Genomic DNA, 57,671 nt, shown 5'->3' on the forward strand with positions numbered 1-57,671 from the left:
GCTGGCGGAGAACATCATCATATTGCAGAAGCTGTTTACGCGAATCGAAGTTATTGCCTTCGACGCGTTTTTGTGACGATTCAACCGCGCGAGATACCATTTTGCTTTGAATTGGAGTAGAGTCGTCCATGCCGAAGCGGTCAAGCATCGCCATTGTCCGCTCAGCTCCGAATCTGCGCATCAATTCATCCTCCATAGAAAGATAAAATTGAGTAATCCCCGGGTCTCCCTGACGTCCGGAACGACCTCGAAGCTGATTGTCAATCCGGCGTGATTCATGTCGTTCTGTTCCGACAACAGCGAGTCCGCCAAGCTCTTTTACACCTTCGCCAAGCTTAATGTCCGTTCCGCGCCCCGCCATGTTAGTCGCAATCGTAACTGCGCCTTTTTGGCCGGCCTCTTCAATGATCTGCGCTTCACGTTCATGGTTTTTGGCATTTAACACTTGATGCGGAATTCCTTTGTTTTTAAGCAGCTTAGAAATCAATTCAGATGTTTCAACGGCAACCGTACCGACGAGAACAGGCTGTCCCGTCATGTAACGCTGTGCGACATCCTCCGCAACTGCCTTAAACTTTCCTTCCATCGTGCGGTAAATTAAATCCGGGCGGTCATCACGGACAACAGGCCTGTTGGTAGGGATCGTGACAACCTGCATGTTGTAGATGTTGCGGAATTCTTCTTCCTCTGTCTTAGCTGTACCCGTCATACCGGCAAGTTTTTCGTACATCCGGAAGTAATTTTGGAACGTAATCGTCGCCAAGGTCATGCTTTCGTTTTGAATCTCAAGCCCTTCCTTCGCTTCAATCGCTTGGTGAAGCCCCTCACTGTAGCGGCGGCCTTTCATCAAACGTCCCGTGAAGGAATCAACAATAACAACCTGTCCGTCTTCCACTACATAGTCAACGTCCTTTTGCATCGCAACGTGAGCTTTTAAGGCCTGGTTGATATGGTGGTTGAGCGCGACATGCTTCACATCAAAGAGGTTATCGATGCCGAACGCTTTTTCCGCCTTCGTCATTCCTTCTTCAGTAAGCTGTACAGCTTTAGTTTTGATATCGTACGTGTAATCCTTCTCCGCTTTTAACGTGCGGACAAAAGCATTTGCCTGTACGTACAGCTTAGTGGATTTGGCGGCTTGTCCAGAAATGATAAGCGGTGTTCTCGCTTCATCAATTAAAATAGAGTCAACTTCATCTATTACCGCAAAATGAAGCGGGCGCTGAACCATCTGCTCTTTATAAAGAACCATATTGTCACGCAAATAATCGAAGCCAAGCTCGTTGTTTGTGGAGTAAGTAATATCAGCGGCATAAGCTTCCCGTTTTTCGTCTTTTGACATTGAGTTTAAATTCAAACCGACAGTCAAACCGAGAAACTCAAAAATTTTCCCCATTTGCTCAGCGTCACGGCTTGCCAAGTATTCGTTGACAGTCACGACGTGTACGCCTTTACCTGTTAACGCATTTAAATAAACAGGCAGGGTAGACGTTAATGTTTTCCCTTCCCCTGTTTTCATTTCCGCTATATTTCCGTCATGAAGCGCCACGCCCCCCATGAGCTGGACTTTAAACGGAAACATGCCTGTTACGCGGCGTGAAGCTTCTCGAACAACAGCGAAAGCTTCAACAAGAAGATCATCCGTTGTCGCCCCTTTTTCAAGACGCTCTTTAAATTCAATTGTTTTATGTTTCAACGCGTCGTCAGAGAGATTTTCATAGTCTCCGCGAATCGCATCAATATCGTTAGCAATTTTTTCGTATCTATTCAGCGTACGTTTTGTTGGATCAAACATTTTATTTAAAATTCCAAGCATTTATAACGCTCCTCTATCTTCACATGCCTATTTTAAAGGCATGTATAAATAATTTACTAGTCCATGTATACCTCTCATTATCATATCATACCTTTTGTTATTTCCAAAGAATTTGCAAATAAGAAAAACAAAAACCTTCCGCGGACATCACGGAAGGCTTCTCTTCATTATTCAGTCGGTTCAATTAAGCCATATTTCCCGTCATTTCTGCGGTACACGACATTTGTAAGGTTTGTTTCCGCATTTGTGAAAACAAAGAAATTATGGCCGAGCATATTCATTTGCAAGATCGCTTCTTCACTATCCATCGGCTTTAAATTAAAGCGTTTCTGACGGACGATGTCCAAGCTCTCCTCCTCTTCTATGTCATCCTGAACCGCAATATCTGTATCAGAGCCAAGACCGTTTGCCAATAAATATTTTGGAGAGCCCTGCTCACGGAATTTACGGTTTACTTTCGTTTTATGCTTACGGATTTGACGTTCCAGTTTGTTTGTTGCGAGATCAATTGCGTTGTACATATCCTCGTTATGCACCTCGGACCGAAGCGCCAGATCTGTCATCGGAATCGTAACCTCAACCTTAGACTCCTTGTCATTGTAAAACTTCAAGTTGACGTTCACATCAGCATCCACGCTATGGTCAAAATAGCGCTCCAGCTTGCCGATCTTCCTCTCGACATGATCCTTTAACGCGGGTGTCACTTCAATATTTTCTCCTCTGATGTTATAGTTCATCAAAGAACGCCTCCCTTTTATTAAGGATATGTATCTATTTCTCTTTTACCCTTTACAATTCCTGCTGAAACATAAATCTTTTGTGAAAATTCAGTGAACTTTGTCGAATTTTGTTTGTATTTGCTTTGTTATTGGCGGTTCGGAGGTATATGTATATGCTGATTGAACGAAACAAATACCTCACACACGCCTAATTGATTAAAAAGGGTTCCATACATTGATGAATAGACAGCATCCATTTTCTATAATGAATCAGAAAATGTTCCTTTAAATACTCACAGAACTCATGAGAGGGAAAAGAGAAAGAGACCAATTGATCAAACTCCGCAAAAATTTGGTCAAATGCTTTAACACAAATTTCAGCACACCGCGAATCCATAATGAAGAGAAGTGTTGAATGTGTTGAATCCAAATAAAAAAAGGCTTGGATCAGATCTTGGTAGATCCGATCCCCTTCTGTTTTTGATAAATTCTCTTCAGCCTCTATCAAATAACACAACCCCTCTTCGATGGTAAAAAGAAGATGATAATAAGCTGATAAAAGCGTATAATCTTCAATGCTCTTCAAGGCACTCACCTATTTACGCTTGTCATAATATGTGCCGTCAATCGTAATGTTGTTATAAGGGTTTAAATACGTCGTATGCATCACACGTTTTCTTTTCATCTGCTGAAGTTCTGCTGCGATTGACTGCTTCAGTCGTTCCATTTCCTTCACAATAAGCTGATCCCATGTCAGCACTAGCTTCATCTGCTTTCGCTCTTCTTCTGAAAGCGGCAGAGATATCTCCTGAATCAGTTCAGACCGTTTAGCCACAAAGTCTTCAATTTGTTTTAAAAGCTCATCGCTTTCCGGCGTATTTTGTATGTGTGACAGCATACTCTTCGTCTCAGTGTATAGTTGATCTATGTTATTCATGCGATCCCGCCTGATCCGTGCCGGTCCTTCCGCTCACTTTGAATTGCCTGTTTCCAAGCATCGCGAAAATCTGTTACATAGCCTTCAACCTCAGCCAGCATGCCCGTATCATTTTTGATATTTGCCTGTACCAATCTTCGATACATATAATCGTACATCGCACCCATGGAAGCGGAAAGCTCTATGTTACGGTTAAGTGTAAAATTTAATTCCTGAATAATATTTTGCGCTTTAATCAGATTCTCATTTTTACGTTCCATATCATCATTCTCAATGGCCTGAGAGGCAAGTCTTATAAATTTTAAACAGCCATTATACAGCATAAGCGTCAGCTCCCCGGGTGTAGCCGTATTCACTGAATTTTGCTGATAGGCTGTATATGGATTTTGGATCGCCATGTGTCATCCTCCAAATTACATTTATTGTACAAGAAGCTGTGATAAATAGGACGCTTGTTCGTTCATTTTTTGAATCGCAGAATCCATTGCACTGAATTTTGAATAATAGCGGTTTTCTATTGTAGTCAACCGGTCCTGCATTTTGGTAATATCAGTGCTGATCGTATTTAAATTTTTACCGATTGAATAATCATTGGTTCCCATTGTCGAGTTGCCGGCTTTTGCTTCAATGCTCTTCACCGTACTTTTTAGGGTGTCACCGATGCGTTTCATAATCCCTTTATCACTATAGGCGCTGCTGTTCGTTCCGCTTGTAAATAAGGCGGCAACGCTTTGCGGATCTTCTTGTATTTTGGCTTTCAGCTTGTCTTCATTAATCTCTAAATGACCCCGCATTTGGTAAGCACTTGAGGTTGTTATGCCAAATTCTGTCAATTGATAGGTTTTCCCATCCGCATTAACTTGAGTATAAAAGTCAGTCCGCATTTGGTTCGTGCCGGTGCTGATGCTGGAATCATTTCTAAGCAATCCGCTTTTCGCCTTCTCCTCCCAGAGCTCTACCTCTTTATCGGACATGGCTTCTTTTTGTTCACTTGTCAACGGAGTATAGTCTCGGTATTTTTCTTCTTTCAGCTTTTCATTCAGGCTGTCAACCATTTCATTGTATTTATCTACAAACTCTTTGATTTGGTTATAAATCCCGTCAACATCAGTAGAAACAGATGTGGTAACAGGGCCTGTGGCTGCAGTTGTATTTTTAATCGAGTAAGTAACACCATTCACCGTGAAATTGTTTGTCAGCTTCTCCATTTCAAAGCCGTTAATTGTGACTTTGGCATTTGTGCCTTCTTTGTAAGCAGTGAGCTTATTATCAGCATCCAAAGAAAAACCAAGCTGACCGGACATAAAGTCAGCTGTAGCAGAGTCTGCTGCCTGTATGCTTCCCCCTGCACCTGTTGCTTTAGAAGAAAACGCAATCGTTTCTACGTACTCTGTACCATTCCAAATTTTATCTTTAAATGCTGATACTCCTAGATCTGAGCTGTTAAGTTTAGAAATCACATTATCAATCGTATCGGCACTCGTCACACTAATGTTCACTGTTTTTGCTGTTGTTTCGCCAGGCGCAACAACGTTAAATGCCAAATTGTAATCGCCTTGTGTGTATCCCGTATAATTGTTTGCCTTATACGTTGCTGCGGTTGCCAAGCTCGCCACTTCAACAGTAGAAGAAGAGTTTGGTGCACTTGCGCTTCCTGTAGCAGTTAACACAGACTCATTAGAGCTTGTCACAGTTTTGCTCTGATACGTGCTAGGATATGTCAACGTATTTTTAGACATATAATCTTGCAATTCTTTTATTTTTGTATTGACTTCACGATAGCTGTCACGCTGCCATTCAAGAGTCTGCTTTTTTTGCTTCAGCTTATCAAGCGGCGCTCTTTCTGTCTGCATCAGCTTTGATACAATATCATCTATATCCATTCCTGATGCCAGACCTGTTATTCTTGTGACCATCTCAAACCACTCCTATTCTACTTTTTTTCATCTACAAATAACCCAAGAAATTCAGTCATAGCCGCATAAAAATCAAGCCACCGTTTTGGTGGAATTTCGCGGATCACTTCATTTGTAGAGTCCTCTATTACCTTTACATAGTATTCATTTAACTTGTCATGAAGCTCGAACTTCAGATGAACTTGCGAAGGTTCCAAAAGCTTGTTCATTTCCCCCACCATTTCAGCAAGATTGGTATATGAAACTTGATGAACAGGAACCTCGTTATCATTATCTTTCTGATTATGTATTTGAGTATCATAACGATCCCAAACAGGTTGTAACGTAGTGAGCCTTTCAATGTTCAATTGATCATCCCCTATGCCCCAATCTATCGTTTATATCGACTAAATGGAGATAAGATTACACATATTTTTGGAAAAAAATCTTCTGTTTTAGATTTCTTGTTTGGAAATACATTTATAAAAAGTTAGTGGAGAATCCGGTTATTATATCATGAGTTAGTGACAGGATGAGGAATGATTCGGAGATAGAAATATAAATTAAAAGACCCTGGCAACGCCAAGGTCTTTTTTAAAATTAACGTAACAATTGAAGTACGTTTTGTGGCTGTTGGTTTGCTTGAGCAAGCATCGCTTGAGAAGCCTGAGAAAGAATGTTGTTCTTTGTGAACTCGCTCATCTCTTTAGCCATGTCAACGTCACGGATACGAGACTCAGCAGCAGTCAGGTTTTCACCAGAAGCGCTCAAGTTATTGATTGTGTGCTCAAGACGGTTTTGTACCGCACCTAATTTTGAACGTTGAGTAGATACATTGTTGATCGCTGTATCAATTAAACCAAGTTGTGTATCAAATGCTGTTGCATCATCTTTGAATGCAGTAACATCGATACCAGCAACTCCAAGTCCAGTTGCACTCATATCACCGATATTAACTGCAAGTTGCTGCCCTGCGTTTGCACCGATTTGGAATGTTAATTTGTCAGTTGCAAAGTCGCCATTAAGGAGCTTCTTACCGTTAAATTCAGTTCTGTCAGAGATACCTTTACTTCCACCTGTCATACCACCAACTTCTTCAAGTAGAGATTTGATCTCTTCTTGTATAGCACCTAAGTCAGTACCGTCTTGAGTACCAGTATTGTTTGCTTGTACTGCAAGCTCACGAACACGTTGAAGAATAGAGTGAGTTTCAGTCAATGCACCCTCAGCTGTTTGGATAAGAGAGATTCCGTCTTGAGAGTTTTTAGAAGCCATTTCAAGACCTCTGATTTGTCCTCTCATTTTTTCAGAGATCGCAAGACCTGCTGCGTCATCTCCCGCACGGTTGATACGAAGACCTGAAGAAAGTTTCTCCATGTTTTTTTGTGATGCACCGTTGTTTGAAGACAAACGGTTCAGTGTGTTAAGTGCTGCGATATTGTGGTTAATTCTCATTTTTATTTCCTCCCTGAATATGTTGTTAAGGCACGTCCTTGTGCCCTTATTTTTGTAACTGGCGGAGTCTTTTTCGCCTCCTCCCGGCTACATCATTAATATCGGATTGTCTCTGATTTTGTTAATACAAAAATAAAAAAATCCTCACTTTTTTTGTGAGGATAATGCGGAGATCACATCGCTGGATAAGGCTGCCGCACGGTTATTTTCTTCCTGAATGGTCAAGTAGATTTCTTTCCTGTGAATATCAATATGCTTTGGGGCGTCAATTCCAAGCTTCACTTGATCCCCCTCAACCGCAATCACTTTCACTTCAATATCAGCACCTATTTGAATCGCTTCGTTTATTTTCCGCGATAAAACTAGCATGATTCTCCTCCAATCGGATGCTTTGTCGTATATGAGGAGTCGTGTAAAACGACTTGCTTAGCCATCATGTTCTTGCGATTCACAATAATGGGGGCCAATAAATTCGCAGTAGAATTTTCAAATGGCTCTGCCATAGTCAATATTGTCATGACTTCTACGTCTTGAATATTATCGATATCCAAAAGTTCAGCAGTTGATTCATCAAGGTCAAATTCATAATTCTTAAAAAAGATAAACGGACTTACAACGATAAACGCAAGATTTTCTGAAGTGACGGACTGCAGTGCCACGAATGGGGAGTCTTCTGAAAGCGGAAGTATGACGAACTGTTTTTCTTCTAAAAAGCCTGGAATCCCGCTTTCAAAAAGAATGATTTGTTCTTCTTTTATGTTCATTTGGCCATGGTACTTCGTATGAATGATCATTTTTCACGATCCTTTTCTTTTTACTTTTCGGGTGATTCTTTCGGGTATTCTACATCTATATTTAAATCAGGGTATTGGAGCATGTCAACCTTAACATTTCCTGGCGTATATTCAACAATTGGCTTATGCGGCTCAGCCTGAATAACAGGCTTTCGCGGCGTAATCTGAACATCAAGCTGTGACGGAGTATATTGTATTTTCACCCTAGATAGAGAAGGAGCATAATTTTCGCCTAATTGAATTTGGTGCATTTCAGAGTTCCTCCTTGCTTGTGAAGCGATTGGGTTCCCCTTATTTTCAATCCTCATAAGCTCGTCGCCTTCTTCTGCAGTGCGTGCTATTCCCTCCATTACATTCTCATGCCCTTGTTGGGCGGCTTCTTCAATTCTCTTGAAAACATGCTTTCTGTCTAATTCTTCCCATGCTTGTGTCTGGTCAATCGTGAGTTTTCCAGGTGTCACCGATATTTCCATTTCCGCACTCGGCTGTTCGATCTCTAGATCAGCTTGAGGCTGCTCCATTTTTAAGCTGGCAGGCGTCGTTGTTAAACCAATTTTTCCTTGAACACTATGCATAATCAATCTGGGAATCTGCATCACTCTACCTCCTGAACTATAAAAAAAGCGAACTCCTAAGAGCCGCTTACTTTAAAAAGTCAATCAATGTAGGCTGAACAATTTGCGCATTAACGGCCAGAGTAGCCCTGTGCACACTTTGCTGCGCAATAAATTCAGTTATTACCTCTTCCAGTTCTACATCTTCATTGTCTGATAACACTTTGGTAGCTGTTTCTTCTTGCGCTGACAGTCTTGTATTAACCAGTTCAAGACGATTATATCTCGCTCCAAGATCAGATCGTTCAGCACTCATGCCGTCAGAAAAATGATCAATATCATCTAAAACATTGTCCATGCCATCTAGCGAACCAGAATTTAGTGCTTTCTCAAAAGAATCAAGCATTTCAAATACATTTTGCCCGCTTTCAGAAGTGCCTCCAAAAGCTGACTTTGGATCTGAATTCACTTTCAATGACATATTATTTGATATATTGACTACGACATCAGCTGTATCAGAAATTGTATAAGTTCCGTCTCCGTTATCTGTAACCGGAGGCTTATCTGAATTTGTGCCATTAAAGATATATCTGCCGTTCACTTGTGTATTCGCAATATTTAAAAGCTGTTCCTTTAACTGCTTTACTTCTACGCCAATCGCTTGCCGCTCCGCCTCGCCGTTTGTATCATTTTGAGCTTCAACCGCTAATTCTCTGACCTTTGACAAGATGTCAATTCCTTCTGTAATGTTTGTTTCTGTGTTTTCGAGCCAGGTAAAGGCTTGAGAAGCATTGCTTTTGTACTGCTGCACTTGAGAAAGTTGCGTATTATACTTTAAGCTTTTCATTGCTACTACAGGATCGTCGGAAGCTTTTGAGATTTTTTTCCCTGAAGAAATCTGCGACTGGAGTTTATCCAGCTTCGAGTAGCTCGAACCGATATATCTCAGTGAGTTTTGCTGTATCATGCCTTGTGTTACTCTCATGTGACTCTACCTACCTTCCTCCAACACCCATGCCGTTGATCACTTTATCAAGTAATTCGTCTTGTAAAGTCACCATTCTTGCAGCTGCATTGTATGCGTGTTGGAATTGAATCATATTCGTCATTTCTTCGTCTAAAGAAACTGCGCTCATTTGCTGACGGTTTATGTCAGCATCATTTAGCTGTGTTTCTGTATTAGACGCCAGTCGATTAGCCTCTTGAGCTTCGATCCCTAGCTCGCCAATCAGACCCGCATAATAATCTAAAACACTAGTTTCTTTACCGTTAATGGTTATTTTACCTGTTAAAACATTTGCTAATTTTGTAGCATTTGCGTTATCGTTGGCTGCACCAGTCAGTGAGAAAGCAATGTTTGCGCCTTTTGAATCTATTATGCTGTCAGCCACTTTGATCTTGCCCGCCGCGCCCTTGGCAGGTTCAGTTTCACCGCCAGTAAAATCAAAAAAGTCTCCGCCTTGTTCACCGCTCTTGGTCACACCATTTCTGTGCACTTCATTGAAAGCTTTCGCGAATTCAAGCGCCATATTGTCAAGATCAGAAAGCATTTCCGGGTATACGCCCTTTTCTTGGCCGTCTGCTGTTATATACCCGTAAGACTCTATAAATCCTAAAAGGGATCCCTTGCTGCTAAAGGACTCCGCCTGCACAGCTGTATCCCCGATTGAAATACTTGATACTAACCCAGTTTCATTATCATAGTTGGCTGTAAGTTCTGAAACCTCGTAATTTTTACCGTCCAAAACAGTTCCTAGTGACTGTTTATTTTTATCAAGGATTTCAATTGATACAGTTCCTTCAGCAGATGCAAGTGCATTCCCGCCTGATTTGTTGTAGCTGACTTTGATATCAACCATTGAGGATAATTTATCGATCAGCAAATCTCGCTGGTCATATAAACCATTCGGAAGAAGCCCGACCGGCTCTACTTGTGCAATTTGCTTATTTAAACTGTTTAATTGAGAAAGCAGAGAATTGACATCCAACACAGTTGTATTTAGCTCTGCTTTTAAATTCGATTGGACATTTGTAAGTGATTCAGAAATATAATTAAACGTTTCAGCTACAGCTTGTCCTTTTCGAGCAACAACAGAACGTGCACTTTCTTCATTTGTATTATTCGATAATTCCTGCAGAGAATTCCAAAACGAATTGAGCACACTGTTCAAGCCGCTGTCATCCGTTTCATTTAAAACGCCTTCCATTTGGGACAGCGCTTTGGCCTTCGTGTCATAGTATCCGGCACTGTTGTTTTGAAGACGGTATTGGTAGTCAAGAAAGATATCTCTTATTCTCTCAACTGATTTTCCTTGAACGCCCGTACCCATTTGTCCCGCTGTTTTTTCTGCGTTTTTAGATACAGCAGGGAAATAGTCAGTTGCCTCCAATGAGACCCGCTGCCTTGTATAACCATCAGTATTGGCATTTGCCACGTTATTTGCAGTAGTGCTTAAAGCTGCCTGCTGAGCGCTTAACGCCCGCCTTGCAGTTTCAAGCCCCATAAAGGTAGATGTCATTTTCTGAATTCCTTTCTGCTAAGCTTTTGAATCAAACAGTTTCATTTGGCTGCTTTTCGGCAGCTCAGCTTTAATTGATTTGCTGTAATTGAAGTTATTTTCCTTAGGAACCAGCATATCGTACGAAATAGAGATGAATTGCAGCGCGTCTCTTGTCAGCTGCCTATTCATCTCATTTACTTTTTTCAGACGTCCGAGAACTTGAGAAAGAGATTCGTATAGTTGTTCCAGCTCTTCCTTTTCACTGCCTGAGGTTTTGGCGATACATGCGGAAATAGTATTATTTTCGCTATATCCGAGAAAGGCCGAAGTTGTTTTGATCCGGTCATCTTCTGTCTGCGTGATTGCTTGAATATATTTTTGCTCTTTTGTCAAAATGTTAGAAAGCTCTTTTGTTTTGCCGGCTTTGAGCGCTTCCGTCTTTTCTTCAGACAGCGTGAGCAGGTGCTCATGCAGAACGCAAAGTCGCTTCAAATGTTCAATAATTGCCTTCGCTGACATTGGCTTTCTCCTTTTTTATTGCTTTTTATAAAAATTAATCATATTTTTCGCGATATGATTTGCGTCTACTTTGTATGACCCGTTTTCAATTTGCGCTTTAAGCTGCGCAATTTTTTCCTGTCGTGAACCAGTGACTGCGTCGGATGCATGTTGCATTTCTTTAGCCTGTGATGAAATTTCAATTTTATCTTGAGGCTGTGCAGCAGTTTTTTGCACCGCTTGCTTATCATAATTTTTTTGATATGGATTAACGGATTGTGTTCCAAATTGATTGATTTTCATAGGATTCCTCTCGCTTTCCGTTGCAGTCTTTAAACAATCTTAACCCTTTTATCGACTGCGTTTTCAGTTAGTTTAGGGAATCAGCTGTTTTTGGTATTATAGGCATAGTATGTGTCTTTTTTACTATTTTCTTTCTCGATTTTCAGAGCATCCTCGTGGTTCAAATGATCCATTTGATCCTTAATATCGGACTGGCAAGCCTTGCAGAATTTGCCTTCTCTAATCGATGTCCCGCACCTTTCACAAGGGTATGCCAAATTAGGAAGATGAGTGATCTGAATTCGCTTCTGCCTGATGAATTTCAATATCAGCTCTTCTTCCACACCTGTTTCCTCAGTTATCCGGCTCAAAGTTGATTGCCGGTTTTCCTGTTTTCTTAAAAATTTATAGACAGTCTCAAATGATTTTTCTTCTTCCTTAATACACGCCTGACATACGGTTTGCAGCTTTGTTTTTAAAAATAAAGCATTGCATTTCGGACAATTAGCCAGTTCTCCCATCTTTTTTTCTCCTTATTAGATAATATGCCTGTGTCAATTTCTAGTGATTATATCGGCATAAAAACAGAATCATTTAGCTTCTGATCAAGGTAAAAGATGACACTGAAGCGGCTTTTCCTTTTTCTAATAAGCAGCGGGCTGCGAAGTGCAAGGTGGCGCCTGTTGTATAAAGATCGTCTATTAAAATGATATTCATACCTTCTGCTGAATTATTTTTTGTATCAAAAATGCGCTCTGACAGCAGGCGTTCTGTTTTCTTTTTCTTTGACTGTTTCTCATTATTCAGGCGAATGAGGGGATGGTGGGAAGGCCGGTCTAAACATTCTGCCAAGAGCTGTGCCTGGTTAAATCCGCGCTCTTCTTCCCGTTCCTTGCTCAGCGGAATAGGTACAAGAACAAAATGCTTATCGGGGTAAACCTTAGAAAAGGTTGAAGAAAAATCACTTTTAAATGCATTTATGATTTCTGCATCTCCTCTAAATTTAAAACGGGAGAGCGTTTCTTTCATCATATCATTATATGTGTAAACTGAACGGTTTTGACGCAATAGCAAACTGTCTCTGATCCTTGTTCTCCACACCTCGCAATCCCTGCATACGGCATGAACAGATTGAGGTCTGCCGCACAGGGGGCAGATATGTCCTGTGATTTTCTTTAATTTGCTTCTGCAAGAATAACAAACCTTTTCATCAGGCTTTAGTAATAAAAGGGCTCTCCATGTAACATCTTGAGAAAATTGCGAATCACATAATAAACAGTTCAGTTTATGAGTGCCTCCTCCTGCTTCGTGTGACATAAATCGCTTGGACTCTCTGAAACTACTGCAGCAGATTCAGCCAAAATGACAAGCATTGCTGTGTTTTTTTGTTTATCTACCAGCTCAGCTTTCGTATATGCGATCTTTTTAAAATCAGTAACGTAGGATGGACTCACTTTGTTTAAAGAAAGTGCCAATACATCGTTTTGGCATACTTGGCAAGTACAGGCCATATGAAGCTGGTCCATATATCGGTCGAGCAGTTCTTTCATTACGATTTCTTTTGAATTGACAAGCATTTTTACAGCTCCTCATCATCGGTTATATGAGTATACTGTACCACGTTTTCAAATAATGGCTAGTCTGTACATTCAACTTTTGCTGCCAATTCATTCATTTCTTTTATATGCTTTCTTGCATCGAGCATACTCTTTGTTTTGCCGAAGTGAAAGAAAATGACATCGCCGTCCGCATATTCTTTATGCCGGCCGGTTCTTCCTGCAATTTGAACAAGTGCACTTTCCGTAAAGATAGGTGATTCCGCTCCTAGTACACCCGTTTGCACCTTGGGGACTGTGACGCCTCTTTCCAGTATTGTTGTTGTGATTAATAGATCGAGCTGACCATCTCTGAATTGCTGCACTTTCTCCTTTCTATGCTTGTCTTCCGCGTGCACAGATGCGGTTCGGCAATGAACACCTCTAAAGCACGCAGCAGCCTTTTCCAGAATAGAAACGGAAGGAACGAATAAAAAAACAGGCCTCCCTTCTTTTACATGAAACTCTATCCATCTTTTCACCGCTGGCGGAATTTTATTTCGGTTTAATTTCTTCTTCCAGTTTCCACACCATACAAAGCGCGGTTCGGGTAAAGGTTTCCGGTGGTGTCTTGCGGGGATGCGAACTGAATGTAACTGTCCGTTCAGTGCTTTTCTTTTTAATTCTTTAGGAGGTGTTGCACTTAAATAAACGATGGTGCTGTTTTTCTTTCTTGCTTTTTGAACAGCGAATTGAAGGGTTTGATCAGCAGAATATGGAAAAGCGTCAACTTCATCAATGATCATAACATCGATTGCATCTTTATATCGCAAAAGCTGATGCGTAGTGGAAATCATAAGCGGAGATAGCCGCCCTTTGTCATCGCTTCCTCCGTAAAGCGCTGAAATTTCAGCACCCTGAAAGGCAGCCTTGAGCCTTGGAGCAAGCTCTAATACAACATCGGTGCGAGGTGTTGCAATACATACACGCAGTCCTTGATTTAACGCTGATTCTATACCAGGAAACAGCATTTCTGTTTTGCCAGCGCCGCAAACCGCCCAGATGAGGAGCTCTTCTTTTTTTGATATTGCTTCAATTAAAACATTGGCGGCTTTTTGCTGTCCGCTTGAAAGCTTGCCGTCCCATGTCAGTTTAATTGACTTCCAGTTTGGTGCATTTTCCTCTTCCCATGAATATAAAGGAACCTCCTCACTCACTCTGCCCATCATGACACAGGAACGGCAATACAGCTTATTCTTTCCAGATGAGTGATAAAAAGAAAAATATCGCTGATCAGTTTGGCCGCACCTATTACATCTATATCCCCGTTTATTTATGGATATAGAATTTTCAGCAGTGATATATCCATTCTTGATATGCCATTCAATCATCTCATCGGAAAATGAGAGCTCAGTCCTGAGCAAATGACGGCTTCGAAGCGTCTGCTGCAATTCTCTAGAAAAGGAACTGTTTTTTTCAACTGGCACATTCACATAGCACCGCCTCCTTTCGAGACAGTATGCCTGAATGAATATTTTCTGTCCAACTATTAAAATAAGAATATAAAAAAAATCCCCGCTCTAAAAACGGAGATTTTACATTATTTAAAACACCAGCAAATTCCTAACGCACCTTCACCCAAATGAGTGCCGATTACCGCGCCAAAATAGCTGTTATAAAATTCAACATGAGGATATTTTGCAGAAAGCTCTTCAATGATTTTCGCTGCTTCTTCCTCTCGATTAGCGTGGATAACAGCAGCTCGCATAGGCAACCCTTTACTCGCATCTTCGTCTAAAAGCTCATAAATTCGCGAAATTGCTTTTTTACGTGTGCGAATCTTCTCAAAAGGCACAATTACCTTATTGTCAAAATGAAGGATAGGCTTTACCTTTAGAAGACTACCAATGAAGGCTTGGGCGCTGCTTAATCGCCCGCCGCGCTGAAGATGAGCTAAGTCATCTACCATAAAATAAGCTCGAACTGTTTTTTTCATTTCTTCCAGTTCTTTTATAATATCTTCCGGCGATGATGCTCCGTTTTTGATTAATTCAGCAGCTTTAAGGGCATAAAAGCCTTGAGCCAAGCAGCTGATCTCTGAGTCAAATGGATACACATCAATATTGTCGACCATCGAATCAGCCGCTGCTGCACTGCTGAATGTTCCGCTGATCCCGCTGGAAAGATGGATACTGATAACCGCATCATAAGACTTGCCAAGCTCTTCATATAGCGCAACCAACTCGCCGATTGGCGGCTGAGAAGTCGTCGGGAGCTCATTATGTTTTTTCACTTCTTCGTAAAAGCTTTTCCAGTCCAACTCAATTTCTTCACGGTAAGTCTCCTCCCCAAAAACAACCTGGAGAGGGATCATATGTATCTGATGTTGTTCACGCATTTCTTTCGGAATATATGCCGTGCTGTCTGTTACGACTGCAATATTCATAGCTTCGATACCTGCCTTATTGCTTTATAACTCTATTGTAAGGGAAACGGCAGCCTAAAAAAAGACCTGCCTAGAAAAAGGCAAGTCTCCTATTATACTATCTCATTTCTACCCAGCCATTTTTAATGGCGACCACAACGGCTTGCGTCCGGTCGTTTACATTCATTTTTTGTAAAATATTGCTGACATGGTTTTTAACGGTTTTCTCACTGATAAACAATGATTCACCAATTCCGCGGTTGCTTTTTCCGTCTGCAAGCATCTGCAGCACTTCACATTCCCGCCTAGTTAAAATATGTAATGGTCTGCGGATTTCAGGGTAAACCTCATGTTGAGGGTGTGCAGAAACTCCGCTTGTTGCAAGGCGGCGGAATTCGTTAACGAGGTTGTGAGTAACCTTCGGATGAAGGTAAGATCCGCCCTCAGCCACTACTTTAACCGCTTCAATTAATGTATCAGCATCCATCTCTTTCAGCAGATAACCTCTTGCACCTGTTTTCAGGGCATGTGTTACATAATTTTCGTCATCGTGAATTGATAGAATAATTACTTTAGATTCAGGATACAGCTCTACAAGCTGTTTTGTAGCTTCCACACCATTTACGTTTGGCATATTGATATCCATGATCACAACATCAGGATGATAGTGCTCAACAATACGAGCCGCTTCGTCTCCGTCATCACCTTCGGCTACCACTTCAAAGGTAGGTTCAAAATCCAATATCCGTTTAACACCTTCACGAAATAACTGATGGTCGTCGATAATAACAATGTTTACTTTAGTCACAAGCCACGCCTCCTTGTATTATTGTTCTATATACTCTAGCATTCGGTCAATATGCCTTTTGGCTCTATTTTACAAATCATAGTCAAAGAGATAACGGAACCTTAATCATAATAAATGTCCCAAGACCTATTTTCGAATCTATTGTCATCGTTCCTTCCAATAAATCTACTCTTTCTTTCATGCCCAGCAAGCCGAATGATTTGTTTTTCTTCTCTTTCGCTTCCTTCAGGTCGAACCCTTTACCGTTATCTTTTATCATTAAAATCACAAAATCCTTTGTGATCTCAACTTTGACTGTAATTTCTTCAGATTCAGAATGCTTTAGCGCATTAGACACAGCTTCCTGTGCGAGCCTGAAGAGCGCAACCTCAAACTGAGGCGCTAGCCTCTGATCCTCTGTTTCTCCAATGCACTGAAAATGTATTTTGACCTTCCCGTTATATTCCTCGGTTGTATATAGATATTTTCTTAAAGTTGGAATCAGGCCTAGGTCATCAAGGGCCATCGGTCTTAAATCATATATAATCCTTCTCACTTCGTAAAGGGCATTCCGAACATTTTGGCGTAGATTTTTAATTTCTTGGAACCCGTCCTCTGCGCCCCGGTCACGGAAAATCCGCTCGATTAATTCCGATCTCATCATAACATTCGCCAGCATTTGAGCGGGTCCGTCATGGATTTCTCTTGAGACTCTTTTTCGCTCTTCTTCCTGCGCCTCAATAATTCTTAAGCCGAAATCCTGTTTTGCCTGAGCATCAGCAAGAAGCAGTCCAACTTCGCGCAAATCCTGATTCAAGTAGTTGAGCACAACTGTAATTTGGCTTACTAATGATTCTGACCGCTCAATGATTTCCTGAAGCCCTAGCAATCTGCGCTCCAAATCGTCCCGCCGTTCGCGCAATTGCTTCTCACGCTGCTGGATCATCGTCAATTCTACCTGCAGCTTATGGGCTTTTTCATAAGCATTGCGGATTTCCTCTTCACTGAATCTATGAAAATTACGGCTGACCTCGGATAAACGGTTTCTCGCATGGCGGGTTTGCACTTCAAGTTTATCGCCAAGCTCGATCACTTCATACACCTGCTGTTTAATTTGTTTCAGTTCTTCGACCAGCTGTTCATACTGCTGGCGTGACTGCTCCCCGATTTGAAAAACTTCGTCCTTGCTCCCGTCAACGGTTTTCAGCATCTTCATCAAAATAGAATCCAGCACTTTGGAATCCATCTTTGTTTTATTCATAATTTCCCTCCGTCACGGCGTTGTCATATATTTTTATTATAAATGTAATTGATCTGCAAATTATGTCGAATTATAATGAAAGAATGCGTATATTCTAGAAAAAAACATTTTTATATACTATCTACTCTTTATGATACCAAAATACGCACAAAAATTCTAAAGACTGTACGAATTTGTATAGGCAGTCTTTTATGCTTAGCAGGAGGGTCAGCTAGCATGCTGCACAGCTATTTTACTGTGAAAGAAGCAGGAGAACACGAGATTGTTATAGAAAAATCGCGTTTTATCTGTCATTTAAGCCGTGTTTCTACCGAACAAGAGGCACAGGAATTTATACAGAAAATAAAGAAACAGCACTGGAATGCGACTCATAATTGCTCGGCTTATGTTATTGGCGAGAATGATCATATCCAAAAAGCCAATGATGACGGGGAACCAAGCGGTACAGCGGGAGTGCCGATGCTCGAGGTTTTAAAAAAACGCAGGCTGAAGGATACTTGCGCCGTCGTTACACGCTACTTCGGAGGCATTAAGCTTGGTGCTGGCGGATTAATTCGCGCTTATGGGAAATCAGTGTCTGAAGGATTAAATCATATAGGTGTTGTAGAACGGAAGCTTATGCGAATCATGCATACTTCTGCAGATTACACATGGCTTGGCAAGATTGAAAATGAATTAAGGGAGTCACAATTTCTGTTAAAGGAAATCCATTATTCAGAAAATGTTGAATTCGAAACATACGTCGAAGAAAAAGAAACAAACGCTTTTTCTGAATGGATGACAGAACTGACAAATGGAAAGAGTGATATTAAAGAGGGAGAGTTGACGTATCTTGAAAAAGCCGTCAATCACATAAAGGAGACTGAATAATGGCTGAACGCGTTAGAGTGCGTGTGCGAAAAAAGAAAAAGAGCAAACGCAGGAAAATTTTAAAAAGAATTATGTTATTGTTCGCCCTTGCACTATTGGTAGTTGTAGGGCTTGGCGGGTATAAACTTTATAAAACAATTAACGCTGCGGATGAATCGTACGATGCCCTATCCCGCGGGAATAAATCAAATCTTCGCAACGAAGTTGTAGACATGAAGAAAAAACCGTTTTCTATTTTATTTATGGGAATAGAGGATTACGCGACTAAAGGACAAAAAGGGAGATCAGACTCTCTTATTGTTGTTACCCTGGATCCCAAAAATAAAACCATGAAAATGCTGAGCATTCCGCGTGACACACGTGTGCAATTAGCTGGTGACACAACGGGAAGCAAGACGAAGATCAATGCCGCTTACAGCAAAGGCGGTAAAGATGAGACAGTTGAAACTGTTGAAAACTTCTTGCAAATCCCGATTGATAAATATGTCACAGTTGATTTTGACGGATTTAAAGATGTGATTAATGAAGTCGGCGGTATTGATGTTGACGTGCCTTTCGATTTCGATGAAAAAAGTGATGTAGACGAAAGCAAACGGATTTACTTCAAAAAAGGCGAGATGCATTTGAACGGCGAAGAAGCCTTAGCATATGCCCGGATGAGAAAACAGGATAAACGCGGAGACTTTGGCCGTAATGACAGACAAAAACAAATCTTAAACGCGCTGATTGACCGCATGTCAAGTGCAAGCAACATTGCTAAAATTGATAAAATCGCAGAAAAAGCCAGCGAAAACGTTGAAACCAATATTCGCATTACTGAAGGTTTAGCGCTTCAGCAGATTTACAGCGGCTTTACCAGCAAAAAAATCGACACATTGAGCATTACAGGTTCTGATTTGTATTTAGGGCCTAACAACACTTATTACTTTGAACCTGATGCTACAAATCTCGAGAAAGTCAGAAAAACGCTTCAAGAGCATTTAGATTATACTCCTGATACAAGCACTGGCATTTCCGGTACCGGAAATGCAACAGACGGGACTGACAGCTCAAGCAGCTCTGGCAGCTCTGGCACAACAACTGACGGGACGACGAGCGGAAACAGCTATTCGAATGACAGCAGCACAAGCTCAAACAACAGTACAACGAATTCAACAACTGATTCATCCTATTAAAAAATGCCCGGTCCTTTTAGAGGATCGGGCATTTTTGCGCAGAAAAAAACTCCGGCACATAAGCCGGAATTTTTAATTCCTTTTCACCAGCCGTTTATAAAACTTTGTAAACGGCTTAAATTTTTCATTCACGAGTCCTGTCACTTCTGCTATGATTTGCATAAAAATAATTAAAATGAAGATAATAAACAAAGAAAGCCAAATTGTGGCACTTTTAAGTACTATCGCACTGATACTGAAAATAAATCCAATTAAATAAATAACTAAGACCGACATCCGATGTGAAAGGCCAAAGGCCATCAGTCTATGGTGAATATGCGACTTATCAGGGGCTGAAATCGGCTGTTTGTTTAATATTCTCCTGATGATAGCAAAAGTTGTATCAAAAATCGGTACGCCTAATATAATAATCGGGATAACGATACTGAACAATGTGACACTTTTATACAGGCCTAATAATGAAAGAATCGAAATACTATACCCTAAAAAAAGTGATCCCGTATCTCCCATAAAGATTTTTGCCGGGTGGAAGTTGTAAAACAAAAACCCCAGCGTGCTGGCAATAACGACTAATGAGAGTGACAGAATGAGCACTTTTCCGCCGGATAGCGCCATGACAGCGATCGTTGACAGGCCGATAACAGAAAGACCGGCAGCAAGGCCATCCAATCCATCAATCAGGTTAATTGCGTTCGTGATGCCGACAATCCATAATACCGTCAGCGGATAAGCCATCCATCCTAACTCAAATCGTTCTGTTAAAAAAGGTACTGAGAAAAAGTCCATTTTTAAGCCAGTGCTTACAATCATAATGGCTACACCTAATTGAATCAAAAACTTAACTTTTGCACTTAATTGATATTTATCGTCAAGAATACCTAACACAATAATGATGAATGCTCCGACTGTAATTGCCGTCATCCTTGTTTCTGTGTAAATACCGGATGCAAGCACGCCTGCAACCACCCCGATAAATATGGCCAGCCCGCCCATGCGGGGCATGATTTTGTCATGTACTTTTCGATTGCTGGGCTGGTCAACTGCACCTATTTTAATCGCAATCCTTTTTACGATTGGGGTTATGATTAAAACTGTCAGCAGCGAGACAATAAACGCAACAACAATGCGAATCATGCGTTCGTCAAGCATAAAGAAGTCTCCTTTGGAATTAAATGAAGTCTTTATTTATATAGAGAACCGTTCCTTCCATTATACCTTCTCCTTAGTTATTATAACAAGCTTCATCAAAAAGAAACACGTATAATCAAAAAACGCGCATCCCAATTTATAGGACTACGCATGTTTTTGAATCCCTGTATATTTCATAATTTGTGTAAATAAGCAATTCCAATCTTGTGTGCGAGCGATGTTTCGGCGCATTTCTTTATAGGTTTCGTCTCCGTTTTGTTCGAGAACTTTTTCACAAGCTGCTATAAAATCAATTGGATGATCACCTTCTACATATTCGTATACATACGGCTTTTGCATTTTTGAGGTTGACGGAAGATTAGAGCCGACGACAGGTTTTCCTGCCGCTAAAAATTCAAATAGTTTCAGCGGAAACACAGCTTGATTATACGATGATTTTTTATAAGGCATGATGCCAATGTCGATAAGCTCCATAAAATGCGGAACTTCTTTCGGATCTGCCGGGCCGGTCCATATGACATTTGGAAGCCTCAGCAGCTCTTGAAACGAAACGTCACCATTGGTGGCATCCGGGCCAACCCATAAAAATGTCCAATCAGGCTTTTGCAGGGCGGCTTCTTCAATCATTTTAAAATCGAGCTTCGGTTTAATTCCGCCGATAAAACCTAACACTGTTCCTTCTCTCCCCTGCAGTATACTGCGATCGGGAGCTTGTTTGTTTGCAGAAAACAGCTCATACTCCACACCGTTTTCCACAGTATGAACCTTTTCTCGTCCTGCAGTCAGTTTTTTGTCTACTTCCTTGTGAAGATAATCTGATGAACAGGTTATTGAATCTGCTCGTTGTATAATTCTCAGCTCTGCCGATTTAATGACTTTTCGCCGGAATTCAGACAGCAGATTTGATCGGCCGCTGATCGGCGCCGCCCATAAGTCACTGCAGTCATAAATGACCTGATCCCAAGGATACAGCGAAGACAGCAGCGGGAATCCCGGAAACGTGTACCATAAACAGCAGCGTTCACCGTTTGCAGAAGCAGATGTAAGCTCATCGAGTAATGGGGAGAGCTTATGTCTGTAAAAGACATCTGTATATCGTCCGAAACGAAACATTTTTTTCTGCAGCAGGTCTTTGACAGCGAATTGCCTGATGCCAGAATGGACTTCCTGAAACTCTTTCCCTTGGGCACGCGGAGCCGGACATACCCAAATAACTTCCTTCGTTTCCTCCTGAGCAGCTAAAAATTCTGCCAGCCGGTGCCTTCTGTATCTCAATTGGTCTTTTCCCCATTCAGCAGTGGCAACGATGACATGAATGATTGCTTCTTTTGTTTCCACCTTCATCACCTTTTCTCTCTGTTTGCGGCTATAATCTTTTTTTCACCGCGTTTTTTGCATATTGAACAAAACACCATGTTGCTTTCATAAAATGAAGCCGTTCGATCTCCCTGTAGACAAACCACGTTTTTCTCGCAGCCTTCCATTTGTTGCTGGAAATTGAGTTATTGACAAGCCGATATTCAGCCAGGCATTCATTCATTCCATAGGCAGTAAATCCTTTTTTTAAAAGAGACAGCCATGTGGCTAAGTCCTGTCTCGTTCTGATATTCGGCATTTGGATCTGTCCCGTTTGCTCCCTGTCAATCATCACCGTCAAGCAGCCGATAATTGTATTTTTCAAGGCGTCATCGTACGTCAGGCTTTCCGGCGCATGAATAAATTTATCGAGCGGGGTCCCGTCCTGCGCCATTAAGCTGTAGCCCGTGAAAGAAAACGCACAGGAGCGCTCCATCATAAACTCAAGCTGCTTTTCCAGTTTGTCTTTTTTCCATTTGTCATCACTGTCCAAAAATGCTACGTAGCGCCCTTGAGCGCGTTCCAACGCTTTGTTGCGAGCAACCGCAGCTCCGGAGTTCTCTTCCAGATACACCACATGAATTCTTTCGTCTATTTTTTCATACTGCTGTAAAATGTCGCGGGTCCCATCCGTTGAGCAATCATCCACGATAATCATTTCCCAATGAGGATGGCTCTGATCTAATACCGAATGAACCGTGTCTTCAATATAGTCACGCGCATTATAGGAAGGTGTAATGACAGATACGAGAGGTTTCCAATTGGTCATGATCACATCTCCATCGTATGATTTTAAAAGGATTCTCTGAAAAATTCAGGAATGACAACGAACATAAAGGCAATCGTAAGGCCAATCATAACGCCGAGAACTGCTTTCTTTTTCGGAGACATTCCGCCGCCTGCTGTCTCACTTACGGTTTCGGAATCAGTAACACTTGCCGCTTTCAGGTTAAGCTGTGTGTTTTTGAGCTCATATAAAAATCTCTCTTTATCCACTTTGGAATCCTCGCTCACCGACTCGCCTTCAAGCGCGTCTATGCTGCTGCGGATGACGGCTTCTCTTTCTGCATACAGCTTTTGATCATTTTTGAGGAAGGTGGAGGATATGGCGTTTAAGACAGATTCCGTTCTATCCTTATCCTCGTCGCTATAGCTTAAAGTCAGTAACGATTTGGATTCCGTTTTGATGGTAAGCTTCTCTTTGATCTCTGCTACATCTTCATCCTTTTCATCAGGAAGCGCCTCCTTCAAAAAAGAGTCGCTCTTAAGCAGAAGCGGAATCTCTTCTGTGCTGTTATAAACCGGATGATCATAGCTCCCCACAGCCAAAGTATCTTCAGCTGTATAGCTCTTTTGATCAGCGATCTGTGACGGCAGGATATACCCCGCCGCACCTAATATAATTGGCACCGCTATGATCCAAATGATATTTTTTTTTATGCGACGGGCTATTCTTATCAATATATCGTTCATATAAGTCTCCCTGCTTTTTGTAGTCTGTTTATCTGTACATCGGCTCAGGCATTTGTCTGGATCGCCTTAACACATTCACGGCGGCGATGACGAGCGCCATAAACACCCAATGGAAAAATAAATTTGAAACAGAGCTTGGGCTGATACTTGATACCAGGAAACTGACCATAGCGGTAATAAGTCCTTCTGTGATCAGTTTTGACTGATTTTCTAATTTTCTTTCATAAAACTTGTAAAGCACCCATATGAGGTAGGCATAAACGGACAGATATCCCAGCATGATGAACAAGCCAAAATTAGCAAGAATTTCAACAAGCCAGTTATGCACCTCTGCCACATTGTCAGTATCATATACAGCATAATGCTCAAGATAATAGGATACATTTCCTGCCCCGACTCCGAATCCGTATGAATCAAGGAAAAAATGCCAAGCGTTTTTCAGCAGATTTGCCCGAGCCACATTTGATGGAAGCCTGTCATGAAATGAATGCAGCGTCTGCGGGGCCAGAAACAGCTCCCAAAACTTTGAATAGATTTTGCTGGCGAAAAGAACTGCGAAAAGAGCAATTCCCGCCGCCGACAGCCATATAGCCATTTTCTTTAAAACAGGCGGCAATACAATGAAGATGTAGACAGCAATACCTGCAAAAATACCCAGAAGGCTGGCTCTTGAACCAGTGGCAAAAATTAAATACAACGCACAGAGCGAGAGCACAAGGCCAATTGCCTTGATGTATCCATTCTTAATGTTTTTCATCATCGTGATGTAAAAAAAGAAGCTGATGGATAAAAAGGTCGCAAAGTCATTTTGATTAAAAAAGACCGATGTCGGATAATGCTGCTTATACTCCGGTCCGCTGTACAATGTGGAACTCGCAAGATGATGGTGGGTGATATGATTGTAAAAACCAATGATCATCAGAAATACCGTCATCACCAGCCAAATGGCATAAACAATCATCAGCCGCTCCATTTTTTGCACGTACATGACAATAAGATAAATGAAGAAAATTCCCATTGCCAATAAGGCTAAATACTTGAGGCCAACTGTTACCGACTTGGCCCACAGCAGAGAAACAAGGCCATATATAAACCAAAAGGCGAAAAAGAGTAAAATCCCTTTTACTTGCAGCCCATGCCATCTTTCAATATGGGTTCGATTCCGAACCATGCCGAAAATATGAAGGCAACCCGCTGCAATGAGCAGAAGCCGGTAAAGGAACAAACTGAAAAATCCAAGATGAATAGCGAAAAATGCATTATTTAAAAAAGTGCAGGCGATCAAAATATAGATTACAGCCATAAAGAGCCGTTCTTTTGTTGTAAATGCGGTTGCAAGCGTCAGTAAAAACAGGCCAATTGCCAACACCGCAAGCACAGCAGCCATCTGCATGAAACCTATATCTTTATGGATGGCTCCCAGCAATAGGACGACTCCAAATATAGCAGCGGCCAGTAACGCTAGCATATGGACCGCTGATCGTTTGATACTCACATGTTTAACCCCTTTCCTGATGTTTCAGGAGCCGGCGGCCGAGCCTAGCAGCCGGCAGCTTCAACCAAGTAACACTTTTTCTTTTTATAAATTGACGCTTCCCAAGTCTTTAGCCAATTCTTCAAGCGGCAAGCCCGGAAAATACTTGTCAGAAGGTTCCGTTCCCCGAACAGCGGGACGGCCGATAGAGTGATAAATGTATCCGGCTGCCTGCATCTCTTCAAGTGAAAATAAATTTCTGCCGTCGATGATGACTGGCTGTTTTAAGAGGGTTTTCACTTTTACAAGCTCCATTTCTTTCACTTCCGGCCAATCCGTTAAAATCAGGCATGCATCAGTGTCTTCCATCGCAGCATACACATCTGTGTAATACTCGACCTGTTCGCCAAGGATCGCTGAAGCTTCAGGAATAGCAATCGGATCGTATGCTTTTACATGGGCGCCCAGCTGCTGCAGCATTGGGATAATATCAAGCGCTGGAGCGGATCTCACATCGTTCGTATTCGGTTTGAAGGCTAATCCCAGGACTGAAATGGTTCTCCCTTTGACGCTTCCCATAACAGTCAAAAGTTTATCTACAATATGAACACGCTGCTTTTCGTTCGTTTCAATGACAGCTTCGATGAGCTTGAATGGATAGCCTGCCGATTTTGCGATTTGAAGCAACGCGGTTGTATCCTTTGGAAAACATGAACCGCCGAATCCAATACCCGCTTTAAGGAACTTTCTGCCGATACGGCTGTCAAGACCAACACCATCAGCAACTTTTGAAACGTCTGCGCCGACTCGCTCACAAATGTTTGCGATATCGTTGATAAAGGAAATCTTTGTCGCCAGAAATGCATTCGCGGCGTATTTAATCATTTCTGCACTTTCTAGGTTTGTTTTAATGACAGGAGCATGGAATGGCTGATGAAGTTCCTCAATGATGGCAGCGGCTTTATGACTTGTTGAACCAATCACGGCACGCTCCATATTCATCGTGTCATGAATCGCTGACCCTTCCCGAAGGAATTCAGGGTTAGATACAACATCAAATGAGTATCTCCCCTTTGAGGCTTTTTGAACGATAGATTGCACCAGTTTCCCTGTTCCAACCGGGACTGTGCTTTTATTTACGATCACTTTGTAGCCGTTAAGATGCTCACCGATTGTTTTCGCCGCCGCTTTGACGTACGTTAAATCAGCTTCACCTGTTTTGGACATAGGCGTTCCGACTGCAATATAAATAATATCTGAGGCCCGAATGGCAGACGGGATATCGTTCGTAAAGGTCAGGCGCTGATCCAGCACATTTTTTTCAACTAAGTCTGCAAGCCCTGGTTCATAGATTGGGATTACCCCATTTTTCAGGCTTCTGATTTTTGATTCATCGATATCACAGCAAACAACTTTATTGCCGATCTCCGCAAAGCAAGTGCCTGATACGAGTCCTACATAACCTGTTCCAATGACAGCTATTTTTTTCACAGCGCTCAACCCTCTCCTGTAAAATGATCTTCCTATTTATAATGGTCGCAGTGTCTTACGATTAAACGGACGTTTTCGTGACCGTCTGATACTGATGATGCAAGGCCTTGGCGTTTTTTCCTGCGTCAAATTGAGCCTGCACGGTTTCATACAAGTCATCTGCTACTTCCGGCTTCCATATTTGCTCATGTTCGTACCGAGTGATCGCTTCCGCCAAGGCTTGAGCGGATTTCGGTTTAATCAGCAGATGTTGGTGCTTTCCGAATAAAGACGACACTCCGCCAACATCCGTACAAATAACAGGAACCCTTAGCGCCAGCGCCTCAATCACAACAGTCGGCATCCCCTCACTGTAAGAAGGAAGTACAAATAGATCTGCCGCAAGTAAATAGTCTCTTACCTGATGATTCGGCACTTGGCCTGTGACGATATGCCCCTTCTGCGTCAGCGTCGATTTTGCGGGACCATCCCCGACAAAGACTGCCTTAGGAGAGTCCTGCAGCGATTCGATCGCTTCAGACAGTTCAAAAATGCCTTTCTCTCTGACCAGCCGGCCGACATAGACAGCCAGACGCTGATCGAGCGGGAGTCCGAGTCTTTTTCTGATTTCCTCTTTCGTCTCCTCATTCTCCTGAAAACGGCTGAGCTGTATGCCGATTGGCAAAACCGAGCTGTCAAAGCCCGAAAGCTTTTTGGCTTCTTCCTGAAGCTTGTGGCTGACTGCTAAAACAACTGACGCAGAACCTACGGCACGCTTGAAGGCTTTAAACGCTCCTTTGCTGTAATGCGGATAGACATTCACATCACTGCCATGCAAGGTCAGGACATAAGGAATTTGCGCTGACTTTGACACGACTGCCGCAGCCCCGCCCGATGGCATGGCAAAATGCGCATGGATCAGATCCGGATATAGGTCGCGCTGTTTCATGGTTTTTAAAACGGCTGATGCGATTCTCCGATGAGGCTGCGCCCACTTCAGCTGGCCGGGAACTGCCCGATAGAAAGGCCGGTAAACCGGTATTCCCTTTCTAATCTCATACTCCGGTCTGGCATCCTTTTTTCGATATGTCTTTTTCAGCATGCGGACAGGTGCTGAATGAAAAGGCCGTGGGCATATCACAGTGATATCAAGCCCGAGTTTTTGCAGCTCTTGCACCTGTGTCTCATGAAACACACCCTCTCCGGGTTTCATACTGCTCGGATATACGCTTGTGATCCACAAAATCTTCATGACAAACGTCCTTTTCTTAGTAGTTTGCTTTTTGTTTGAGGGTACGCTTTTACCAAAAGAAAGAGATAGCACAGCGCCCCGGCCGCAACTGAAATGACCAGCCGCATTTCTGCCTGCATACTGAAGTGTTCGGTACTGAGGCTTACACCAAACGCGATGATGCCCATCGCCGCAGTAATCAGAAATGGCTTCATAATCGACTGGAAATAAGCCGAAAGGTTAAGCTTGATGACATATGCCAAAAGCCAGCGCCCGATCAGGAAATTAACAACGCTGATAATGGCATACACCCATGCGACTGTCAGCAGGCTTCCCGTCTGTACAGCTGCAAAGAGTGATAATCCGTACAGCAGCAGGACGCCGGAATCCCAATAAAACGATAAGTCTGCTCTTCCTTTAGCCAGCAACACAGATCCATTTGGATTCATGAGCACTCTTAGTATTCCGACAATCGCCAGAACATTTAGGATCGGAACAGCAGCAAGCCATTTTTCTCCGAAAACCGCTGTGATAAAGGCGTCTGACACAGACACGAGCCCGATTAACAGCGGAAACGAAACAAGCGCCAGCATTTTTGTCATATTCAGAAAGCCTTCTCTGATCACGCTGTTTTCATATTTGTTTTTTGCGAAAATAGGGAATGCCACCCGTGTGACAATCGGATTGATCTTCAAAACCGGAATGGTGACAATCTGATAAGCGAGGTTATAAATCCCCAATGCTTCAGCACCAATAAACCGGCCGATCAAAATCATGTCGATATTTGCTCCCAGCCTGTTCACAAGACGGGATGAAAGCTGAAAGGCTCCAAAAGAAAAGAAATCCTTCATGCCTCTCAAATCAAAAACAAAAGCAGGATGCCACTTTTTTCGGTATACAGCCCAATATAAAATCCCTTTACTGGACTGCAGCAGGACTTGAGAAATCACGTACGCCAAAATCGCATCCATCATAAAAACCGCTATCGCTAAATATCCGAATGACAATACATTTGAAAAAATCTCTATTTTGCTTAACGTATTAAAATGCAGCTGCTTTTGCAGCATATACTGATATTGCTGTCCAATTGGCGCGATCAAAAACATAATCGCCAGAATCCGAACCAGAAACACCAGCTCTTCTCTTTGATAAAATCCCGCAATGACAGGACTGCTCACATATAAAAGAACAAACAGCAAAACGCCCGTCATAATGTTAAGCCAATACAATGTTGACAGCTGGCGCTCCGTCGCGTCGTCTCTCTGAATTAATGCTGCGCCAAAACCCATATCGAGCACAATCTGGGCGAAAACTGTAACCGTTGTGATCATGCCGACAAGCCCAAATTCTGTTAAGGTCATCATATTTCCAAGCAGGGCAAACTGAACAATTTGTATGATTGTAATACACATGGTTGAAATACTTGTCCACTTTGCACCGCTCATGATTTGTTTTGTAATACTTGGCATCATATTCCCTACTTCTTTTTAAGCTCAGATTGATGGTGAATAATGGAATCCCGTTTTATCTTGCACCATCACCCGTCCAAACTACTTTACAAGTTTTTAACATAATTTTTAATTCTAAAGTGAAAGTCAGATTGCGAATGTAATATAAATCAAATATCAGCTTTTCCTTCGGCGTCATATCGTAACCGCCGTTCACCTGAGCCCAGCCGCTCAATCCCGGTTTAACAGCCAGACGCTGTGTAAAGCCTGGAATCTCATTCTGGAATTTTTCCGTAAATACGGGCCGTTCCGGACGAGGGCCAATCATACTCATATCGCCTTTCAGCACATTAAACAGCTGAGGAAGCTCGTCAATTCTCGTTCTTCTGATAAAAGCTCCGATCCTTGTCACCCGCGGATCTTGCTTCTGTGCCCAAACCGCCCCAGACTTCTCGGCATCTATTTTCATGGAACGAAGCTTATAAAGCTTAAATGGTTTCCCGCCTTTCCCTACGCGTTCCTGCGTATAAATGGCAGGCCCCGGCGTCTCCAAACAAATCAATATTGAAAATACCGCAATCATTGGCAGCGCAATCGCCAACCCAATGAGCGCAAACCAAATATCCATTACGCGCTTTATTGCCAAATAACGAGCCGTCTTTTCAGATAATGTAAAAGAATGTATTTGCTGAACTGAGAATTCACGACTCACATTCATGCTTTTCTCTGCACTCACTGACACACACCTCACGATTTGTTTGGGATGTTATGATGACCTATGCCAGTCAGTTTAGCAGACGGATGTTAATTGGATGTAAATGGTATGTTAAGAAGTGTGAATTTGTTATTTTTTCTGACATTTATCCGTAAACTTTTTATTGTTTTAGACACTTTTTTTAAAAATTAAGCTTATTGTTTAAAAAAAGAGACAAATCATTTTACTGATTTGTCTCTTTTCGTTGTGAAGCATTTAATATTGAAAATAAAACTTTGATTTAGAGGTTAACAGCTTGTATTGAACCTCAACCATTTTACTAAAGAATAACATGGATTTTCGTTCAACATTCCTTGTGTCCAAGACAATTGCTTGGTTATCCACTTTTGCACTGATTTTATTTTGAGAAGTGTTTATCGCAAATTCAATTAATCGCTCTTTCTTTACATGAGCTAGCTGTTCAAGCAAACCCTGCACGTTTACCGTCAATTTTGTGCAATTAGGCTCTAACTCTATACGTTTTACCGGTAATGAGATTTCAGACTGTCCGGTATTCACAATCATTTTTGAATGATTTGGCAAACAGATTTGCTTATCTTTAAAAATAAATGATAAATCTTTTGATTCAGTTTCATATGAAAGTTCTGCTTCTGTATAGGCATGTTTCTTTATATCAATCGAAAGATTATCGTAGTTCATTGTGAAATATGGTCTTGCACTGAAGACAAACAACGCATTATGCCCTAAATACATCGTGTTTGTTGAATACTTATACGCAGCACGCTTGTTTCCGATTCTCGCCCTTAATTTATAGCCATCTATTGACGATTCAATAAAGAAATCCCAAACGCCTAAATCTTCTTCTGCAGATGCCAGTTCATCAAACTTGCACTCAAATGTAAATGTTGAATTTTCATACTTAGCCGGCGCGATATATTTTTCCGCCTTTGTATCGCGATGAACAAATATTCCTGTCAGAGATTGATTTTGATTCGTTTCATCATCCAACAATTTGTGTTTAATGGTTCCTTGAATGCTGAGGCTGTGATCGCTAAATTCAATATTCTGCAGATAATGTTCAAGCTTATTTTTATAATTTACTTTTAATAACTCTTCAGAAATTGGATAGCGTTCTAAGCTCGGATAACGTGCAATTAAATCCCCATTATTTACAACACAGAACTTTTTAATGTCTTGTTCTTCACGCTCATACTGGGTTAACCCCTGCAAATCATTATTCCGAATAAACAGCAGCCGCAATTTGATATGCGGAAGCACAAATTGGTCAGCCTCTTCAGGTACTGCATGAATAAATGAGGACAAATATTTAAACCATTCAGCTCTTTCTTCATCTGTCTTCATTTTTATTGTGACATTTTTTGTCCGCGAAAAATCGAAATGCCTGTTTAAAAATACTGCCATCAGTTTCGTTTTTCTTGCTTCTTCTAGATCACTAGCCTTGATAGCAGAGATAATATCTTCCATTGCTCCATAAAAGTTCTCTGGGGGAACATAAGCGACACTCATATGCTCACCGTCTCTTTTGACCAGATAGTAATAATCATAGTCAGCTGAAACAGAAATCTTCTTTGCTTTTAAATAAGCGTTCATTGTGAAGACTTGATCTTCCGCTGCTTTTATGTGAGTAGGGAAGATGATTTGATTTTCTTTTAAAAGTGAGGCTTTAAACAGTTTTTGGGGTCCCAATGTGAAAACAATTTTGGAATCAACCAAATCAACATCTGGATTTGTTTCCTTAAACATTGATTTGGGAACACCTCGGCCGTTTATCCCTTTTAACTTACCTAAAGTAATATCTGAATCATTCTCTTTTGAGAAATTGTACCATCTTAACAATGCTTCATTGCCTAGATAATCATCGGAATCAACAAACAGGATGTATTCACCTTTGGCAATTTTTATTGCATCATTCCGCGGTGCACCTGGACCGCCTGAATTTACGGTTCTTTCAACAACAACAATATTGTCATATTTCTTTTTATATTGATTCAAAATGTCTAAAGATGAATCCGTAGATTTATCATCGACACATATAATCTCATAATCCTCTTTTGGCATCGTTTGGTTAACTAAGCTATCAAGACATTCGGAAATAAGATCTTCTGAATTATATACAGGGATAACAATGCTTATTTTCATCGATTACCTCACTACCCTAATGGATCGGTTATATTTTTGCCTGATAATTATATCAAAAACATCTGTCAATAAGAATAGGCCTAACCTTAAATTTTGTTAAACTTTTACATAGCATATGTGGTTTAAAATTTTTCTCATTTTATCGTATAAAAAAGCTTGCCGGCAATTCCTGATGGGTTCTGCCGGCAAGCCGCTATTGATGTCTACTAATTTAATCCCCTAATAATATCCAATGATTCCTTCATATATTGCTTGAGCTGCTTTTTCTTGATACAAAGCACTCTTTAACTTACTTGCGTCGTTCGCATTTGAAATGAACGCCAGCTCCGCTAAACTGCTCGGCATCGTTGATTCTCTGATGACATGGAAATTCCCGATTTTCACGCCGCGGTTTTGAGTATTGAGTGCTTTATAGAGTCTGTTTTGTATTTCTGTCGCAAGCCGTTTGCTGTTTTCTGACTCATATTTTGTATAATAGTAGGTTTCAGTACCGGTTGCTGCTGGGCTCGCTGAATTGGCATGAATACTCACAAACAGGTTTGCATTATTGCTTTTTGCTTTTGCAACCCGCTCTGAAAGCTCTAAGAAAACATCTGTAGATCTGGCCATAATCGGAATGGCTCCACCATTGGAAAGTTTGCTGTTTACAAGCTTAGCAACGGCAAGGTTAACATCTTTCTCTTTTAAACCATTACCTACCGCGCCGCTGTCATAACCACCGTGTCCTGCATCCACAAATACCTTTTTGCCTACAATTACATTTTTAAGCTGGTTCACGACATTTGTTGTCACTGAAATAGTTCCCCCAAGAACTGTGAAGGTATTCTTGCTATTTGATCCGATGACTGTTCTTGTCGCAGTCGGCAATGAACCGGCGTCAGTAAATAGCATTGGGCGATTTTGCTTCGCCGCCAGCACAGAACCCGCTAAAGCATCTGCATATTGATAGCCATTGCTGACAAATGCAGCTTTTGATGAAGAATAATATTTTTTCGCTATGTTTGCAGCCACTTCAAAACGGCTGTTTCCGCCGATTCTTGTTGGTGAAGGAAGCTGGCTGTAAACATTTTTAGAGACACTGATTTCTCCTCCGACCACAATAGTCGATGATGTCCCTTTGCTGTTCATCGCACTTTTCGTTGGTGCAGGAATGGAGCTTGCAGTAGTCAGTAAAATTGGAATACCATTACGGGCAGCATAAGAACCGATCGCCAGACTGTCAGCATATGCCGTGCCATTTGCGATTACCGCTTTTGAATTTGAAGATAACTTTTTAGAAATATTTTGGGCAACTTCATAGCGGCTTCTTCCGCCGATCCGTTCCACATTGGAAATACCCAATTTTTTAATGTCGCTTACAACGTTGTTAGAAACACTGATCGTTCCGCCAATGACGATGACCTTGCTCGGTTTAAGCTGGCTGATTCTGTCTTTAGTCGGCGCAGTCAGTTTAGATGATTCCGTCAATAAAATCGGGGCATTGTATTTGTAAGCCAAAGGTGCAGCAGTTAATACATCTGCATACGCTGTTCCGTTTGCCACAACAACAGTGCTCGCACTGCTCCAGCCTTGTTTTGAAACATTCACAGCAACCTCATATCTGCTTGCTCCATCCAGCCTTGTAACAGAGTTTGCCGCAAACGCATTTGGTACAAATAACACGACTCCTAGTATCAGCATAGGTATGCTTTTAAGAAAGATCCGCAAAGATAGTCCCTCCAAAGATTCATAATGATTCATAAATCAAATAACGAACAAAGGAGGCATCTCGCCTCCTTTGACTCTAACAATCTTTTAATAGCTTGATAGAGTTGTTCCCGGATAGTAAAAACTTAAAATCGTTGTATAAGATTGTCCGGCAGCTGCTCTGGCATTGGCTCCGTACTGACTCATGCCTATGCCGTGTCCGTATCCTTTACCGCTAATGAGAAAGGCGTTTGTATTGCTTGAGACAGAAGCATATGTACTCTTCATATTGGAAGCGCCAAGCATCGTTCTCAGCTCTGTTGCAGGTACAGTAATTGTTGCTGTTTTTTCACTGAGGCTTCCATTTGACAGGATATAGCCATTTGATTTTTCTTTCACGAAATATGAGAATGTGACGCTTGCTGTTTCCGGCCGCTGACCGGCAGTTTTCTCCGTGCTGAATTTCACACTGGATATTTTCGTGATTTTGATAGACTCAGCATTGCTGTATTTATTTTTAATAAACCAGCTTTTCAAACCGCTCAAATATGCTGAGTTTGTTTCATTTTTAGAGCTCCACCATGAACCCGGGCTTTTCAGATTCAGACTGCTCTTATCAAGCTGGGTTTTATTTAAAGACAGAGACCAGCTGATTTGCGGGTCGTACGTATCTTTTTTGGCGATTAAATAAGGAAGCTGGCTGCTCCACACCTCACCGCTCGCTTCTGTATAGCCGCCGTTGCTTGAGGAATACGTAGCTGAAATCAAATTTCCATTGTATTTCAAAACTTTTCCTTTTGTAGCTTCAACAACTTCTGAAGTTTTCGAATTCCAGTCATATCCGCCATATACCTGAAAAGCAGTGGTGTCTTTTACTTCTTTTCCGGCCGAATTGATGGAATAAGTTCTCGCTGCGACAGCTTGGGCTTTAAGCGCTTCTTTCTGCCAGCTGGCCGGCATTTCATGAGGCACAACACCCTTTAAATAATCTTCAAAGGGGATATTCACATTGATCGGACGAATATATTTGCCTGACTCTATTGTAAATTTCATGTTTCCGAGATATGGCGTTCCATTTAGACTGATAGAATTTGTAGTTGCATACTTTTTAGGCTGTGCTGTAAAAGATGTTCCAAGCGTCTTGATTGCAGTACTGTTTTTATAAAGCACCAGGTTTCCGCCGGTTAACTTGACTGTATATCCAGTTCCTGCAAAAGTATCTGCCAGTTTGTTCTTTAGCGTATCACTGATGGAGATGCTTCCTCCAAGCAGCGCAAATGACTGAGTCCCTTTTGACGCTACCACATCAGCGACTGGTGACGGCAGGCTTCCTGATTCAACCAGCAGTAAAGGGCTTCCCTGCTTTGCTGCAAGCACAGATCCCGTTAATGCATCCGCGAATGTTTGGCCGTTTGACATAAATACCTTTGTTGCTTTCATATTTAATTCTTTAACGATATTGGCAGATACCTCATATCGTGAAACGCCACCAATCCGTTTCACAGTTGCCTTCTTTTTTAATGCAGCTTCCACACCAGTGCTGACACTCAACGGACCGCCGACAATTGTAACCTTGCTTGGAATTTTGTAATCACTGCGGATGTTATTGTCTCCCGCAAGTAAAATCGGATAACCGTTCATTGCAGCATATGGCGCGATTGACAGTGCATCCGTAAAGACCATGCCTGTGGCCACTACTGCCTGGCTGTAATTCCCCATCCGATCGGCTATGTTTTTAGAAACCTCGTAACGGGTTGCTCCGCCAATCCGATCGATAGAACCATATTTTTTTAATGTATTTTCTACATTTTTAGAAACACTGATTGTACCGCCAATGATGAGAATATTGTCAGGATTTAATTTTGCAATTTCGCTTTCTGTTTTTGGTGTTAGCGAATCTGCGTCTGTTAATAAAATCGGTGCATCGTACTTTTTGGCAAGCGGGGTTGCTGAGAGCGCATCGGCAAAAGCGTCCCGATTTACAATGACCACAGTCGTTGGATTTGTCCATCCGGCAGAGGCGACATTATTGGCAACATCAAAACGAGTTGCTCCTCCATATCGCTCCGTATCCGCAATTCTTGAGCCGGAAATTTCATATCCGCCTGTGATATCGACATCCAAACTTGATTTGCTGCCTACATAATTACTCAGCTTAACCGAAATGGTTTTATCTGCGGCTTTCGCAGTCTGCATAAACGCCGGACATGCTACAGCCGCCGCAGTGACTGACGATAGAAGCAAGAGCTTCATTTTTTTCAAAACATGGAACCCCCTAAGAGTTTTTTATTACTTTGTCTCAAGATCCTTAAGCATTAAAGCGCCATTTGAATCTTTTATATATTTGACAACAACTTTTTGCCCTTCTGAAATGCTGTTCATTTTGTCCTGAAGGTCTGAACCAACCTGAATCGACGTCTCTTTATCATCAATAGTGACTGCAATTGTATGGCTGTCCGCCAAACCGGCAAAAGTGCCTTCCTTCGTTACTGTCTCTTCTGCAGCTGCATCCTGGCTGTCTGAATTTGTTTCTGCTCCTGATGTGTTCTGAGCTGTGCCGCACGCAGACAAAAGAAGCAGCATTGAGAACATTAAAATAGCAATTTTTTTCATTCCTATATCACCTCTCCACTTTTTATCGACAATTTTAAGCTTATTTTAAGATTTCTTTCAAAACAACGAAAAATTTTTGCGGATTTTCTTAAAATACCGAAACATTTGTTACAAGGAGCCGTCTATTGTAAAGAATCAGACAAATTTTAGTTGTTTTCAAATATTAAGAAACTTATAATCGTACTAGATTACAAAAAAGCGAGGACTTTATTATGAGAGCTGAAAAAAGAAAGAAAAAAAGAAAGGCGTTACTTGTCATTTTAGCCATTGTGGCCGTATTTGTACTCGGAACTGGAGGCTATGCATACTACTTATGGCATAAAGCAGCATCAACCGTGGCAAGTATTCATGAAAGCATTGATAAATCGAAAAAGAGGGATAAAGAGGTCAGTATCAATAAAAAAGATCCTTTTTCCGTCTTAATCATGGGTGTGGATGAACGCGACGGCGATAAGGGCCGTGCCGATACGCTCATTTATATGACTGTTAACCCAAAAACGAATACAACCGACATGGTCAGCATTCCGCGTGACACGTATACAAAAATTATCGGAAAAGGCACAATGGATAAAATCAACCATTCATACGCTTTCGGCGGCACGCAGATGACGGTTGACACGGTCGAGAACTTCCTCGATGTTCCGGTTGATTATTTTGTAAAAGTGAACATGGAAAGCTTTAGAGACGTTGTTGATACACTTGGCGGCATTACTGTTAACAGCACATTCGCCTTCAGCTATGACGGTTATTCGTTCGGCAAAGGAGAAATCACACTGAACGGAAAAGAAGCGCTCGCTTATACCCGGATGAGAAAAGAAGATCCGAGAGGCGACTTCGGACGCCAGGACCGCCAGCGCCAAGTCATCCAAGGTATTATTAATAAAGGCGCTAATATTTCTTCCATCACGAAATTCGGAGATATGTTTAAAGTTGTTGAAGATAATGTGAAAACGAACTTGACCTTCGATAACATGTGGGATATCCAGTCCGATTACAAAGGTGCGCGGAAACATATTAAACAGCACGAACTAAAAGGTACAGGCACGAAAATCAATGGAATTTACTACTACCAAGCTGATGAAAGCGCCCTTTCAGATATTACAAAAGAGCTGAAGGAAAGCCTCGAAAAGTAAAACAAAAAAGAAGCTTCGCACAATGTGCAAAGCTTCTTTTTTATTTGCCTGTAAATGAATCCGGTTGTTCTTTCCGATACCCATAATGAAACAGCAATTCTTCCACAATCCGGCGGGAAGCCTCTCCATCTCCATACGGATTAGAAGCCTGGGACATTTTCTTGTACTCATCATGATCAGTTAACAGCTGTTTTGCCAGCTGATAAATGTTTTCCTCATCCGTCCCTGCAAGTTTCAGCGTTCCCGCTTCCACTCCTTCAGGCCGTTCCGTCGTATCACGCAGAACAAGCACCGGTTTCCCGAGAGATGGGGCTTCCTCCTGCACGCCGCCCGAATCTGTCAATATAAAATGCGATTTCGCTGCAAAGTTATGGAAATCAATCACCTCTAAAGGTTCAATCAGATGCACTCTGTCAGAATCACCAAAATGCTTCTGAGCCGCTTCCCGGACAACAGGATTCAGGTGCACAGGGTAAACGACTTGTACATCTTCAAATTCCCCTACAATTCTGCGAATGGCCTTGAACATGTTTTCCATTGGCTCACCCAAATTTTCCCGGCGGTGAGCGGTCAAGAGAATCATTTTATCCTCACCCACCTGATCGAGAACAGGATGTGAGTAAGCATCCCTAACCGTTGTGTTGAGTGCGTCAATCGCTGTATTGCCCGTTACAAAAATAGAGTCGGCCTTTTTGTTTTCTTTTAATAAATTGTCTTTCGCCTGGCCTGTCGGAGCAAAATGCAAATCAGCAATCGCCCCTGTCATCTGTCGATTGAGCTCTTCCGGAAACGGGGAATACTTATTCCCTGTACGAAGCCCCGCCTCCACATGACCGACAGCAATTTGATGGTAAAAAGCGGCTAGGCTTCCGGCAAACGTCGTCGTTGTATCACCATGGACAAGCACAATATCGGGTTTAATATCTTTAAACAACTCATCCAATTTTACAAGTGCGTTAGACGTAATCTCTGCCAGTGTCTGCCGCTCCTTCATAATGTTCAAATCGAAGTCAGGCTTGATGTGAAACGCATCTAACACCTGATCGAGCATCTGTCTGTGCTGTGCAGTTACCGTTACATAGGAATCTATTTCAGGATATTTTTTCAATTCAAGCACAAGCGGTGCCATCTTGATCGCTTCAGGCCTGGTCCCGAAAACGGTCATAACTTTTAGTTTTTTCATATTTGTCACCTGGTTTCTTTGTTTAACGGGCTGTTAGATAGAATTTCGATTGGTCCGATTGTATAAATAGATCTACTTTCTTCTTTATTTTAAAGCACCATAGCTTTTTTTCAATATTTTTACTGCAAAAGTACACACTGACATCCTTTTTCGGAACCAATGTGGTTTTATAAGAATTAATGGATAAAACAATATTGGTGTTTTGTAAATAAGCCGGAGCAAACTTTTGCTGAACGAGATTCCGATCAACCTGTATCACTGTCCCATCAGCTGAACTGATTTGATTTTTTATTGGGATTAAAAACTCTTGGTTATTGCATTCGAGCAATAATAAAGATTGCTTCGGGAAAAACAATTGGCTTCCAGGAAATACGAACGTTAAATGCTGGTCCGAATCATTATCTCTGAATTCGACTTTCAGAACTTCCTGCTTTCTGATATCCACCGACAAATTATCATAGGTTTTAGTAAAGTACGGCCGTGCGCTGAAAGCATATTCCCCGTTATTCCCAATATATTTAGCATGTTTTGAATAAGGATACGGTTCTCTGCTGCTGCCAATTCGGACGCGTTTTTTATAGCCGTCTATCCCCGATTCAATAAAGAAATCCCAAACACCAATATCTTCTTCATGAATAGCCAAATCAGTAAACTTCGTGAGAAATTCAAATTCTCCGTCCTGGGAATACACTGGAGAAATGATTTTTTCAGTTTTTCTATCACGGTGCACCCAAATGCCGTATAAAGTTTGCATAGCTTGATGCTCTGGTTGTAAAGCCGTGTGGGTAACCGACCCTCTTAATGTGAAAGTGTTGTCCTTCATTTGAAATTCGCTCACGTAATGACTGATTTTGTTTCTGTCATCAACAATCCGTTCATTCTCTGCCAAATGATATGAGATAAGGCTGGGATAGTTTGCTATGATATGACCATTTTTAACTGACGTATATTGGGCCATATTTTCTTTATCAGCTTCAAACTGCTTCAAGCCCTTTAGGTCATTATGGCGTACAAAGTGTAATTTTAACCGCGTATGAGAATGAACAAGCTTATCAATTTCCCGTGGTATATTTTGTTCAACAAAATGATGCAGCTCTGTCATCCATGTTTGCTGCTCCCGTTCGTCCTCGATTGTTACGGTAAAGTCCGTTGTTCTGGAAAAATCAAAATGACGATTTAAAAACTTCGCCATAAACTTCATTTTGCGATTATGTGAAAGACGGCTATTACGAATCATATCTATGATTACCTTCATTGCGCCATAGTAGCTTTGAGGCGCAACGTATGCAAACGTCATATGCTCGCCGTCATGCTGTACAGCATAGTAATAATCATAATCGGCCAAGACAGAAATTTTGTCCGCTTCTAAATAAGCCTGCATGACAAATACCTGATCCTCTGTAGCCTGTATATTAGAGGGGAAATATATGTCATGCATTCTAAGCAGTGAAACTTTAAAAAGTTTTGTCGGTCCTATTGAGTAAACAAGCGGAGATTTTACAAGATCCGCCTCAGGTTTCGTTTCCTTAAAAATAGCTTGCGGGACCGATCTGCCGTTTACACCGACCATTTTCCCAAGCACAATATCTGAATCATGCTGTTTTGCAAATTGATACATTCTCTCAAACGCTTCGATTCCTACATAATCATCGGAATCAATAAAAAAAATGTATTCACCGTTCGCAGCACGTATCGCCTGGTTTCGCGGCTCTCCCGGCCCTCCCGAGTTTTTTTCTCGTTCTATAACCGTTATATTAGAATACTGTTCACTGTACTTTTTTAATATTGAAACCGTGCCATCCTGAGAACAATCATCTACACAAATAATTTCGTACTCATTATTCGGCATGGTTTGTTGAACCAGACTATCCAGGCAGCGGGAGATAAAATGTTCTGAGTTGTATGTGGGTACTGCTGCAGTAATTTTCACCATGACACCTCTATCCTTATCCGCTTCTATTTCATTCACAAAAGCTCATATAATGAACAAAAACAGTATAAAAAAGCACTATTTCGTCATTTCAAATACTTCTTCCCATCTTTCAAATAATCGGGCTTCACTATATTCAGTATCCATTAAGTTCTTTGCGTTTTTTCCGTATTGAATGGCTCTCTCAGGGTTGTCGTACAAATAAATGATACTTTCAGCAAGCATGTCAATATTATCAGGTTCTACAAGCATTCCCGTTTCGTGTTCTTTTATGAGCTCCCTCGGGCTGTATTTCACATCAAAACTGACAACAGGGGTTGCGCACGAAAACGATTCACAAATCGCGAGACTAAACCCCTCAAATTTTGATGTTAATAATGTGGCAAGTGCCTGCTGATAAAATGGAGCAGGATTTGCGACATACCCTTTTAAATGTACATTATCTAACTTAAGATCATCGATCAATTGCTGGTATTCCTTATGGCCAGGACCGCTGCCATATATATTCAGGACAATATCCGGCCGGGATTTTTTTACGATTCCCATTGCTTTTATGACCTTATCGATCCCTTTTTCCTCATGATATCTGGCCACCATGACAAACTCGTTTTTCTTTTTTTCATACGTTTCTAATTTTTCAAGCCTTCTTGGTGCATGAGGAATAACAAAAATATTATTGTTCGACTCAAAATCCTTCATGATATCTTCTTTTTGTTCATTCGTTAATACGATCAGCCCGTCATAATCCTTAATATGCTCCATCGCATATTGATGATTGTTTCGAACTTTGCTGCCTAACGTATAAGGATAATCTAAATGATTTGAGTGAACACAGTAAAATCTTTTTGCCAATCCTGCACGCATTTCATTTACTTTTGAAGCACTTCCGACTCCATCACAGATGATAATAGGGTCCTTTTCTTTCTCACATAACGTTTCAAGCCAATGTGTATGAAACTGGTGCTTGTTTTTGAAAAATACAGCTTCCTTTTCATCACGGCCAAACAGCATAACTCCTTGACTGGCTCCTGTTTTAAAATGGTACCATTCTGTTAAATAACAGAAACCGTCGGGTGCTGTGTAGTGAATTTGATTGATTTTTCCGCTTCTTGTATCGAATATCACAGTTTTATTTACATAACCGCCATGAAAGAATTCTCGCTTTGTCATTTGCATATTTTCATTGAAATGATCTACATATAAAAGATTATCCGACTCATCCCATTTTTTCTTTTTTATATATAAGCCATTCTTGAAGTATTCCGTTTCTAATTTTTCCTCATTATGATGCGCAGCATATGGTTCTTCAAAGCGATTACAATTTTGATCATAGTAACTTTGTTGCGCTTCCCCAATTTTTATATGCTTATGCTGATTTTTATAGTCATCATAAATATTGAGGATATTTACATCAGCATGCAGCCTTCCAGCGCTCTTCAGCACTTGCTCAATCTGATCATAATTGTCTTTATAATCAAGTGTAACCAAATCGATTTTATGGCCGCGCTCCGCAAATGTAAAAGATCTTGACATCATAGAGCTTGTAATGCCGCCTTTTTCAATGTCTATTTCATATATTAGTGAAAAGATCCTTCTCATCTTCAAGCTCCTTCTTCTGGTAAAACCTTGTCTGCTATTTTTTCACAAACAGCCGTTTCATTAATTTTCTCCGAAATCCCTCGGCAGTCTGAACACGCAAATAATTATTTTCTTTTTCTAAAGTAACTTGCCAGCCTGAAATACTTTGTTCTGATAATGGAATTTCCTTTGAACCGGTTATTCGCACACCTGATGCAAAGAAGCTATTATCCCACTCGGAACAGAGATGCAATTCAATGGTGGACAACTGATCTAATACAGAGTGAACACGAAGTGTACCGCTTACGGTAAATATTAGTTCTTCCTCGCTGTTTACTTTTGCGTTAAACGTGCTTTCAGTGCCGCTCTTTTTATTTTTTAACTTCCAATACATTTTATGGCGGCCCACAGAATGGGGAGGAATGCAGCCTTTAAATTCAACCTTGGCTGACAAATATAAATCGGATTTTGATTGCCATTCTGCCATTAACAGCTCAACATTCATATCCTTCAATTGATTATTAAATGGCACCTGATCTATTAGTTTGTCCACAAAACGCTTGCGGGTAAACGGCTCTTCAGAAACGTAATAAATATTTGTGCGAGGCCCCGTATTTTTAATTATGTCATGATATCTCTTCAAGGAAGGAACCACGAAAGCATCAAGGTGGCCTATTTCCTTTTCAGGGTTTTCCAACATCTCATTCGTCTCTATAAAACCTAGATACATGGAAGAATATTCAACTGAAAGAGATTTTAATGTAGTATATAACTCAACTTCAGAAGTCATAAATAAATAATCCGCTTCCTTTATCAAGCGGCTCAGAAAATAACGGGAAAGTTCATTTTCTGAATACAATACACTAACTATATTCTCTTTTTCGTCAAAAATGACAATTTTTTCAGTTGTTCCATCATTCTTATACCATTTTGTCATATAACAAGTGCCATCTGCCCTTAAATAAAGATGCTGCTTCGGTTTGTTAGTGTCCAGATCCATGTACATTAAGCTGTGTACATATCCAGACAAATCATATTCTTCCCTTTTAAATCTTTGCCTGCTTTCATTAAAGTAATCAATGACAGCAAGTTCTCCTGATGCTGTAAACCTTTGATATTTGATATAACGTCCATTATTGTAATAACGATAAATTGGCTTATTTGGTTCTTGAATATATGTTAAACCTTCTTGTTCAATCGGATGCTTGATTTTATCTTTCTGAGGTTCAGAACCTTTAAAGTAGCTGTACATATTAATAACAGCAGTATCTTTAAAAGAAGAAGGCCCATTGGGCTCATGATGTAAAGTGACAATTTCCATTGGATAATTCCAATCGATCGTATTGATACTAAACTTTTTTGCAGCATTCAGCTCTTGACAAACAAATGCTAATTTTGGAGTAGAAACCTTAATTGTCATCATCTATTTATTACCTTTCGAATAAATTCGTACAGTCACATTTTCAGAACTACATTATATCACTTTTGCTGAGCAGGCTCTAGAGATGAAGAAGCTGTTATATTTCTTGAAATACCGGATCAGGTGAAACTGTTATATCTATCAATTAATGATATTTTTTTGTATTTCCTCGACCCCAAAGTCACTGAATTGACTCTTGTTTAATATTGGTTTTTCTTATATGATTAAATGTGTTTAACAGAATGAAAATAGGGTATTGATGAGAAAAGAAACTCAAACATTTTAAATACTCAGCATTCAAAAGAGTGACCCTAAATCTGTTCTTAAGGAAGGTGCTTTGAAATTGAAAAAAGTACGTAAAGCCATAATCCCTGCCGCAGGTCTCGGAACGAGATTCTTGCCGGCTACGAAAGCAATGCCGAAAGAAATGCTTCCTATCGTTGATAAACCTACCATTCAATACATAATTGAAGAAGCTGTTGAAGCCGGTATTGAAGATATTATTATCGTAACAGGAAAAAGCAAGCGTGCGATTGAGGATCATTTTGATTACTCTCCTGAGCTTGAAAGAAACCTAGAAGAAAAAGGAAAAACTGAGCTGCTTGAAAAAGTGAAAAAGGCTTCTAATCTGGCTGACATTCACTATATCCGCCAAAAAGAACCTAAAGGTCTCGGACATGCTGTCTGGTGCGCGCGCAACTTTATCGGCGATGAGCCGTTTGCGGTACTGCTTGGAGACGATATTGTTCAGGCTGAAACACCAGGGTTGCGCCAATTAATGGATGAATATGAAAAAACACTTTCTTCTATTATCGGTGTTCAGCAGGTGCCTGAAGAAGAAACCCACCGCTACGGCATTATTGACCCGCTGACAAGTGAAGGCCGCCGTTATCAGGTGAAAAACTTCGTTGAAAAACCGCCTAAAGGCACAGCACCTTCTAATCTTGCCATCTTAGGCCGTTACGTATTCACGCCTGAGATCTTCATGTATTTAGAAGAGCAGCAGGTTGGCGCCGGCGGAGAAATTCAGCTCACAGACGCCATTCAAAAACTGAATGAAATTCAAAGAGTGTTTGCTTACGACTTTGAAGGCAAGCGTTATGATGTTGGTGAAAAGCTCGGCTTTATCACAACAACTCTAGAATTTGCGATGCAGGATAAAGAGCTTCGCGATCAGCTCGTTCCATTTATGGAAGGTTTACTAAACAAAGAAGAAATCTAAACAAAAAGGCTATTGGACATTCATCCAATAGCCTTTTTTTATTTCAACATCAAAGTCAGTGTATGCTCTTCATTATCAACTGCAAAAACCTGATCAGCTGTATTCACAAGAAAACGCTTCTTGCTGCTGTCATACAATACATCGCTATCACTTAAGGATAGTGACGCCGGGGTGATAGGAGAAATGTTATGAAAAATAAGCTCTGTTGCTTTATCATTCTCCAACACATAGCTGATTTTTTCATAATCAAAATCTAATGTTTTTCTGCCGTCAGCCGTATCCCCTTCAGTATATCCATTCAACTTGGATTGAATGCTGGTTCTGCTGTCTCCCAGGAATTTCAGAAAGTATTCATAGGAAGAAGCTGCGTTTTGCGAGACATAAGACGTAAATGCAGCGGCATGCAATTCAGCATGTTTCATGTTAGCTGCAACAGCGCTCTTTTTAACAAAATAAGACTGTCCGTTAAACTTTATTTTCGCTGCCTGTTTGCCTTTTGCAGCTACCGACACCTCTGTACCGAATGGCAGTGTAACGTCAGCCTTCTGTTTCAAACCCTGATCTTTATAAGCAGCCGCTTTTTCATTTGCTATAAACCCTTGCTTATTGACTGCGGTTAAGCGTTCCTCTGACTTGCCCTTTGCATTGCCATGATGATTCTTCACTTCATTTTGCGGGATAGCGCCAAACGAAGCAATTGTACGAAGCGGAGCATTAAAGAACATCGTTCCTGCCATGAATACAGTCAGGATAGACAAAATAGCAATTTGAACCGCATTAGCCAATGATTTCGGCTTTTTCTTCTTTTGGCGGAAACGGGCAAACGCTTCAGGATCTTCTTTCTTCCTCTCTTCCGTCTGCTCTTTTTTATATGTCTCTTTTTCTTTTTTAGACAGCTTATTAAACCAGTCAATAAACGCTTTATACTCTTTGACAACCGTTTTTGTTTCATCAAACATACGAAGCTCGCCATAGTGCATCCAAGCAACACGGTCACACATCTTTTCAATCTGACCGATTGAGTGGCTGACAAAGAAAATCGTTTTTCCTTGCTTTTTAAACTCATTTATTCTGTCTACACACTTCTGATAAAACGTTTGGTCCCCTACAGAAAGCGCTTCGTCAATTATTAAAATGTCAGGGTCAATATGCACGGAAATCGCAAAACCGAGACGAGATTTCATCCCGCTAGAATAGTTTTTAACCGGCTGATTAATAAAATCGCCAATCTCGGCAAATTCAACGATGCTGTCATACATATCATCAATTTCTTTATTGGTTAACCCCATCATCAAACACTTGAGCCGGACATTGTCCCGGCCCGTTAATTGGTTATTTAAACCGGCAGCAATCGCAATCAGCGACGGCTGGCCGTTCATTTCAATTTCACCGCTGGTCGGCGGAATAATTTTAGCCAGCAGGTTAGACATGGTTGATTTCCCTGATCCATTTATCCCTACAAAGCCGATTGTCTCTCCCTCATACACGTCAAAGGAGACATTCCGCACAGCAAAAAAACCATTATCCTTAGCCGGAAAAAACAATCCTTTTATCTTGTCCGATTGTTTTTTATACAAATGATATTGCTTTGAAACATTTCGAAACGAAACTTTTAGTTTCATCGTACAATCTCCTTACGTATTAAAGAAAGTCAACAAACTTGTCTCTGAATTTCATATGCAGAATAGAACCCACTAACAATAAAAGGAATGTGAACAGCCAGAAATACAGCGTGTACTTCATGTCTTGGAAAAACCATTTTCCGTCTAAGAAGCTGTTCCTAAATCCTTCTATCAGATAAAAAATCGGATTCAGCTTAAGCACAGGCAGAAGATTCGGGTGATTTTTCCCGAGCTGCTCTGAGATATTCCAAAAAATCGGAAGTAAAAAGAACAATAATCTGGTTACGGCCTGCAGCAGAAATTGATAATCTCTGACAAGCACACTGATTGTAGAGTTAAACAAGCTAAATGAAAACATAAACACAATCATGCAGATTAAATAGTAAATATATTGTATCCAATGCAAGCTAGGATAAATACCGCTTGCTAAAAGCACAATGACATAAACACCCATCATTACAAAATAACTAAATAAATTTGAAGCAATCACAACAGAAGGCAGTGAACTGATCGGAAAATTCATTTTCGCCACCATATTGATCCGTTTAAATACACTGTTTGATCCATCCAGAATCGTCGGGCTAATAAAAAACCACGGGATCAAACCAGCCAGCATCCAAACAATAAAAGGAACTTCTCCAATACCTGTTATGACTGGCTTGCTGTTACGAATCCCCATACCAAATACAAACCAATACGCCAGCATTTGAATGAGAGGATTGAGAAACTGCCATAATACGCCAAGATAATTCATCTGATACTGAGACTTTGTCTCATACGAAGCTAAGCGCAAAATTAAAGGAAACGATGTCACTTGCTCTTTTACGATTCTTACTAATGCATTCATTGTTTATCTTCCTTAGACTTAAATGATTTTTTGGATCTTTCGGTTAAAGAAATTTGAAAGCACCGGTGAATATTGTAACAGATAATAGAGTTTTTTTCACATCATAGCAGGTTTAAGGTCAGTGAAAAAACTTACATTTCATTTTTAACTAAAATATAGATATAGTAAACAAAAAAGTATTTCGAGATATTTGTCTCGAAATACTAATTACAGCATTATTGGACCTTAATTTGAGAATAAACCTTTTTTAAGGGAGTTTTGTTTTTTTTGAATTCTTGCTCATTTAAAAGATTTTCCCACTTCTTTCCTACAACTTCAAATGAGTATCTTTTTACATTTTCCTTCGCATTCCTGCCCATTGTTTTCCTCAAATCATCTTCTTTTATTATAGTGGTTAAAGATTCTGCTAGCTTATCTACATCATTTCTTTCAACTAATACCCCATCTTCACCATCTTTGATAATTTCAGCAGGACCAATACAAGAATAACTAACACAAGGAACCCCTACGGACATAGCTTCAATGATAACCATTCCGAATGATTCATTTCTTGAGCTCAATGCGTATATCGAGGAATTGGCCATCTCATTAATAATGTTATCTGTTTTTGGCATTAAGAAAACATTATTATACAACTTCTTATCGAATATCATTTGACGCAATGAATCTTTCTCCACACCATCACCAAAAATCTTCAATTTCCATTCTGGATATTGTTGAGCCACTTTTTCAAATGCTTCAATCAATAGGTCAAAACCTTTTTCATGAACAAATCTCCCAGCAGCAATTACTGTTTTTTCTTCTAGATTTGAGCTCTCCTTTGGCATGTGTGTTGCATTCTCTATTTTATATAAATCTGTAGAATGCTTAATTAGAAGCTTCTGATAATCATTAATTTCTGCATCAGTTAAGCATGTCAGAGCATCCAGCTTTTTATAATACTTTCTGATTTTCGTTTGAATTGACTTTTCATATCCGCCAAAATACTTATGCTCTTGGCCAATTTTAATGACATTACGATTAACAAATTTAGCAGATAAGAAATTAAAAGATGGAATGGTCGTTATAAGTACACCCTGATTAATTTCTGAAAGTTTTTTTAGAATTTTAAGGTCTACAAATAAATTAAACATATGATATAGATCTTCATTCTTATCAATAAACACACTTGGTATCTTCATTAAAATTCTTTTAATAATTTTCTTATATAAAGGTGTATTCTTACCAAAGAGCTTTCCTCTTCTTGCATCAAATATTGGTTTCAGTTTAACTCTCTTGTCTATATCAAACATAGGTTTACCCCTTGTTCTTCTAACACTTATAATTTCAACGTCATAGTTTTGGGCAGCCAAATAATTAGCTGTGTTAGCAACAGTTCTCACTGTTCCGCCCATACCATAGATATTGTAAACCAAAAAAGTAATTTTCACTAAATTGTCCTCCTTTCTATTTAAGCATTTTTATTTGGTTATAAATACGTTCTGAATTTTGTTTATCCTGATATTTATAAAATTTCTTTGATTTCACTGTGTATTTTTTCTCATACTTGAAATCATTTTCAATTTGTTTTTGAACGATTTCCAATAAGCTCTCATCGGTATAAGCTGTTTGACCAAATAAATCTGTTTTTAAATTGACATAAGACCCTCTGTAATGTAAATAGTCTGGTAAATCAAATTGATAAAAGACTACAGGCTTTTCCAGATAATTAAAATCAAAAGCTACGCTTGAGTAATCAGTTATCATTAAAGAACTTTCACTGACGAGACTTTTAACGCTCTCTTCTCCGACCTTTACTAATTTTATGTTTTTATGCAGATCTTTAAAATAGTTACTATATTTTTTTTGCAGTTCTATATGCATGAAGAACTTCAATATAATATTGTTGTCTTCTAAAAGTTTATGCAGTTTCTTATTATTTAAAAACCCACTGTATTTAAGATAGAATTTCGAACTTGCAAAGTCGTCAATCCACTCTCTCCAAGTCGGAATAAGGAGTATTTGTTTGGGTTGCACCTTTGTACTGTTGTCAATCAATGTATCAAATCTCGATAATCCTGTAACCATCACTTGATCTTTTTTAAAATTCATTTCCTTCACTAAAATGTGCTTTTCGTAATCAGATGAAACGACAAACTTTTTAATCTTACTGTTATATGACTTTCTATTAAAACTCAATTTTTTCATTGCAATGATGCCATGCTGCAAATAGATAATTTCTTTTGGATTTTCACTCATTTTATTATGAATGACACTAGGGATAACATCTCTAATACCATGGCTTACAATTAAATATTCACTTAAGTGATAAAATACGAGATGTTTAAAACTGTCATAAGTTATAATGTTTTTCGGATATTTTGAAATGTTATCAGGGTTTTTGTTATCTTCCTTACTTACATAGTAGTATTTTTCGTGTCTTTTATTTCGAACACAGTATTCAAAAAATGCAAACCCATTATCCTGTGCTACTTCTCCTAAATTCTCTCCAACAAACCACACTGGTTTATTAACAAACGGCTTTAAAATTTTTGCAACCAGTCCCGCAAATATAAACCTTATTTTTTCCGATTTCTTCTCAGTGGCCTTTATGTCCCTCAATTCTAACTTTAAATGAGAGTTTCTTTTATCAATAAAAGCAGATAAAAAGAGGGAATTATTCATTTTAATTGCACCAGATTTAAATGTTGACTTACTATTTATTAGTTTCAAATCTTTTATTTTTATTGATGACTCAACATACTTATCATTAATTAATAAACATAGACCAACATCGTATTGCATTTGTTTTTCCAAGCCATAACTCTTAGCTTCGCTTACATTTATTAAAAACACAATTTCTTTATAGTCTTCCTGTTCCTGTTTTAGTGCGGGTTCTAGCAAGATCGAACTGCTATTCTTGTCTCTTAACTTCAAATAAATTTTATCGTATATCAAATTATTTTTTTCAATAGCTAAGCGAATTTCTATTTCTTTATTTTTGCTGATTATACCTGTGCATTCAGCATTAATATAAGAAGAAAAAACAAAAGATAATTCATTTAACTTATTAAACTTAGGCTGTATTGAGAACGGTTTAATATCTTTAATTATAAACTCCGGATAAACATGAGATTGTGATTTATCTAAAATATTGTCCAAGTTCGACTTCAGTTTTACTACATATTCTTGATCCTTTATAAGAATTGAGATATAAAAATCAAATATGAAATGATTCATTACATCTATATCTGCTTTATTTATTTTAAGCCTGCTCTCAAATCGCCAAGAAGAATTTTTTCTCTTTTCAAGGTTATTATTAAAATAAATTTTTTGCTCATTCTCATTTGCTAAAAAAATACTATCAATTTCAAAATCTGTATCTAATATCTCTATAGAACCTTTAACTATTACATCATCACCATCATGATGTATATAAGATATATCTCCATAAATCGCTGAATCTTTTATTAAAACTGCTAAATTGTTATCTAGAGTAGCATACATACGTGCTCTTTTAATGCTTCCTTTAGAATTGTAAATGGTTTTAGGCAGACTAATAAATTTACCTGCGGATTTATCATTTGCAGAATCAAAAGATAATCTTTGGCTAACTGTTAAACCGTTTGTATCAAAATCTAGATAAACATCCCATATTCCATCAGTCTCAAAGAAGCTTTGTCTTAAAAAAGGAACACTTACCTGTAAAAATCCATTATCATGATCATTTTCCTGCAAATGAACCATGTGCTTATCTTCAGTTTTTCTATTGATAAAAACTAATTTTTTTATAAAAATTTGCTCATTCTCATTTGGAATGACCTCACATTTTATATGAAAATTATTATTATCGATGCTTAAATGATGAACTTTAGTTTGAATTAACTGTTCATTAAATTTTGAAATGTTAATTAGCAATTCTTCATTTTGATTTTGAGCAACATTATGAACAAAGAGTTCGCCATTTTCAGTAAAAAACTCCTTGGTTTGTAAAGCAGCATTAATATCAGTTTTCATTTTAACTGTAAACTGCTCTTCACCTACCTTAACTTCAGTATAAAAGTACCAATTACCTTGATATAAAGGATAATCTTTCATTGCTAAGGATATTTCAAAAGTTGAGTCTTCTAATAGTACAAAAGATTTCTTTGGTATTAATAATTGTTCCTTAGTTACTTCGTTTTCTAAGTAACAATTTATGAATTTGACTGAGTTATTTAAAAAGAAAAATGAATGAGATCCAAAAAAGGTAGTGCAATTTAATGACATTTGGACATTTTCAACAACAAAAGCCAATTCGGAAAGGCTTGTTTTATTTATGATTAAATTATCATTCTCTTGTGGAACCAACTCTAGCACAGATCCGTCAATAACCAGTTTAAATGTATCATTTAAATGGTTTAGGATATCAATAAAAACTTCATCATTATCTAAAATAAGCTTCAGTTTAAAAACTGTTCGATCCGAACAAGACTTAAGCTCATTTAACGGGATAACAACTTTCATGATGCCTTCATCGCTAAGTAAAGAGATATTAGATAAGATATCTATGTGCCCATTAAAAGTTGTAAGAACAACATTCTTTATTCTACTAAAAAAGTGATCATAAAAATCCTTTTTTTCACACATCAGATCCAATATGATATTTTCGTTTTCAACTTTTATGTTTATTAAATATATGCCGTAGTCCATTAAGCCTCGCCTTTCTCTGCTTGCTTTTAAATGACTTCCTATTATCCAAAAATCCTTTTTACAACTCTCTTTGTTGACTCGCCTGCTTCTAAATAACAAAACTTACTATGAAATTTCTGATAATTATCGTTAGTAATATAATCAAAACTTTCGACATCATGAATAGTTTTAATTACTTCCTCTGTGGTCATCAATAACGGTCCAGGAGCTTCACTTTCAAAGTCATAATAAAACCCTCTTAATTTATCCCTGTATGTTTCAATATCGGGAACAAAAAAGATAATAGGTTTTTTAAGTGACCCAAAATCAAAGAATACAGAAGAGTAATCAGTAATTAAGATATCTGAAATAAAATATAGTTCACGAATATCCTTATACATAGACAGGTCATATGCAAATTCTTCTAAGCCTTCTAACTCAATAACATCAGCTACTAAATAATGCATTCGAAGTATAACAACATATTCATCGCCTAGATGTTCTTTTAATTTTTTTAAATTCAAATGAATATCGAATTTATAGGCGCCTTTTTTATGATATAGGTTGTCACGCCATGTAGGTGCGTATAAAATAACTTTTTTACTTATATCTATACCGAGCTTCTGCTTTATATTATTTTTCTCGTTATGTGTTTTTGGCGAAAATAAATAATCATTTCTCGGATAACCTGTTTCTAAAATTTGTTTTTTAAATTGAAATGCCCGTTTAAAAATTTCAGTCGAATAAGCATTAGGAGAAATCAAATAATCCCATTTGCTTGCTTCCTGCAGAAAATTCTGTTTATATTTTTCAGTTGTGGTTCCGGGCATATGCACTTCATCCATATCATTAGCAAGTTTTTTTAGCGGAGTGCCGTGCCACGTCTGTACATACAATGTGTTTTTTGGTTTTGGAATCCATAAAGGGAGCCGGCTGTTTGTAATCCAATATTTCGCTGTAGCCATGTACCAAATCCACTTAAAAGAAAACCTTTTTATATATGCTGCATCTACGCCGTCTAATGCCGACAAATATCGTTTATCAATGCTCCATATCATTTTATAATCATATTGATCTTTATTTTCCTGTAAATATTCATAGATTGCTCGGGGATTGCAGCTAAACTGTTTTCCTGAGTAGCTTTCAAATAAAATTAATTTATTGTTTCTTGGCAGAAGAGCAAAAGTCTTAAAAAGAACTGAATACACCCTGACTAATAAACTTCTGCATTTTTGTAAAATAAAAGATTTCATAATGAACTCCTTAAAGAGTAAAAAATTTATATTTGCGCAAACAAGAAAAAAAGAAGCAACTGAATTACTTCAAGCCTCTTTAAGTTAGTGCTTCTATAAACTAGCCATGTCTTTTTTGATTTGGGTAGTTGAAATGCCTTCTGTTCTCGGAAGGTAAATGACCTCACAATATTCCTTTAAGAAGTCAAATTTCCCTTTCCAATCATCGCCGATCACAAATGTATCTATATCGTACTTTTGAATATCTGAAATTTTTTGTTCCCAGTTTTTTTCGGGAATCACTTCATCCACAAAATCAATTGTTTCTAAAATGAATTTTCGATGTTCATAGGGATGATGCGATTTTTTTTGTTTTTGAAGATTAAATTCATCTGTAGATAATCCCACGATTAAGTAATCACCCAGATTTTTTGCTCTTTGTAGCAGCTTCATGTGTCCATAATGAAATAAATCAAATGTTCCGTACGTTATCACTTTCTTCATCAGATAACATCACCTTCCAACTGTTTTCAACTGAGAGTACCAGAAAAAAACCACAAACCTTAACAGATTGTTTATAATTTCGACACATTTTTTACGTACCATTAATATTGAACAATAATAGCATAAGTTCCTATAAAAGTTAAGGCTCTTTAAAAATGTCAATCACCAGCATTTTTTGGTATCATCGTTGTATTGATGTATAATTTTTACAGGTCTAATGTCTTATCCATACCCATTATAACAAGTTTTCTTTTTCGAAAAAATCGAATCTTTTGTCGCGTTTTTAAGTGAAACGATTTTCTTTCTGCTGCGTCATTTATTTTGTACGCCCTCCTCATATTAATTCATCGTCAAAACGTGAAGGAATTGTAATGTGAATGTTAAAAGTTCCTAAAGATTTTTGTGGTAAGATAGAGTAAAATGTTTTCAGACAAAGAGTCTTTAATCAAACTATACGAATGACACGTGTTTTTTATAGACATATAGATGAAAAGGAGGGTTGATACGATGCAAACGAAACCCATTAATCAATTAGATTTTGTAGACGGTGAACTGACTTCATTTGTATCACATTTAGAAATGTCATTTTTGGACCAGAATAAAGGTGCGTTCATCGTAACAGCGAATCCTGAAATCGGATTTGAAGCGATGCAAAATCCGCGTTATGAAGCGGTTCTTTCATCTGCTGATTTTATTTTGCCGGATGGCATTGGTGTTGTGTTGGTTTCCAAGCTAATTGGTAAGCCGCTTCAATCCAGAATCGCCGGTTATGATTTGTTTACGTCTTTGCTTGAGAAGGCTGATCAAAAGAAAAAACGGGTTTTCTTTTACGGTGCAGCTAAGCATGTGATTGCTCAGACAATCGAGCGAGTCGAACGTGATTATCCTGGGATTGAAATTGCCGGATATTCTGACGGCTATGTGAAGAATCAACATGAGGTGGCAGACAAGATCGCAGCCTCAAATCCTGACATGGTATTTGTTGCTTTAGGTTATCCTAATCAGGAGTTCTTTATCCATAAATACCGACATCTATTCCCTCAGGCTGTTTCTGTAGGGCTGGGCGGAAGCTTTGATGTGTTCAGCGGCAATGTCAAAAGAGCGCCCTCATTTTTTATCCGTTTTCACCTTGAATGGATGTACAGGCTGATCACAAACCCTGCGCGCTGGAGAAGAATGCTTAGCATTCCTAAGTATGTTACAGCCGTGCTGAAACATGAACGAACTTCAGCAAAGCCGCAATATACGGGACAGGTCAAAGATCAATCACGCCATCTGTAATGGGCCTTAAAGGAGCTATGGTATGTAATGAAATGCATGAATCTTTCGCTGTGCCTGCCGACAATCCGCGGCAGCCGTTTTGAGCTGATGACAGATTGAAATCCTGGTTTGCGTTTTTTTACTATTTGTTCATCAAAGTCATCGGCGCATTGCTGTTTTGGGTCAAACCGGGAAGTCAAGTGACCCTTCTTGTTTCCTTTCCTGATAATGCCCGGGCAATATTAAAGGAATATCAGATGGGACACTACTCATTTCCCATTCATGTACTTCTGACCCAGCATGCCAAATCGCTGGAAACAGAATTTCCTGAGCTTACTGTTTCAGTTATTAACGAAAAACACCCGCTTCATATATATAAAGCGGTCTTTTCTATGCTGAGCAGTAAAGCTGTGATTGTTGATAACTATTTTGTTTTGACAACCGTTTTGACCTGCAGACCTGATATCGAGTGTATCCAAGTTTGGCATGCGAATGGAGCGTTTAAACGATTTGGGTTAAAGGATATCAACACACAGAATCGTTCGCGGGCTGACGTGAGACGCTTTCGTAAAGTGTATGCTTCATTTGACCGGATTGTCGTCGGTTCTGAACATATGGCTGACATATTCAAGGAATTCTTCGATATAAAAGGTGATAAATTTCTTCGGTTTGGCGTGCCTTTAACCGATGCTTACTATGAGGTGAAAGAAAACAGCAATGACCTTAAAAGCAAATATCACCTGCCAGCAGAGAAAAAAATCATCCTGTATGCGCCAACCTTTAGGGATCATCAGTTTGAAAGCTTTTCGCTGCCGTTTTCAGAAAAACAGCTGCAGCATGATTTAAAAGGAGAATATTTACTTGCAGTAAAACTTCATCCTGTTATGAAGCAATCTGCTCAATTGCATGGGGATAGTGCGTGGATAAAAGACGTATCAGATCTCCCTCTTGCAGACCTTTTAAAAATGAGTGATCTGTTAATATCAGATTATTCTTCTGTCCCTTTTGAATTTGCTTTGCTGGACAAACCCATTTTGTTTTATACGTATGATATGGAGGCTTACAACAGAACCCGCGGTTTAATCCGCCATTATACAGAGGTAATCCCTGGGGTTCCTTGCCGTGATTCAGGAATGCTCTTGGACCAGCTGAAAGATATGAACAGGCTTCAATCTGAAGTGGAGCGCTTTTCACGTGAATGGAATCTGTACTCGAGAGGGAATGCCAGCAAGCTGCTTTTAAGCTATGTAAATGAGAAATTAAACTGATCTTTATATATAATAGAGATCGGTATTGCAAATAATATGAAAACCTTTTATAAAACATTATGAGTTGTAGTAAGGAAGGAGTCATTTTATGATTTATGCTGAGATTCTAGCCGGTGGAAAAGGTTCCCGCATGGGGAACGTTAATATGCCAAAACAGTTTTTGCCGTTAAATAAACGCCCAATTATCATTCATACGGTTGAAAAGTTTTTATTAAATGACCGTTTCGATAAGATTTTAATCGTCTCCCCTAAAGAGTGGATTAACCATACAAAAGACATTTTAAAGAAATTCATCGGGCAGGATGATCGCCTGATTGTCGTTGAAGGCGGCAGCGACCGTAATGAATCTATTATGAGCGGCATCCGCTATATTGAAAAAGAATTCGGTATTCAGGATGATGACGTGATCATCACTCACGATTCTGTGCGTCCGTTTCTCACTCATCGCATTATCGATGAAAACATTGATGCTGTTCTTCAATACGGCGCGGTTGATACTGTTATCTCAGCCATTGATACAATTATTGCTTCAGAAGACCAGGAATTTATTTCTGATATCCCTGTCCGCGATAACATGTATCAGGGGCAAACACCGCAAAGCTTCCGGATCAGCAAATTGGTCGAGCTTTATAATAAACTGTCCGATGAGCAAAAAGCTGTCCTTACTGACGCTTGCAAGATCTGCTCGTTAGCGGGTGAAAAAGTGAAGCTGGTCCGCGGTGAAGTCTTTAACATTAAAGTAACGACACCATATGACTTAAAAGTGGCTAATGCCATTTTACAGGAGCGAATTTCACAATGATTAATCAAACATATCGTTTAGTTTCTGCCCGACAATTTGAAGTGACATATAAAGATAAAGTTGTCCATTCAGATAAGGTCGTCGTCCGTCCTACCCATTTATCCATCTGTGCTGCAGACCAGCGTTATTATACTGGCTCACGCGGCAAAGAAGCGATGGACAAAAAACTGCCGATGGCTCTGATCCATGAAGGGATCGGAAAAGTCATGTTTGATCCGACAGGCACATTTAAAGTCGGAACCCGGGTTGTTATGGTGCCAAATACACCGGTTGAAGAGCATGAAGTCATCGCAGAGAATTACCTGCGTTCCAGCAGATTCCGTTCAAGCGGTTATGATGGATTTATGCAGGATTATATGTTCATGGCGCCTGATCGGCTTGTTGAGCTTCCAGACAGCATTAATCCGCATGTCGCAGCCTTCACTGAGCTTATTACAATTGCAGTTCACGCGCTTTCCCGCTTTGAGCGCATGGCGCATAAGAAGCGTGACACATTCGGTGTCTGGGGGGACGGAAATCTCGGATTTATCATGACGCTTCTACTGAAGAAAAAATATCCAGACAGCAAGGTGTTTATTTTCGGAAAAACACCTTACAAGCTTGATCATTTTTCTTTTGTTGATGCAGCTTATCAAATTAACGACATTCCTGAAGATGTCAGAATTGATCATGCCTTTGAATGCGTGGGCGGACGCGGCAGCGAAAGCGCAATTGAGCAAATCATTGCCCATGTCCATCCTG

The 57,671-nt window shown here is 39.8% G+C and carries 53 protein-coding genes (2 of these 53 running past the window's edge); 8 read left to right on the forward strand and 45 right to left on the reverse strand.

What is annotated here, in order from left to right; translation table 11 throughout:
* The 22 genes from secA to degS all read right to left on the reverse strand — a co-directional run.
* Nucleotides 1–1,816 carry the 5' portion of a preprotein translocase subunit SecA gene (gene secA / locus FB592_RS02310; protein ID WP_003228033.1) on the reverse strand. 710 nt of this gene lie to the left of the window's left edge, so the window shows 1,816 of its 2,526 coding nt (coding positions 1–1,816); the start codon lies at nt 1,814–1,816; its stop codon lies off the left edge, out of view.
* A gap of 167 nt (nt 1,817–1,983) precedes the next feature.
* A complete protein-coding gene (hpf, locus tag FB592_RS02315; protein WP_003228031.1) occupies nt 1,984–2,553 on the reverse strand; it encodes a ribosome hibernation promotion factor in 570 nt (189 codons plus the stop codon).
* Nucleotides 2,554–2,743: 190 nt separating this feature from the next.
* Complete coding sequence (locus tag FB592_RS02320) at nt 2,744–3,121, reverse strand: DUF8042 domain-containing protein (protein ID WP_003244377.1); 378 nt, start codon at nt 3,119–3,121, stop codon at nt 2,744–2,746.
* A 9-nt stretch (nt 3,122–3,130) separates the two neighbouring features.
* On the reverse strand, nt 3,131–3,472 hold the full coding sequence (gene fliT / locus FB592_RS02325; RefSeq protein ID WP_014481040.1) for a flagella biosynthesis regulatory protein FliT: 342 nt from the start codon (nt 3,470–3,472) through the stop codon (nt 3,131–3,133).
* Complete coding sequence (gene fliS / locus FB592_RS02330; RefSeq protein WP_014481041.1) at nt 3,469–3,870, reverse strand: flagellar export chaperone FliS; 402 nt, start codon at nt 3,868–3,870, stop codon at nt 3,469–3,471. Before fliS ends, fliT begins: the two co-directional genes overlap by 4 nt.
* 21 nt (nt 3,871–3,891) lie before the next feature.
* Entirely contained in the window at nt 3,892–5,388 is a 1,497-nt protein-coding gene (locus FB592_RS02335) for a flagellar hook-associated protein 2 (RefSeq protein WP_141949233.1), read from the reverse strand.
* A 17-nt stretch (nt 5,389–5,405) separates the two neighbouring features.
* Nucleotides 5,406–5,735, reverse strand: coding sequence for a flagellar protein FlaG (gene flaG / locus FB592_RS02340; protein ID WP_009968250.1), 330 nt, complete (start codon nt 5,733–5,735; stop codon nt 5,406–5,408).
* Between the two features lie 232 nt (nt 5,736–5,967).
* Complete coding sequence (gene hag, locus FB592_RS02345) at nt 5,968–6,822, reverse strand: flagellin Hag (protein WP_015714795.1); 855 nt, start codon at nt 6,820–6,822, stop codon at nt 5,968–5,970.
* Between the two features lie 144 nt (nt 6,823–6,966).
* Nucleotides 6,967–7,191, reverse strand: a complete 225-nt coding sequence (csrA, locus tag FB592_RS02350) for a carbon storage regulator CsrA (RefSeq protein WP_003219727.1) — start codon at nt 7,189–7,191, stop codon at nt 6,967–6,969.
* Nucleotides 7,185–7,616 (reverse strand): flagellar assembly protein FliW, encoded by a 432-nt coding sequence (fliW, locus tag FB592_RS02355; RefSeq protein WP_032726959.1) that lies wholly within the window; start codon nt 7,614–7,616, stop codon nt 7,185–7,187. Before fliW ends, csrA begins: the two co-directional genes overlap by 7 nt.
* A 20-nt stretch (nt 7,617–7,636) precedes the next feature.
* The gene (locus FB592_RS02360) at nt 7,637–8,212 is read right to left on the reverse strand and encodes a DUF6470 family protein (RefSeq protein WP_032726961.1); all 576 of its coding nucleotides are present in this window, start codon (nt 8,210–8,212) and stop codon (nt 7,637–7,639) included.
* Between the two features lie 46 nt (nt 8,213–8,258).
* A complete protein-coding gene (gene flgL / locus FB592_RS02365) occupies nt 8,259–9,155 on the reverse strand; it encodes a flagellar hook-associated protein FlgL (protein WP_014481046.1) in 897 nt (298 codons plus the stop codon).
* Nucleotides 9,156–9,165: 10 nt separating this feature from the next.
* A complete protein-coding gene (gene flgK, locus FB592_RS02370; RefSeq protein WP_141949234.1) occupies nt 9,166–10,689 on the reverse strand; it encodes a flagellar hook-associated protein FlgK in 1,524 nt (507 codons plus the stop codon).
* An 18-nt stretch (nt 10,690–10,707) separates the two neighbouring features.
* Nucleotides 10,708–11,190, reverse strand: coding sequence for a flagellar protein FlgN (flgN, locus tag FB592_RS02375; RefSeq protein ID WP_014478127.1), 483 nt, complete (start codon nt 11,188–11,190; stop codon nt 10,708–10,710).
* A 15-nt stretch (nt 11,191–11,205) separates the two neighbouring features.
* On the reverse strand, nt 11,206–11,472 hold the full coding sequence (gene flgM / locus FB592_RS02380) for a flagellar biosynthesis anti-sigma factor FlgM (RefSeq protein WP_014478128.1): 267 nt from the start codon (nt 11,470–11,472) through the stop codon (nt 11,206–11,208).
* Nucleotides 11,473–11,552: 80 nt separating this feature from the next.
* Nucleotides 11,553–11,972: a TIGR03826 family flagellar region protein gene (locus FB592_RS02385; protein WP_003227995.1), complete on the reverse strand. Its 420-nt coding sequence runs from the start codon at nt 11,970–11,972 to the stop codon at nt 11,553–11,555.
* 73 nt (nt 11,973–12,045) lie between these two features.
* Nucleotides 12,046–12,768: a comF operon protein ComFC gene (comFC, locus tag FB592_RS02390; protein ID WP_141949235.1), complete on the reverse strand. Its 723-nt coding sequence runs from the start codon at nt 12,766–12,768 to the stop codon at nt 12,046–12,048.
* Nucleotides 12,732–13,028, reverse strand: coding sequence for a late competence protein ComFB (gene comFB, locus FB592_RS02395; RefSeq protein ID WP_141949236.1), 297 nt, complete (start codon nt 13,026–13,028; stop codon nt 12,732–12,734). The genes comFC and comFB overlap by 37 nt, the downstream gene beginning before the upstream one ends.
* A gap of 59 nt (nt 13,029–13,087) precedes the next feature.
* A complete protein-coding gene (gene comFA, locus FB592_RS02400; protein WP_141949237.1) occupies nt 13,088–14,479 on the reverse strand; it encodes an ATP-dependent helicase ComFA in 1,392 nt (463 codons plus the stop codon).
* Nucleotides 14,480–14,586: 107 nt separating this feature from the next.
* Nucleotides 14,587–15,432 (reverse strand): DegV family protein, encoded by an 846-nt coding sequence (locus tag FB592_RS02405; RefSeq protein ID WP_003227986.1) that lies wholly within the window; start codon nt 15,430–15,432, stop codon nt 14,587–14,589.
* A gap of 97 nt (nt 15,433–15,529) precedes the next feature.
* Entirely contained in the window at nt 15,530–16,219 is a 690-nt protein-coding gene (degU, locus tag FB592_RS02410) for a two-component system response regulator DegU (RefSeq protein WP_003219701.1), read from the reverse strand.
* A gap of 82 nt (nt 16,220–16,301) precedes the next feature.
* Nucleotides 16,302–17,459: a two-component sensor histidine kinase DegS gene (degS, locus tag FB592_RS02415; protein WP_003227983.1), complete on the reverse strand. Its 1,158-nt coding sequence runs from the start codon at nt 17,457–17,459 to the stop codon at nt 16,302–16,304.
* A 216-nt stretch (nt 17,460–17,675) separates the two neighbouring features.
* Here degS and FB592_RS02420 point away from each other — a divergent pair, with 216 nt between their 5' ends.
* Both FB592_RS02420 and tagV read left to right on the forward strand, forming a co-directional pair.
* The gene (locus tag FB592_RS02420; protein ID WP_003227979.1) at nt 17,676–18,329 is read left to right on the forward strand and encodes a YigZ family protein; all 654 of its coding nucleotides are present in this window, start codon (nt 17,676–17,678) and stop codon (nt 18,327–18,329) included.
* Nucleotides 18,329–19,504 (forward strand): polyisoprenyl-teichoic acid--peptidoglycan teichoic acid transferase TagV, encoded by a 1,176-nt coding sequence (gene tagV, locus FB592_RS02425; RefSeq protein ID WP_103803401.1) that lies wholly within the window; start codon nt 18,329–18,331, stop codon nt 19,502–19,504. Before FB592_RS02420 ends, tagV begins: the two co-directional genes overlap by 1 nt.
* 72 nt (nt 19,505–19,576) lie before the next feature.
* Here tagV and FB592_RS02430 read toward each other — a convergent pair whose 3' ends face one another.
* The 13 genes from FB592_RS02430 to FB592_RS02490 form a co-directional block, all read right to left on the reverse strand.
* Nucleotides 19,577–20,653: an MraY family glycosyltransferase gene (locus FB592_RS02430; protein WP_003227975.1), complete on the reverse strand. Its 1,077-nt coding sequence runs from the start codon at nt 20,651–20,653 to the stop codon at nt 19,577–19,579.
* A 144-nt stretch (nt 20,654–20,797) separates the two neighbouring features.
* The gene (tuaH, locus tag FB592_RS02435) at nt 20,798–21,991 is read right to left on the reverse strand and encodes a teichuronic acid biosynthesis protein TuaH (RefSeq protein ID WP_080332566.1); all 1,194 of its coding nucleotides are present in this window, start codon (nt 21,989–21,991) and stop codon (nt 20,798–20,800) included.
* 28 nt (nt 21,992–22,019) lie between these two features.
* Entirely contained in the window at nt 22,020–22,778 is a 759-nt protein-coding gene (tuaG, locus tag FB592_RS02440) for a teichuronic acid biosynthesis protein TuaG (RefSeq protein WP_038829893.1), read from the reverse strand.
* Nucleotides 22,779–22,801: 23 nt separating this feature from the next.
* The gene (tuaF, locus tag FB592_RS02445) at nt 22,802–23,482 is read right to left on the reverse strand and encodes a teichuronic acid biosynthesis protein TuaF (protein WP_017695313.1); all 681 of its coding nucleotides are present in this window, start codon (nt 23,480–23,482) and stop codon (nt 22,802–22,804) included.
* A gap of 28 nt (nt 23,483–23,510) precedes the next feature.
* Complete coding sequence (gene tuaE / locus FB592_RS02450) at nt 23,511–24,977, reverse strand: teichuronic acid biosynthesis protein TuaE (protein ID WP_141949238.1); 1,467 nt, start codon at nt 24,975–24,977, stop codon at nt 23,511–23,513.
* Between the two features lie 84 nt (nt 24,978–25,061).
* Nucleotides 25,062–26,447, reverse strand: coding sequence for a UDP-glucose 6-dehydrogenase TuaD (gene tuaD / locus FB592_RS02455; RefSeq protein WP_003242596.1), 1,386 nt, complete (start codon nt 26,445–26,447; stop codon nt 25,062–25,064).
* A gap of 61 nt (nt 26,448–26,508) precedes the next feature.
* On the reverse strand, nt 26,509–27,678 hold the full coding sequence (gene tuaC / locus FB592_RS02460; protein ID WP_070547874.1) for a teichuronic acid biosynthesis protein TuaC: 1,170 nt from the start codon (nt 27,676–27,678) through the stop codon (nt 26,509–26,511).
* On the reverse strand, nt 27,675–29,126 hold the full coding sequence (gene tuaB / locus FB592_RS02465; RefSeq protein ID WP_141949360.1) for a teichuronic acid biosynthesis protein TuaB: 1,452 nt from the start codon (nt 29,124–29,126) through the stop codon (nt 27,675–27,677). Before tuaB ends, tuaC begins: the two co-directional genes overlap by 4 nt.
* A gap of 55 nt (nt 29,127–29,181) precedes the next feature.
* A complete protein-coding gene (locus tag FB592_RS02470) occupies nt 29,182–29,841 on the reverse strand; it encodes a sugar transferase (RefSeq protein ID WP_003242561.1) in 660 nt (219 codons plus the stop codon).
* 234 nt (nt 29,842–30,075) lie between these two features.
* Nucleotides 30,076–31,980 carry a (poly)ribitol-phosphate teichoic acid beta-D-glucosyltransferase TarQ gene (gene tarQ / locus FB592_RS02475; RefSeq protein WP_141949239.1) on the reverse strand — a complete coding sequence of 635 codons (1,905 nt, stop codon included), beginning with the start codon at nt 31,978–31,980 and terminating at the stop codon, nt 30,076–30,078.
* A 219-nt stretch (nt 31,981–32,199) separates the two neighbouring features.
* A complete protein-coding gene (locus FB592_RS02480) occupies nt 32,200–33,687 on the reverse strand; it encodes an N-acetylmuramoyl-L-alanine amidase (RefSeq protein ID WP_041850468.1) in 1,488 nt (495 codons plus the stop codon).
* Between the two features lie 87 nt (nt 33,688–33,774).
* Nucleotides 33,775–35,928 (reverse strand): SpoIID/LytB domain-containing protein, encoded by a 2,154-nt coding sequence (locus FB592_RS02485; RefSeq protein WP_103803399.1) that lies wholly within the window; start codon nt 35,926–35,928, stop codon nt 33,775–33,777.
* 27 nt (nt 35,929–35,955) lie between these two features.
* Nucleotides 35,956–36,279, reverse strand: coding sequence for a hypothetical protein (locus FB592_RS02490; RefSeq protein ID WP_038829887.1), 324 nt, complete (start codon nt 36,277–36,279; stop codon nt 35,956–35,958).
* Between the two features lie 212 nt (nt 36,280–36,491).
* On the opposite strand from FB592_RS02490, the gene tagU reads away from it, so the two are divergent.
* The gene (gene tagU, locus FB592_RS02495) at nt 36,492–37,412 is read left to right on the forward strand and encodes a polyisoprenyl-teichoic acid--peptidoglycan teichoic acid transferase TagU (RefSeq protein WP_015251104.1); all 921 of its coding nucleotides are present in this window, start codon (nt 36,492–36,494) and stop codon (nt 37,410–37,412) included.
* A 40-nt stretch (nt 37,413–37,452) separates the two neighbouring features.
* On the opposite strand, the gene wecB is transcribed toward tagU, so the two are convergent.
* The 4 genes from wecB to FB592_RS02515 form a co-directional block, all read right to left on the reverse strand.
* Nucleotides 37,453–38,595: a non-hydrolyzing UDP-N-acetylglucosamine 2-epimerase gene (gene wecB, locus FB592_RS02500; protein WP_015483775.1), complete on the reverse strand. Its 1,143-nt coding sequence runs from the start codon at nt 38,593–38,595 to the stop codon at nt 37,453–37,455.
* A gap of 22 nt (nt 38,596–38,617) precedes the next feature.
* On the reverse strand, nt 38,618–40,528 hold the full coding sequence (locus tag FB592_RS02505) for a glycosyltransferase (RefSeq protein ID WP_141949240.1): 1,911 nt from the start codon (nt 40,526–40,528) through the stop codon (nt 38,618–38,620).
* A gap of 75 nt (nt 40,529–40,603) precedes the next feature.
* Nucleotides 40,604–42,124 (reverse strand): glycosyltransferase, encoded by a 1,521-nt coding sequence (locus FB592_RS02510; protein WP_141949241.1) that lies wholly within the window; start codon nt 42,122–42,124, stop codon nt 40,604–40,606.
* Between the two features lie 34 nt (nt 42,125–42,158).
* Complete coding sequence (locus tag FB592_RS02515; RefSeq protein WP_038829886.1) at nt 42,159–43,526, reverse strand: alpha-glucosyltransferase N-terminal domain-containing protein; 1,368 nt, start codon at nt 43,524–43,526, stop codon at nt 42,159–42,161.
* Nucleotides 43,527–43,866: 340 nt separating this feature from the next.
* Between FB592_RS02515 and galU the strand changes: the two genes are divergently transcribed.
* Nucleotides 43,867–44,745, forward strand: coding sequence for a UTP--glucose-1-phosphate uridylyltransferase GalU (gene galU, locus FB592_RS02520; protein WP_003227944.1), 879 nt, complete (start codon nt 43,867–43,869; stop codon nt 44,743–44,745).
* 38 nt (nt 44,746–44,783) lie between these two features.
* Here galU and tagH read toward each other — a convergent pair whose 3' ends face one another.
* The 6 genes from tagH to tagD all read right to left on the reverse strand — a co-directional run bounded on the left by tagH (nt 44,784) and on the right by tagD (nt 53,600).
* Nucleotides 44,784–46,367 (reverse strand): teichoic acids export ABC transporter ATP-binding subunit TagH, encoded by a 1,584-nt coding sequence (gene tagH, locus FB592_RS02525; protein WP_122894798.1) that lies wholly within the window; start codon nt 46,365–46,367, stop codon nt 44,784–44,786.
* A 19-nt stretch (nt 46,368–46,386) separates the two neighbouring features.
* Nucleotides 46,387–47,214: a teichoic acids export ABC transporter permease subunit TagG gene (gene tagG, locus FB592_RS02530; RefSeq protein ID WP_003235506.1), complete on the reverse strand. Its 828-nt coding sequence runs from the start codon at nt 47,212–47,214 to the stop codon at nt 46,387–46,389.
* A gap of 215 nt (nt 47,215–47,429) precedes the next feature.
* Entirely contained in the window at nt 47,430–48,644 is a 1,215-nt protein-coding gene (locus tag FB592_RS02535; protein ID WP_049140502.1) for a glycosyltransferase family 4 protein, read from the reverse strand.
* Nucleotides 48,645–48,660: 16 nt separating this feature from the next.
* Nucleotides 48,661–51,885, reverse strand: a complete 3,225-nt coding sequence (locus FB592_RS02540; RefSeq protein ID WP_049140501.1) for a CDP-glycerol glycerophosphotransferase family protein — start codon at nt 51,883–51,885, stop codon at nt 48,661–48,663.
* A 41-nt stretch (nt 51,886–51,926) separates the two neighbouring features.
* Nucleotides 51,927–53,117 (reverse strand): CDP-glycerol glycerophosphotransferase family protein, encoded by a 1,191-nt coding sequence (locus FB592_RS02545; RefSeq protein WP_141949242.1) that lies wholly within the window; start codon nt 53,115–53,117, stop codon nt 51,927–51,929.
* 93 nt (nt 53,118–53,210) lie between these two features.
* Nucleotides 53,211–53,600 carry a glycerol-3-phosphate cytidylyltransferase gene (tagD, locus tag FB592_RS02550; RefSeq protein ID WP_141949243.1) on the reverse strand — a complete coding sequence of 130 codons (390 nt, stop codon included), beginning with the start codon at nt 53,598–53,600 and terminating at the stop codon, nt 53,211–53,213.
* Between the two features lie 507 nt (nt 53,601–54,107).
* On the opposite strand from tagD, the gene FB592_RS02555 reads away from it, so the two are divergent.
* From FB592_RS02555 to FB592_RS02570, 4 genes are all read left to right on the forward strand, one after another.
* Nucleotides 54,108–54,881 (forward strand): WecB/TagA/CpsF family glycosyltransferase, encoded by a 774-nt coding sequence (locus tag FB592_RS02555; RefSeq protein ID WP_077671004.1) that lies wholly within the window; start codon nt 54,108–54,110, stop codon nt 54,879–54,881.
* A gap of 95 nt (nt 54,882–54,976) precedes the next feature.
* Nucleotides 54,977–56,128, forward strand: coding sequence for a CDP-glycerol glycerophosphotransferase family protein (locus FB592_RS02560; protein WP_103803445.1), 1,152 nt, complete (start codon nt 54,977–54,979; stop codon nt 56,126–56,128).
* Between the two features lie 88 nt (nt 56,129–56,216).
* A complete protein-coding gene (locus FB592_RS02565) occupies nt 56,217–56,930 on the forward strand; it encodes an IspD/TarI family cytidylyltransferase (protein ID WP_003235520.1) in 714 nt (237 codons plus the stop codon).
* A protein-coding gene (locus FB592_RS02570) for a ribitol-5-phosphate dehydrogenase (RefSeq protein WP_003235523.1) crosses the window boundary here: on the forward strand, nt 56,927–57,671 show its 5' portion. It continues 281 nt past the right edge of the window; 745 of the gene's 1,026 nt are visible here — the first part of the coding sequence; its start codon is at nt 56,927–56,929; its stop codon lies off the right edge, out of view. The genes FB592_RS02565 and FB592_RS02570 overlap by 4 nt, the downstream gene beginning before the upstream one ends.

This window comes from Bacillus sp. SJZ110, assembly GCF_006715455.1.
Classification (GTDB): Bacteria; Bacillota; Bacilli; order Bacillales; family Bacillaceae; genus Bacillus; species Bacillus subtilis.

Coding starts and splice junctions, on each gene's coding strand:
- hpf (WP_003228031.1), bottom strand. CDS start 2,553: ATGAACTATAACATCAGAGGAGAAAATATTGAAGTGACACCCGCGTTA.
- fliT (WP_014481040.1), bottom strand. CDS start 3,472: ATGAATAACATAGATCAACTATACACTGAGACGAAGAGTATGCTGTCA.
- fliS (WP_014481041.1), bottom strand. CDS start 3,870: ATGGCGATCCAAAATCCATATACAGCCTATCAGCAAAATTCAGTGAAT.
- FB592_RS02335 (WP_141949233.1), bottom strand. CDS start 5,388: ATGGTCACAAGAATAACAGGTCTGGCATCAGGAATGGATATAGATGAT.
- hag (WP_015714795.1), bottom strand. CDS start 6,822: ATGAGAATTAACCACAATATCGCAGCACTTAACACACTGAACCGTTTG.
- csrA (WP_003219727.1), bottom strand. CDS start 7,191: ATGCTAGTTTTATCGCGGAAAATAAACGAAGCGATTCAAATAGGTGCT.
- fliW (WP_032726959.1), bottom strand. CDS start 7,616: ATGATCATTCATACGAAGTACCATGGCCAAATGAACATAAAAGAAGAA.
- FB592_RS02360 (WP_032726961.1), bottom strand. CDS start 8,212: ATGCAGATTCCCAGATTGATTATGCATAGTGTTCAAGGAAAAATTGGT.
- flgL (WP_014481046.1), bottom strand. CDS start 9,155: ATGAGAGTAACACAAGGCATGATACAGCAAAACTCACTGAGATATATC.
- flgK (WP_141949234.1), bottom strand. CDS start 10,689: ATGACATCTACCTTTATGGGGCTTGAAACTGCAAGGCGGGCGTTAAGC.
- flgN (WP_014478127.1), bottom strand. CDS start 11,190: ATGTCAGCGAAGGCAATTATTGAACATTTGAAGCGACTTTGCGTTCTG.
- flgM (WP_014478128.1), bottom strand. CDS start 11,472: ATGAAAATCAATCAATTTGGAACACAATCCGTTAATCCATATCAAAAA.
- FB592_RS02385 (WP_003227995.1), bottom strand. CDS start 11,972: ATGGGAGAACTGGCTAATTGTCCGAAATGCAATGCTTTATTTTTAAAA.
- comFC (WP_141949235.1), bottom strand. CDS start 12,768: ATGTCACACGAAGCAGGAGGAGGCACTCATAAACTGAACTGTTTATTA.
- comFB (WP_141949236.1), bottom strand. CDS start 13,028: ATGCTTGTCAATTCAAAAGAAATCGTAATGAAAGAACTGCTCGACCGA.
- FB592_RS02405 (WP_003227986.1), bottom strand. CDS start 15,432: ATGAATATTGCAGTCGTAACAGACAGCACGGCATATATTCCGAAAGAA.
- degS (WP_003227983.1), bottom strand. CDS start 17,459: ATGAATAAAACAAAGATGGATTCCAAAGTGCTGGATTCTATTTTGATG.
- FB592_RS02420 (WP_003227979.1), top strand. CDS start 17,676: ATGCTGCACAGCTATTTTACTGTGAAAGAAGCAGGAGAACACGAGATT.
- tagV (WP_103803401.1), top strand. CDS start 18,329: ATGGCTGAACGCGTTAGAGTGCGTGTGCGAAAAAAGAAAAAGAGCAAA.
- FB592_RS02430 (WP_003227975.1), bottom strand. CDS start 20,653: ATGCTTGACGAACGCATGATTCGCATTGTTGTTGCGTTTATTGTCTCG.
- tuaG (WP_038829893.1), bottom strand. CDS start 22,778: ATGACCAATTGGAAACCTCTCGTATCTGTCATTACACCTTCCTATAAT.
- tuaF (WP_017695313.1), bottom strand. CDS start 23,482: ATGAACGATATATTGATAAGAATAGCCCGTCGCATAAAAAAAAATATC.
- tuaC (WP_070547874.1), bottom strand. CDS start 27,678: ATGAAGATTTTGTGGATCACAAGCGTATATCCGAGCAGTATGAAACCC.
- tuaB (WP_141949360.1), bottom strand. CDS start 29,126: ATGCCAAGTATTACAAAACAAATCATGAGCGGTGCAAAGTGGACAAGT.
- tarQ (WP_141949239.1), bottom strand. CDS start 31,980: ATGAAAATAAGCATTGTTATCCCTGTATATAATTCAGAAGATCTTATT.
- FB592_RS02490 (WP_038829887.1), bottom strand. CDS start 36,279: ATGAAAAAAATTGCTATTTTAATGTTCTCAATGCTGCTTCTTTTGTCT.
- tagU (WP_015251104.1), top strand. CDS start 36,492: ATGAGAGCTGAAAAAAGAAAGAAAAAAAGAAAGGCGTTACTTGTCATT.
- wecB (WP_015483775.1), bottom strand. CDS start 38,595: ATGAAAAAACTAAAAGTTATGACCGTTTTCGGGACCAGGCCTGAAGCG.
- FB592_RS02505 (WP_141949240.1), bottom strand. CDS start 40,528: ATGGTGAAAATTACTGCAGCAGTACCCACATACAACTCAGAACATTTT.
- FB592_RS02510 (WP_141949241.1), bottom strand. CDS start 42,124: ATGAGAAGGATCTTTTCACTAATATATGAAATAGACATTGAAAAAGGC.
- FB592_RS02515 (WP_038829886.1), bottom strand. CDS start 43,526: ATGATGACAATTAAGGTTTCTACTCCAAAATTAGCATTTGTTTGTCAA.
- tagH (WP_122894798.1), bottom strand. CDS start 46,367: ATGAAACTAAAAGTTTCGTTTCGAAATGTTTCAAAGCAATATCATTTG.
- tagG (WP_003235506.1), bottom strand. CDS start 47,214: ATGAATGCATTAGTAAGAATCGTAAAAGAGCAAGTGACATCGTTTCCT.
- FB592_RS02540 (WP_049140501.1), bottom strand. CDS start 51,885: ATGGACTACGGCATATATTTAATAAACATAAAAGTTGAAAACGAAAAT.
- FB592_RS02545 (WP_141949242.1), bottom strand. CDS start 53,117: ATGAAATCTTTTATTTTACAAAAATGCAGAAGTTTATTAGTCAGGGTG.
- tagD (WP_141949243.1), bottom strand. CDS start 53,600: ATGAAGAAAGTGATAACGTACGGAACATTTGATTTATTTCATTATGGA.
- FB592_RS02555 (WP_077671004.1), top strand. CDS start 54,108: ATGCAAACGAAACCCATTAATCAATTAGATTTTGTAGACGGTGAACTG.
- FB592_RS02565 (WP_003235520.1), top strand. CDS start 56,217: ATGATTTATGCTGAGATTCTAGCCGGTGGAAAAGGTTCCCGCATGGGG.